This is a genomic window from Nocardia sp. SYP-A9097 (assembly GCF_009649815.1).
Taxonomy (GTDB): Bacteria; Actinomycetota; Actinomycetes; order Mycobacteriales; family Mycobacteriaceae; genus Nocardia.
Genome location: NZ_WJIC01000010.1, coordinates 1 through 56746, shown reverse-complemented (window position 1 = coordinate 56746; position 56746 = coordinate 1). Strand labels below are relative to the sequence as shown.

Annotated in this window: 58 protein-coding genes and 2 pseudogenes (1 of these 60 cut by a window edge); 42 read left to right on the top strand and 18 right to left on the bottom strand. The window is 66.2% G+C overall.

Going from position 1 to position 56746, the window contains the following annotated elements:
• From GFY24_RS20970 to GFY24_RS20905, 15 genes are all read left to right on the top strand, one after another.
• A protein-coding gene (locus GFY24_RS20970) for an acetylornithine transaminase (protein WP_153806778.1) crosses the window boundary here: on the top strand, nt 1-1151 show its 3' portion. It extends 52 nt beyond the left edge of the window; only the last 1151 of its 1203 coding nucleotides appear in the window; its start codon lies off the left edge, out of view; its stop codon occupies nt 1149-1151.
• Nucleotides 1148-2089, top strand: coding sequence for an ornithine carbamoyltransferase (argF, locus tag GFY24_RS20965; RefSeq protein WP_309231124.1), 942 nt, complete (start codon nt 1148-1150; stop codon nt 2087-2089). Before GFY24_RS20970 ends, argF begins: the two co-directional genes overlap by 4 nt.
• On the top strand, nt 2086-2616 hold the full coding sequence (locus GFY24_RS20960) for an arginine repressor (protein WP_309231123.1): 531 nt from the start codon (nt 2086-2088) through the stop codon (nt 2614-2616). The genes argF and GFY24_RS20960 overlap by 4 nt, the downstream gene beginning before the upstream one ends.
• Nucleotides 2617-2803: 187 nt before the next feature.
• On the top strand, nt 2804-3019 hold the full coding sequence (locus tag GFY24_RS42155; RefSeq protein WP_228566516.1) for a hypothetical protein: 216 nt from the start codon (nt 2804-2806) through the stop codon (nt 3017-3019).
• Nucleotides 3020-3168: 149 nt separating this feature from the next.
• A complete protein-coding gene (locus GFY24_RS20950; RefSeq protein ID WP_309231122.1) occupies nt 3169-3495 on the top strand; it encodes a WXG100 family type VII secretion target in 327 nt (108 codons plus the stop codon).
• Entirely contained in the window at nt 3492-3794 is a 303-nt protein-coding gene (locus GFY24_RS20945) for a WXG100 family type VII secretion target (protein ID WP_309231121.1), read from the top strand. Before GFY24_RS20950 ends, GFY24_RS20945 begins: the two co-directional genes overlap by 4 nt.
• A gap of 129 nt (nt 3795-3923) precedes the next feature.
• Complete coding sequence (locus GFY24_RS20940; protein ID WP_194852954.1) at nt 3924-5561, top strand: polymorphic toxin type 24 domain-containing protein; 1638 nt, start codon at nt 3924-3926, stop codon at nt 5559-5561.
• Between the two features lie 226 nt (nt 5562-5787).
• On the top strand, nt 5788-5976 hold the full coding sequence (locus GFY24_RS41160; protein ID WP_194852953.1) for a hypothetical protein: 189 nt from the start codon (nt 5788-5790) through the stop codon (nt 5974-5976).
• The gene (locus GFY24_RS20935; protein WP_153806775.1) at nt 5942-6160 is read left to right on the top strand and encodes a hypothetical protein; all 219 of its coding nucleotides are present in this window, start codon (nt 5942-5944) and stop codon (nt 6158-6160) included. The genes GFY24_RS41160 and GFY24_RS20935 overlap by 35 nt, the downstream gene beginning before the upstream one ends.
• Before the next feature lie 83 nt (nt 6161-6243).
• Complete coding sequence (locus GFY24_RS20930) at nt 6244-7446, top strand: argininosuccinate synthase (protein ID WP_153806774.1); 1203 nt, start codon at nt 6244-6246, stop codon at nt 7444-7446.
• 40 nt (nt 7447-7486) lie between these two features.
• Nucleotides 7487-8404: an SAM-dependent methyltransferase gene (locus GFY24_RS20925; RefSeq protein ID WP_153806773.1), complete on the top strand. Its 918-nt coding sequence runs from the start codon at nt 7487-7489 to the stop codon at nt 8402-8404.
• Nucleotides 8401-9822, top strand: a complete 1422-nt coding sequence (gene argH, locus GFY24_RS20920; protein WP_153806772.1) for an argininosuccinate lyase — start codon at nt 8401-8403, stop codon at nt 9820-9822. The genes GFY24_RS20925 and argH overlap by 4 nt, the downstream gene beginning before the upstream one ends.
• 71 nt (nt 9823-9893) lie before the next feature.
• Nucleotides 9894-10241, top strand: a complete 348-nt coding sequence (locus tag GFY24_RS20915) for a type II toxin-antitoxin system RelE/ParE family toxin (RefSeq protein WP_153806771.1) — start codon at nt 9894-9896, stop codon at nt 10239-10241.
• Nucleotides 10234-10533, top strand: a complete 300-nt coding sequence (locus tag GFY24_RS20910) for a helix-turn-helix domain-containing protein (protein ID WP_153806770.1) — start codon at nt 10234-10236, stop codon at nt 10531-10533. Before GFY24_RS20915 ends, GFY24_RS20910 begins: the two co-directional genes overlap by 8 nt.
• Before the next feature lie 22 nt (nt 10534-10555).
• A complete protein-coding gene (locus GFY24_RS20905) occupies nt 10556-10879 on the top strand; it encodes a multidrug efflux SMR transporter (RefSeq protein WP_153806769.1) in 324 nt (107 codons plus the stop codon).
• Between the two features lie 15 nt (nt 10880-10894).
• On the opposite strand, the gene ilvA is transcribed toward GFY24_RS20905, so the two are convergent.
• The gene (gene ilvA / locus GFY24_RS20900) at nt 10895-12109 is read right to left on the bottom strand and encodes a threonine ammonia-lyase (protein ID WP_153806768.1); all 1215 of its coding nucleotides are present in this window, start codon (nt 12107-12109) and stop codon (nt 10895-10897) included.
• A gap of 152 nt (nt 12110-12261) precedes the next feature.
• On the opposite strand from ilvA, the gene GFY24_RS20895 reads away from it, so the two are divergent.
• From GFY24_RS20895 to GFY24_RS20880, 4 genes are all read left to right on the top strand, one after another.
• A complete protein-coding gene (locus GFY24_RS20895) occupies nt 12262-12987 on the top strand; it encodes a GntR family transcriptional regulator (protein ID WP_153806767.1) in 726 nt (241 codons plus the stop codon).
• 81 nt (nt 12988-13068) lie between these two features.
• Entirely contained in the window at nt 13069-14553 is a 1485-nt protein-coding gene (locus GFY24_RS20890) for an NCS1 family nucleobase:cation symporter-1 (RefSeq protein ID WP_153806766.1), read from the top strand.
• A 76-nt stretch (nt 14554-14629) separates the two neighbouring features.
• Nucleotides 14630-15085, top strand: coding sequence for an Rrf2 family transcriptional regulator (locus GFY24_RS20885; RefSeq protein ID WP_153806765.1), 456 nt, complete (start codon nt 14630-14632; stop codon nt 15083-15085).
• 8 nt (nt 15086-15093) lie between these two features.
• Nucleotides 15094-16320 carry a globin domain-containing protein gene (locus GFY24_RS20880; RefSeq protein WP_153806764.1) on the top strand — a complete coding sequence of 409 codons (1227 nt, stop codon included), beginning with the start codon at nt 15094-15096 and terminating at the stop codon, nt 16318-16320.
• Here GFY24_RS20880 and idi read toward each other — a convergent pair whose 3' ends face one another.
• Genes idi through GFY24_RS20860 form a run of 4 tightly spaced genes read right to left on the bottom strand, consistent with a single transcriptional unit; the run spans nt 16321 to nt 20912 of the window.
• Complete coding sequence (gene idi, locus GFY24_RS20875; protein ID WP_309231120.1) at nt 16321-16890, bottom strand: isopentenyl-diphosphate Delta-isomerase; 570 nt, start codon at nt 16888-16890, stop codon at nt 16321-16323.
• Nucleotides 16887-17756: a geranyl diphosphate 2-C-methyltransferase gene (locus tag GFY24_RS20870; RefSeq protein ID WP_153806763.1), complete on the bottom strand. Its 870-nt coding sequence runs from the start codon at nt 17754-17756 to the stop codon at nt 16887-16889. Before GFY24_RS20870 ends, idi begins: the two co-directional genes overlap by 4 nt.
• A 54-nt stretch (nt 17757-17810) precedes the next feature.
• Complete coding sequence (locus GFY24_RS20865; protein ID WP_228566515.1) at nt 17811-19493, bottom strand: family 2 encapsulin nanocompartment cargo protein terpene cyclase; 1683 nt, start codon at nt 19491-19493, stop codon at nt 17811-17813.
• A gap of 12 nt (nt 19494-19505) precedes the next feature.
• The gene (locus GFY24_RS20860; RefSeq protein WP_153806762.1) at nt 19506-20912 is read right to left on the bottom strand and encodes a family 2B encapsulin nanocompartment shell protein; all 1407 of its coding nucleotides are present in this window, start codon (nt 20910-20912) and stop codon (nt 19506-19508) included.
• 479 nt (nt 20913-21391) lie between these two features.
• On the opposite strand from GFY24_RS20860, the gene GFY24_RS20855 reads away from it, so the two are divergent.
• Nucleotides 21392-24355 (top strand): AMP-binding protein, encoded by a 2964-nt coding sequence (locus GFY24_RS20855; protein ID WP_153806761.1) that lies wholly within the window; start codon nt 21392-21394, stop codon nt 24353-24355.
• Nucleotides 24356-24522: 167 nt separating this feature from the next.
• Entirely contained in the window at nt 24523-25164 is a 642-nt protein-coding gene (locus GFY24_RS20850) for a methyltransferase domain-containing protein (RefSeq protein ID WP_309231118.1), read from the top strand.
• 42 nt (nt 25165-25206) lie between these two features.
• On the opposite strand, the gene GFY24_RS20845 is transcribed toward GFY24_RS20850, so the two are convergent.
• A complete protein-coding gene (locus tag GFY24_RS20845) occupies nt 25207-26136 on the bottom strand; it encodes a LysR substrate-binding domain-containing protein (protein ID WP_153806760.1) in 930 nt (309 codons plus the stop codon).
• A gap of 239 nt (nt 26137-26375) precedes the next feature.
• On the opposite strand from GFY24_RS20845, the gene GFY24_RS20840 reads away from it, so the two are divergent.
• The 5 genes from GFY24_RS20840 (at nt 26376) to GFY24_RS43785 (ending at nt 29180) form a co-directional block, all read left to right on the top strand.
• A complete protein-coding gene (locus GFY24_RS20840) occupies nt 26376-26894 on the top strand; it encodes an anthrone oxygenase family protein (protein WP_309231117.1) in 519 nt (172 codons plus the stop codon).
• A gap of 10 nt (nt 26895-26904) precedes the next feature.
• On the top strand, nt 26905-27276 hold the full coding sequence (locus GFY24_RS20835) for a DUF4267 domain-containing protein (protein ID WP_309231116.1): 372 nt from the start codon (nt 26905-26907) through the stop codon (nt 27274-27276).
• Between the two features lie 19 nt (nt 27277-27295).
• A complete protein-coding gene (locus GFY24_RS42150; RefSeq protein WP_228566514.1) occupies nt 27296-27445 on the top strand; it encodes a hypothetical protein in 150 nt (49 codons plus the stop codon).
• A complete protein-coding gene (locus tag GFY24_RS20830) occupies nt 27418-27792 on the top strand; it encodes a cupin domain-containing protein (protein WP_309231115.1) in 375 nt (124 codons plus the stop codon). The genes GFY24_RS42150 and GFY24_RS20830 overlap by 28 nt, the downstream gene beginning before the upstream one ends.
• A gap of 410 nt (nt 27793-28202) precedes the next feature.
• Nucleotides 28203-29180, top strand: a complete 978-nt coding sequence (locus tag GFY24_RS43785; protein ID WP_375336073.1) for a transposase — start codon at nt 28203-28205, stop codon at nt 29178-29180.
• On the opposite strand, the gene GFY24_RS20820 is transcribed toward GFY24_RS43785, so the two are convergent.
• The 3 genes from GFY24_RS20820 to GFY24_RS20810 all read right to left on the bottom strand — a co-directional run bounded on the left by GFY24_RS20820 (nt 29128) and on the right by GFY24_RS20810 (nt 31625).
• Nucleotides 29128-29358, bottom strand: coding sequence for a hypothetical protein (locus GFY24_RS20820; RefSeq protein ID WP_153806758.1), 231 nt, complete (start codon nt 29356-29358; stop codon nt 29128-29130). The genes GFY24_RS43785 and GFY24_RS20820 overlap by 53 nt on opposite strands.
• A gap of 97 nt (nt 29359-29455) precedes the next feature.
• Nucleotides 29456-30595: a dTDP-4-amino-4,6-dideoxygalactose transaminase gene (rffA, locus tag GFY24_RS20815; protein WP_309231114.1), complete on the bottom strand. Its 1140-nt coding sequence runs from the start codon at nt 30593-30595 to the stop codon at nt 29456-29458.
• Complete coding sequence (locus GFY24_RS20810) at nt 30585-31625, bottom strand: glycosyltransferase (protein WP_309231167.1); 1041 nt, start codon at nt 31623-31625, stop codon at nt 30585-30587. The genes rffA and GFY24_RS20810 overlap by 11 nt, the downstream gene beginning before the upstream one ends.
• 332 nt (nt 31626-31957) lie before the next feature.
• Between GFY24_RS20810 and GFY24_RS20805 the strand changes: the two genes are divergently transcribed.
• From GFY24_RS20805 to GFY24_RS20795, 3 genes are read left to right on the top strand one after another with little or no spacing between them, the layout of a single operon-like run.
• Nucleotides 31958-34183 carry a hypothetical protein gene (locus tag GFY24_RS20805; protein WP_309231166.1) on the top strand — a complete coding sequence of 742 codons (2226 nt, stop codon included), beginning with the start codon at nt 31958-31960 and terminating at the stop codon, nt 34181-34183.
• Nucleotides 34180-34713: a GtrA family protein gene (locus GFY24_RS20800; protein WP_309231113.1), complete on the top strand. Its 534-nt coding sequence runs from the start codon at nt 34180-34182 to the stop codon at nt 34711-34713. Before GFY24_RS20805 ends, GFY24_RS20800 begins: the two co-directional genes overlap by 4 nt.
• A 10-nt stretch (nt 34714-34723) precedes the next feature.
• Complete coding sequence (locus GFY24_RS20795) at nt 34724-34945, top strand: Trm112 family protein (protein ID WP_153806755.1); 222 nt, start codon at nt 34724-34726, stop codon at nt 34943-34945.
• A 64-nt stretch (nt 34946-35009) separates the two neighbouring features.
• On the opposite strand, the gene GFY24_RS20790 is transcribed toward GFY24_RS20795, so the two are convergent.
• From GFY24_RS20790 to GFY24_RS20775, 4 genes are all read right to left on the bottom strand, one after another.
• A complete protein-coding gene (locus tag GFY24_RS20790) occupies nt 35010-35612 on the bottom strand; it encodes a TetR family transcriptional regulator (RefSeq protein ID WP_309231112.1) in 603 nt (200 codons plus the stop codon).
• Nucleotides 35609-36397 (bottom strand): ABC transporter permease, encoded by a 789-nt coding sequence (locus GFY24_RS20785; RefSeq protein WP_309231111.1) that lies wholly within the window; start codon nt 36395-36397, stop codon nt 35609-35611. Before GFY24_RS20785 ends, GFY24_RS20790 begins: the two co-directional genes overlap by 4 nt.
• Complete coding sequence (locus tag GFY24_RS20780; RefSeq protein ID WP_309231110.1) at nt 36394-37125, bottom strand: ABC transporter ATP-binding protein; 732 nt, start codon at nt 37123-37125, stop codon at nt 36394-36396. Before GFY24_RS20780 ends, GFY24_RS20785 begins: the two co-directional genes overlap by 4 nt.
• Nucleotides 37126-37279: 154 nt before the next feature.
• The gene (locus GFY24_RS20775; protein ID WP_153806753.1) at nt 37280-38782 is read right to left on the bottom strand and encodes a multicopper oxidase family protein; all 1503 of its coding nucleotides are present in this window, start codon (nt 38780-38782) and stop codon (nt 37280-37282) included.
• Between the two features lie 242 nt (nt 38783-39024).
• Here GFY24_RS20775 and GFY24_RS20770 point away from each other — a divergent pair, with 242 nt between their 5' ends.
• Together GFY24_RS20770 and GFY24_RS20765 are read left to right on the top strand one after the other, a co-directional pair.
• Entirely contained in the window at nt 39025-40215 is a 1191-nt protein-coding gene (locus GFY24_RS20770) for a low temperature requirement protein A (protein ID WP_309231109.1), read from the top strand.
• 134 nt (nt 40216-40349) lie between these two features.
• Complete coding sequence (locus GFY24_RS20765; protein WP_153806752.1) at nt 40350-41405, top strand: NAD(P)-dependent oxidoreductase; 1056 nt, start codon at nt 40350-40352, stop codon at nt 41403-41405.
• Between the two features lie 7 nt (nt 41406-41412).
• Here GFY24_RS20765 and GFY24_RS20760 read toward each other — a convergent pair whose 3' ends face one another.
• Genes GFY24_RS20760 through GFY24_RS20750 form a run of 3 tightly spaced genes read right to left on the bottom strand, consistent with a single transcriptional unit; the run spans nt 41413 to nt 44880 of the window.
• Nucleotides 41413-42447 (bottom strand): HAMP domain-containing sensor histidine kinase, encoded by a 1035-nt coding sequence (locus GFY24_RS20760; RefSeq protein ID WP_153806751.1) that lies wholly within the window; start codon nt 42445-42447, stop codon nt 41413-41415.
• The gene (locus GFY24_RS20755; protein WP_153806750.1) at nt 42431-43129 is read right to left on the bottom strand and encodes a response regulator transcription factor; all 699 of its coding nucleotides are present in this window, start codon (nt 43127-43129) and stop codon (nt 42431-42433) included. Before GFY24_RS20755 ends, GFY24_RS20760 begins: the two co-directional genes overlap by 17 nt.
• 5 nt (nt 43130-43134) lie before the next feature.
• Complete coding sequence (locus GFY24_RS20750) at nt 43135-44880, bottom strand: hypothetical protein (protein ID WP_309231107.1); 1746 nt, start codon at nt 44878-44880, stop codon at nt 43135-43137.
• A gap of 125 nt (nt 44881-45005) precedes the next feature.
• Between GFY24_RS20750 and GFY24_RS20745 the strand changes: the two genes are divergently transcribed.
• The 4 genes from GFY24_RS20745 to GFY24_RS20730 all read left to right on the top strand — a co-directional run bounded on the left by GFY24_RS20745 (nt 45006) and on the right by GFY24_RS20730 (nt 48279).
• On the top strand, nt 45006-45671 hold the full coding sequence (locus GFY24_RS20745; protein ID WP_309231106.1) for a glycosyltransferase family 2 protein: 666 nt from the start codon (nt 45006-45008) through the stop codon (nt 45669-45671).
• Nucleotides 45668-46357 carry a DUF2064 domain-containing protein gene (locus GFY24_RS20740; RefSeq protein WP_153806749.1) on the top strand — a complete coding sequence of 230 codons (690 nt, stop codon included), beginning with the start codon at nt 45668-45670 and terminating at the stop codon, nt 46355-46357. The genes GFY24_RS20745 and GFY24_RS20740 overlap by 4 nt, the downstream gene beginning before the upstream one ends.
• Nucleotides 46358-46732: 375 nt before the next feature.
• Nucleotides 46733-47866: a molybdopterin-dependent oxidoreductase gene (locus tag GFY24_RS20735; RefSeq protein ID WP_309231105.1), complete on the top strand. Its 1134-nt coding sequence runs from the start codon at nt 46733-46735 to the stop codon at nt 47864-47866.
• Nucleotides 47863-48279, top strand: coding sequence for a hypothetical protein (locus tag GFY24_RS20730; RefSeq protein WP_309231104.1), 417 nt, complete (start codon nt 47863-47865; stop codon nt 48277-48279). Before GFY24_RS20735 ends, GFY24_RS20730 begins: the two co-directional genes overlap by 4 nt.
• A 3-nt stretch (nt 48280-48282) precedes the next feature.
• Here the strand turns inward: GFY24_RS20730 and GFY24_RS20725 are convergent, their stop codons facing one another.
• Nucleotides 48283-49011 carry a DsbA family oxidoreductase gene (locus tag GFY24_RS20725; protein ID WP_153806747.1) on the bottom strand — a complete coding sequence of 243 codons (729 nt, stop codon included), beginning with the start codon at nt 49009-49011 and terminating at the stop codon, nt 48283-48285.
• A gap of 188 nt (nt 49012-49199) precedes the next feature.
• Between GFY24_RS20725 and GFY24_RS20720 the strand changes: the two genes are divergently transcribed.
• From GFY24_RS20720 to GFY24_RS20705, 4 genes and pseudogenes are all read left to right on the top strand, one after another.
• Complete coding sequence (locus GFY24_RS20720) at nt 49200-50114, top strand: RNA polymerase sigma-70 factor (RefSeq protein WP_228566513.1); 915 nt, start codon at nt 49200-49202, stop codon at nt 50112-50114.
• Between the two features lie 187 nt (nt 50115-50301).
• On the top strand, nt 50302-50625 hold the full coding sequence (locus GFY24_RS20715; RefSeq protein ID WP_153806746.1) for a DUF3761 domain-containing protein: 324 nt from the start codon (nt 50302-50304) through the stop codon (nt 50623-50625).
• Nucleotides 50626-50689: 64 nt separating this feature from the next.
• Nucleotides 50690-51313 (top strand): DNA-3-methyladenine glycosylase, encoded by a 624-nt coding sequence (locus tag GFY24_RS20710; RefSeq protein WP_309231103.1) that lies wholly within the window; start codon nt 50690-50692, stop codon nt 51311-51313.
• Between the two features lie 87 nt (nt 51314-51400).
• Nucleotides 51401-51823: pseudogene (locus tag GFY24_RS20705) on the top strand (Clp protease N-terminal domain-containing protein); the annotation flags it as partial.
• A 156-nt stretch (nt 51824-51979) separates the two neighbouring features.
• Here the strand turns inward: GFY24_RS20705 and GFY24_RS20700 are convergent.
• Nucleotides 51980-53308 (bottom strand): annotated as a pseudogene (locus tag GFY24_RS20700) (2-isopropylmalate synthase); the annotation flags it as partial.
• Nucleotides 53309-53523: 215 nt separating this feature from the next.
• Between GFY24_RS20700 and GFY24_RS20695 the strand changes: the two are divergent.
• The 3 genes from GFY24_RS20695 to tyrS all read left to right on the top strand — a co-directional run bounded on the left by GFY24_RS20695 (nt 53524) and on the right by tyrS (nt 56276).
• Nucleotides 53524-54192 carry a FadR/GntR family transcriptional regulator gene (locus GFY24_RS20695; RefSeq protein ID WP_153806744.1) on the top strand — a complete coding sequence of 223 codons (669 nt, stop codon included), beginning with the start codon at nt 53524-53526 and terminating at the stop codon, nt 54190-54192.
• A gap of 137 nt (nt 54193-54329) precedes the next feature.
• Nucleotides 54330-54758 (top strand): DoxX family protein, encoded by a 429-nt coding sequence (locus GFY24_RS20690; RefSeq protein ID WP_153806743.1) that lies wholly within the window; start codon nt 54330-54332, stop codon nt 54756-54758.
• Nucleotides 54759-54995: 237 nt separating this feature from the next.
• Entirely contained in the window at nt 54996-56276 is a 1281-nt protein-coding gene (tyrS, locus tag GFY24_RS20685) for a tyrosine--tRNA ligase (RefSeq protein WP_309231165.1), read from the top strand.
• The last annotated feature ends 470 nt before the right edge of the window (nt 56277-56746 follow it).

The window sequence follows — 56746 nt, the reverse complement described above, 5'->3', positions numbered from 1 at the left end:
ACGGCACCCCCAAGGTGGCGCTGGTGCGCGGCGCGGGCGCGGTCGTCTACGACGCCGACGGCAAGCGCTACCTCGACTTCCTCGGCGGGATCGCGGTCAACAGCCTCGGGCACGCGCATCCGGCGATTCTCGCCGCGGTCACCCAGCAGTTGGGCACGCTCGGGCATGTATCGAATCTGTATGCCAGCGAACCGGTTATCGAACTCGCCGAGCGGCTGCTCGCGCACTTCGGAGACGGGAACGGCAAGGCGTTCTTCTGCAATTCCGGGACCGAGGCCAATGAGGCCGCGTTCAAGATGGCGCGGTTGACCGGCAAGACCAAGATCGTCGCGTGTGAAGAGGCGTTCCACGGAAGGACCATGGGCGCACTGGCTTTGACGGGTCAGGCCGCCAAGCGCGCACCCTTCGAACCGATGCCCGCGGGCGTTGTCCATGTGCCCTACGGTGATTCGCTGGCTTTGGCCGCCGCCGTCGATACCGACACGGCCGCGGTGTTTCTCGAACCCATGATGGGGGAGAGCGGTGTCGTGGTGCCGCCCGCCGACTACCTGGCCAAGGCGCGCGCCATCACCAAACAGCAAGGCGCACTGCTGATCCTGGACGAGGTGCAGACGGGTATCGGGCGCACCGGGGCGTTCTACGCGCATCAGACGGCGGGCATCGTGCCCGATGTGATCACCCTCGCAAAGGGTCTCGGCGGTGGCCTGCCCATCGGCGCGGTTTTGGCGCAGGGCGCGGCCGCGGATCTACTGCAGCCGGGGATGCACGGGACCACCTTCGGTGGCAATCCAGTCTGTGCCGCAGCGGCTTTGGCGGTGCTGCGCACCATCGACGAGGAGGGCTTGCTCGCACATGTCGAGAAGGTCGGCAAGATGATCGCCGACGGTATCGACGCGCTCGACCACCCCCTGGTGGACCATGTGCGCGGTGCGGGCCTGCTCATCGGTATCCAGCTCACCGCCGATGTCTCCGCACAGGTCGACGAGGCCGCCCGCGAGAGCGGTTACCTGGTGAATCCCGCCAAGCCCAATGTGATCCGGCTGGCCCCGCCGCTGGTGCTCACCGAAACCCAGGCCGACAATTTCCTGTCCGACCTCCCCGGCATTCTCGATGCCGCGCAGGCCAAGGCGGAGAAGGAGCACACCAAGTGACCATTCGACACTTCCTGCGCGATGACGATGTGAGCCCCGCCGAACAGGCCGAAATCCTCTCCATCGCAGCGGATCTCAAGAAGGCTCCGCTGTCGCTGCGTCCCCTGGATGGTCCGCGCGGTGTGGCCGTCATGTTCGAGAAGAACTCCACCCGCACCCGCTTCTCCTTCGAAATGGGTATCGCCCAGCTCGGCGGGCACGCGGTGGTCGTCGACGGCCGCGACACCCAACTCGGCCGCGAGGAGACCCTCGCCGACACCGGGCGGGTGCTGTCCCGCTATGTGGACGCGATCGTCTGGCGCACCTTCGGTCAGGAGCGCCTGGACGAAATGGCCGGTGCCGCAACCGTTCCCGTGGTGAACGCGCTCTCCAATGAATTCCATCCCTGCCAGGTTCTGGCCGACCTGCAGACCCTGCGTGAGCGCAAGGGTGACCTCGCCGGTCGCAACCTCACCTACCTGGGTGACGGTGCGAACAATATGTCGCACTCGCTGCTGCTCGGTGGTGTCACGGCGGGCCTGAACGTAACCATCGCCGCCCCAGTGGGTTTCGAGCCGCTCCCGTGGATCGTCGACCTCGCGCAGAAGCGGGCCGCCGAAACCGGCGCGACAATCACCCTCACCAATGACCCGCAGTCCGCGGCCGAAGGTGCGGACGCCCTGGTCACCGATACCTGGATGTCCATGGGCCAGGAGGGCGACGGCCGCGACCGTGTGGCCCCCTTCCGTCCCTTCCAGGTGAACGCCGCCCTGCTCGCCCGCGCGGCCTCGGATGTGACTGTCCTGCACTGCCTTCCGGCGCACCGCGGCGAGGAGATCACCGACGAGGTGATCGACGGCCCGCACAGCGCGGTCTGGGACGAGGCCGAGAACCGCCTGCACGCCCAGAAGGCCCTGCTGGTCTGGCTCCTGCGTCAACACGCCAGAGGTGAGGCGTGACCAGCGGCGACCGCCGCTCTGCCGCAACGGTTTCCGGCAAATCGGGGGCGGCCATCGCCCGCACCCGAGCCGGCCGCCAAGCCAGAATCGTGGCCATCCTCTCCCAGCACGAGGTTCGCAGCCAATCCGAGTTGGCCGCCCTCCTCTCCGGCGAAGGAATCGACACCACCCAAGCCACTCTCTCCAGAGACCTGGATGAACTGGGCGCGGTCAAACTCCGTGCCGCCGACGGCGGAGCCGGGGTCTACGTAGTCCCCGAAGACGGCAGCCCCGTGAGGGGCGTAACCGGCGGCACCGAACGCCTCTCGAAACTGTTGGGCGACTTACTGGTTTCCACCGACGCCAGCGGCAACATAGCGGTCCTGCGCACCCCACCCGGCGCCGCCCACTTTCTCGCCAGCGCCCTGGACCGCGCCGCCCTCCCCGAAATCGTAGGCACCATCGCCGGCGACGACACCATCGCCGTCATAGCCCGCGAACCCGTCACCGGCGCCGAACTGGCCGCCAAAATAGAACACCTCGCCTAGCTCCGGCGATTCGGCGCCTCGAGGGGTGGTTATGGGCACGACCCCGGTGCCACCGCGCTCGCTGTCCGGGCGAGAGGAAGCCATTCTGCTGAAGGTTCTTTCGGGTGATGTCGAGGGGGCCGCTCGATTCCTGGGGCAAATCCCATTTGCGAAGGTGGTTGCAACATGGGGTGTCGGGTCGCCGAGCGTGGATTTGGAAGTGCTCGCGGGGGCTGAGGCGGTGCGGGGGATGGATGGCCTGTTGCCGGTCGGGGCGGAAGTTCGCGATCAGTCGGGGGAGTACATCGGCGAGATTCTGGTCTGGGTGGACGGGGGCTACCTGTCCGCAATCGAGTACGCGTGGGTGAGCGACGACCGCCCGACCGTGCTGCCCGATCCGGCCGCACTGACCGTGAGCCACTGACGAACGTGCGCCCATGGCGGTGACACGCCGTGGCTCACCGCCGTAAGTGCACACTCGCGGGGATATGCGGCGTGTTGGGGTGCGAAGTCTGATTGCCGGGGATCGTTGCTGGTGGGATGCCATAGGATGCTGCGCTGAAGGAGGGTGGCGTGGCTATCGGATCGGGTGGGGCATCGGGGCAGTTGGAAGTGCTTCCGGATGGTGTGCGGGCGTTCGGACGGCTTGCGTTTCGGATGGCTGAGGAGTTGCGGTCGGGGTCAACAACTCTCGATGGTGAGGTGGGGGAGTTGATGGACACCTGGAGGGGGGCGGCTGCCGGTTCCTATCGGAACGGGTGGGATGAGATGCAGCGGGGCGCCGTCGAGGTGTGGAATGCACTCTTCGATCTGGCCGCCAAGCTGGGCGTGACAGCGGATACCTACTGCGAAACGGACACCGACTTCGGTGCGGCAGTCAACTCGCTGGAGCTGCCGTGAGCGTCCCCGGCGAAGGTTATTCGGTCGACCTGTCCCGCCTCGATGAGGTGACAGCCCGCATCCGCGCATTCAAAGGCTTCGTCACCGACCACCTGGCCACACTCGACGACCAGGCCGAAGAACTGTCGGCCTCATGGTCGAGCGAAGCGGCGGCGGCCTACGACCTCGCACACCGCGAATGGTTAACGGGCGCAAAGGAAGTCCGCGACGGCCTGGAAGTACTGGAGTCCGCGGCCCGGACCGCCCACGGCAACTATCAGGCCGCGGTCACCGCCAACCTGCGCATGCTCGGTCTGTGAGATGAGCCTTTCGAGCGCGCGGTGGTTGCCATGGTGAACGTCGACTTCGGGGCCTATTATGCAGTCGGCAGAGTCTGTTTCGGACTTAATGAGGCACTGCAAACCGCGTTTCTCGCCGAAACAAGGGCCATGGCCGATTGCGGCGCGATGGCCGGAGTCGATGAAACCGGTGCCGCCTGGGGCCGGAAATATGATCTCCGCGCCGCCGAGGTTCTCACCATGGTCTCCGACCTCGGCAATGGCCTGCAGAAACTCGGCAATGTGATCGTGCGGGCGGGCTACAACCACTACCTCGCCGACTACGACAGCATTCTCGACTCCACCGTCCCACCCGCGGCAATGCCCGCAAGCCCAACTCCCGCCTGTCTCTACTACGGCAGCACACCCGCTGCGGGCGGCCCCAGCAACGGGCTTCGCGAAGCGGCGGACTCGCTGATTCGCTTGGCCGACAAAGTCGGAATCGACATCCCCGACGGCAACACCGACAAACTGCAGACCGCCGCCGACGCCTGGACCCGCCTGCAAACCGCCCACACCGCCGAACTGGCCTCGGTCCTGAAAAACGCTGCGGCCGTGATGAACCGCAATGACGTCGAAGACGCCCACGAGTTCACCCGCAGACTCCTCGACCTGCAAGCCGCCATCGACGACATCCTCAACGCCTGCGGCGAACTAGCCCAACTCTGCACCTCCCAAAAATCCGACCTAGACCACCTCCGCGGCGAACTCCTGCACGGCATCCTCGTCGAACTCTCCTGGGCCGTAGCGGGCGAACTGACCATCGCCATAGCCTCCGCCTGGTTCACCTTCGGCATCACCGCCGTAGTCATGACCGGCGCAACCGCCGCCACCGTCACCCGCTACGCCCTCCGCATCACCGAAGCAGTCCGAGGCTGGCGCGACGCAATCGCCACCGCCCGAGCCCGCTTCGCTCTCCGCGACCTCAGCAGATCCCGCAGATCGGTCGACGAAGCGAACCGGCTTCAACTCGAGGGCGTCAAGCCGTCAGCGCAGCCCAAACCCCTTGTAGCGCAACTAAGTCTGCGAGAGGAGCTGGATGCGGCGGCTACCTGGCCCCGTGGCAACCTTCCTACCCAGGGTGGTCCACCCAATGGATATCTTGCCAAGCGAGATCCGCAGGGAAATATCACGCACTACTCGTATTACGATGCCGATGGAGTGGCGACAAAGCGTGTGGATCTGACCGGCAAGGCGCATCTCGACAAGGCGACAGGTCAATATATCCCCCCGCCGCATGTCGTCGATGTGCAGCGGAATGTTAATCCGGCCACTGGTGAAATTTTCGGTCACCCTCCACAACAGTGTCAGACCTGCTCTCCCAGAGGAGATTCCATAGTGAGAGACAATTCGAAGGACGCCGGTCTCCAGGTCGCGCTGGATTCCTCGCGGAGCCCTGATGCGATGATCAGGCTTGCGGAGATTCCGAAGCTGGGTGCGTATATCGAATATCCGGAGGCTCGAATGCGGCTCCAGGAGTTGATGGACGATGACATCGTCACCGTCGAGGTGGATGCGGCGGAAGTGCTTATACGAGTTGGCGGACAATCCGGATTGCTGGCGGTGCTCGAGGTGCTGGGACGGCGTGAAGATGATCCGGATGTCGACTACATCGCCTACATGCTGCAGAACCTCGACTCCGGCGGCGAGCTGCCTGTCCTGGCCATAGCGTCGTCCATCGAAAACGAGAAGTTTTCGGACATGGCAAGGGTGGGCCTCGCGAATCTGCGACAACTGATCGGCAGGTGATCGAGGTGTCGTAGGAGTCTTTGCGGGACAGCGCATTCCAGTCGATGTCGAGGTGGTGGGTGGTGGGAATGAGTGTCATGGGAGCCGGGCCTTGGGATTCCGAGTTGGGTGTTGCGCTCGATCTGTCGAGTGGTGAGTCGGTTGTGCACTTATGGCGGAGATATGTCGGGTTTGCCGCCGTGAGTGCACGGTCGTGGGTGGGTGGGGGTGCGTGAGGATTGGGGTTGTGCCTGAATGGACTTATCGGCCGCTGCGGGCGGCGGCGAATTCGGTGTTGGGGGAGCGGCGGGCTCGGGTGGGGGCGCTGCGGTTCCTGGCAGGGGTGATTTCGCTGCCGGGTGGGGGTGCGGCGGTCAAGCGGGTGTTCGAGAGTCGCCGTCATGATGCTCGGCCTCTGGGGCCGGCGGCGTGGTGAGACCTGGGTCTGGTGGACCCTGTTCGGTGCCGCCACCGCGGGCTCGGCGAGTGCCCTGGCTATTCACTTCTTCATCCATTACATGGCCTTCATCCACCTCCTTCCGGTGTATTTCGGCACTGCACTGCTGGCGACCGCACTAACCCTGAGCAGGCCATACCTCTTCGCGCACCCCCGGTTATGAATGGGATTGCATCATCGTGCATAATCATTTGCAGGACGCCGGGGGAACCGACCTACACGTACTAATCGAGGAGCACACGGACTATGACCAAGCGCGTCGTACTCGCCTACTCCGGCGGGCTGGACACCTCAGTCGCGATCAGCTGGATCGCCAAGGAGACCGGGGCCGAGGTGGTCGCGGTCGCGATCGACCTGGGTCAGGGCGGCGAGGACATGAACGATGTGCGCCAGCGCGCGCTCGACTGCGGTGCGGTCGAGTCCATCGTGGTGGACGCGCGCGACGAGTTCGCCAATGAGTACTGCCTGCCCACCATCCAGTCGAACGCGCTGTACATGGGCCGCTACCCGCTGGTGTCCGCGATCTCCCGGCCGCTGATTGTCAAGCACCTGGTCGAGGCCGCCGAATACCATGGCGCGGACACGGTTTCGCACGGTTGCACCGGTAAGGGCAACGACCAGGTCCGCTTCGAGGTCGGCATCGGCGCCCTCGCCCCCGACCTGAAGGTCATCGCCCCGGTCCGCGACTACGCCTGGACCCGTGAGAAGGCCATCGAGTTCGCGGCCGAGAACAAGCTGCCGATCAATGTCTCCAAGAAGTCGCCGTTCTCCATCGACCAGAACCTGTGGGGCCGCGCGGTGGAAACCGGCTTCCTCGAGGATCTCTGGAATGCCCCGACCAAGGACGTCTACGACTACACCGTCGACCCGACCGTCAACTTCGAGGCCCCCGACGAGCTCATTGTCACCTTCGACAAGGGTGTCCCGGTCGCCATCGACGGCCGCCCGGTCAGCATGCTCGAGGCCATCACCGAGCTGAACCAGCGCGCGGGCCGTCAGGGCGTCGGCCGACTGGACATGGTCGAGGACCGTCTCGTCGGCATCAAGAGCCGCGAGATCTACGAGGCCCCGGGCGCCATCGCCCTCATTACCGCGCACCAGGAGATGGAAGCGGTCACCGTCGAGCGCGAGCTGGGCCGCTACAAGCGGCAGGTCGAGCAGCGCTGGGGCGAGCTGGTCTACGACGGCCTGTGGTTCTCCCCGCTCAAGCGCGCCCTGGACGCCTTCGTGCAGGACACCCAGCAGCATGTCTCCGGCGATGTCCGGATGGTGCTGCACGGCGGCAGCGTGGTCGTGAACGGCCGCCGCTCGGACGAGTCGCTGTACGACTTCAACCTGGCCACCTACGACGCGGGCGACACCTTCGACCAGTCCCTGGCCAAGGGCTTCGTGCAGATCCACGGCCTGTCCTCCAAGGTCGCGGCGCGTCGGGATCTCAGCAAGAAGTAGTAGCCTGCGACCGGGACTCGACCGGCCTGAGGAGGCGTCCATGCGAACCGATGACGACAGCTGGGACATCACGGAGAGTGTGGGCGCCACCGCCCTCGGCGTCGCCGCCATGCGGGCCTACGAAACCCGTCGCGACGACGCCGTCTTCCAGGATCCGTACGCGGAGAAACTGGTCGAAGCGGTCGGCTCGGAGAACTGGTCCGCCATGCTGCGCGGGAACCGGGAGAACCTCCGCGAAGCGGGCGGCTCGTACATCAACGGTGTGATGGGCAACTTCCTGGTGGCCCGCACCCTGTACTTCGACAGGTACTTCGCCGACGCCATCGAGGTTGGCATCCGGCAGTTCGTCATCCTGGCCTCCGGGCTGGACGCTCGCGCCTACCGGGTGGAATTCCCTTCCGGCAGTACGGTTTTCGAACTGGATCTGCCGAAGGTGCTGGAGTTCAAGGCCAATGCGCTGGTCGATGAGACGCCGGCGGCGGATCGCCGCGAAGTACCCATCGATCTGCGTCAGGACTGGCCGAAAGCCTTGCTCGACAAGGGATTCGACCGGACCCGGCCCACGGCCTGGCTGGCCGAGGGACTGCTCCGCTACCTCCCGGGCGATGCCCAGGATCGACTGCTGGAGCATGTCGCCGAACTCAGCGCCCCCGGCAGCCGGATGGCACTGAATATCGGTACCGGCGAGCGCGCGCTCTCCGACGAATTCCGTAAGCGTCGCGCGGAAGCGCTGGCGCAGAACGGAATTCGTGTCGACCTGGAACAGCTCTGGTATCCGTGGGAGGGTCGCACCGACCCGCGCACCTGGTTCGCCATGCGCAGCTGGCTGGTGCGGGAGGGTGATCCGGTCGCCCTGCTGGAAGAGCGCGGCCGTACCGTCCCCGAGGCGGCACTACCCGATATGCGCACACACATTCTGATGACCGCGATACGACCGCGAGGAGACGACACGCTATGACCGAGGGCAGCAGCACGAACGAGGGCGCGCTGTGGGGCGGACGATTCGCGTCCGGTCCGGCCGCGGCAATGGCCGCGCTGAGCAAGTCGACCCACTTCGACTGGGTGCTCGCGCCATACGACATCCGCGCGTCGAAAGCCCATGCGCGCGTGCTGCACAAGGCGGGGTTGCTCTCGGCGAGCGACCTGGAAGCCATGCTCGTCGGCCTCGATCAGCTGGCCGCCGATGTGGCCTCGGGCGCCTACGGTCCCGCCGAATCCGATGAGGATGTGCACGGTGCGCTCGAACGCGGTCTGATCGAACGCGTCGGCACCGAGCTCGGTGGTCGCCTGCGCGCCGGTCGTTCGCGTAATGATCAGGTGGCCACCCTGTTCCGCATGTGGCTGCGCGATGGCGTGCGCCGCGTCGCCGCCGGTGTCCTCGAGGTGGTCGACGCCCTCGTCGCACAGGCCGCCGCGCATCCGGATGCCGTCATGCCGGGCAAGACGCATCTGCAGGCCGCGCAGCCGGTGCTGCTCGCGCATCATCTGCTCGCGCACGCGCATCCGCTGCTGCGCGATATCGACCGCCTGCGCGATTGGGACAAGCGCGCCGCCATCTCCCCGTACGGTTCGGGCGCACTCGCCGGTTCCTCCCTGGGCCTGGATCCCGAGGCTATCGCCGCCGATCTGGATTTCGATGCGGCAGCGGCCAATTCGATCGACGCCACCTCCTCACGCGATTTCGCCGCCGAGGCCGCGTTCGTACTGGCCATGACCGCGGTCGACCTCTCCCGCATGGCGGAGGAGGTAATCATCTGGAGCACACCGGAATTCGGCTACATCATCCTGGCCGATGCCTGGTCCACCGGCTCCTCGATCATGCCGCAGAAGAAGAACCCGGATGTCTCGGAGCTGACCCGCGGCAAGGCCGGACGTCTGATCGGCAATCTCACCGGCCTGCTCGCCACGTTGAAGGCCCAGCCCCTCGCCTACAACCGTGACCTGCAGGAAGACAAGGAACCGGTCTTCGATTCGGTCGCACAGCTCGAGCTGCTGCTCCCCGCCATCGCGGGCCTGGTCTCCACCCTCACCTTCCACACCGATCGCATGGCCGAGCTGGCCCCCGCCGGTTTCACCCTCGCCACCGATATCGCCGAATGGCTTGTCCGCCAGGGTGTTCCATTCCGCGTCGCGCACGAAGCAGCCGGCGGCTGCGTCCGCGCCGCCGAAGCCCGCGGCGTCGGCCTGGACGAACTCACCAACGAGGAATTCGCCGCCGTCGATCCCGCCCTGACCCCCCAGGTCCGCGAAGTCCTCACCGTCGCAGGCTCCATCGCCTCCCGCAACGCCCGCGGCGGCACCGCCGGCGTCCAGGTCGCCAAGCAACTCGAAGAGGTCCGCTCCACCGCGGCCGAACAGCGCACCTGGCTGGCCTGACCAGCCGAAACCTGTGAGCTGACTTCTCATTCTCCGGACACGGCGCTTGCAGTAGATATAACGTCCGTGTTATGAATTGGGGAGAGGTGGAACTGGAGCAGGAGATAGACGAGTGGTTCGACTTGCTCGACCAGGAGACTGCGGCCTTCTATGTCGACCTGCTTGCGCAGCTGGGCGTACTCCTAGGTGAGCCCTATACCCGTCAGCTACAGGGCAAACTGCGCGAACTCCGATTCCATCTCTCACGTGACGCGGTGCGAATCAGTTACTGGATCGCACCTGGCAGGCGCATCATCCTGTTGACGACGTTCCGGAAACAACGGATGCGTGAGAAGGCCGAGGTCGAGCGAGCGGTGCGAGCGATGAACCGTTGCATCGCCGAGGCTCATACCGTGGAGGAGGATCAGATCCATGGGTGAACGTAAGAGCTGGGCCGACAAGCGTGCCGAGGTAATGAGTCGTCCCGGGGCCGGGGTGGCGTACGAATCCGCGCGAATTCGATTCGAACTGGGTGCGGCCGTGCGGTTTCGGCGTGAGGAACTCGGGCTCACACAGGCGGAGTTGGCAACTCGGACCGGGTTGAAGCAGCCTGCGGTGGCGCGCTTCGAAGCGGGTGGCACGATGCCCACGATTCCCATGCTCGAACGATTCGCGGAAGCCCTCGAACTGCGGCTCAGCGTTAGATTCGACCCACTGCGGGAAGCTGGCTGAGAGCGCCGGTTACGCTCCGGCAATGACTTTGCTGCTACTCGGATTGGCCATTGCCTGTGAAGTGACCGCGACCGTGTCGCTGAAGATCTCCGACGGGTTCAGCAAGCTGGTGCCGTCGGTCATTGTGGTGATCGGGTATGGGGCGGCGTTCTATTTCCTGTCGCAGGTGTTGAAGCGGGGGATGGCGATCGGGGTCGCGTACGGGATCTGGTCGGCGGTGGGTGTGGTCGCGGTATCGGTGATCGGGGCGTTGTTCCTGGACGAGAAGTTGACCCTCGTCCAGGTGGGTGGGATCGGGTTGGTGATCGCCGGGGTGCTGGCGCTGGAACTCGGTGGGGCGCACTGAGATTCGGCTGCGGGGTCAATCCTCCACGCGCAGTACGTATCCCGCTTCGGAGAGGGCATCGAGGACCTCGTCGCGGTGGGTGGGACCGCGGGTTTCCAGGGTGAGCATGACCTCGACCTCATCGATGGCGAGCCAAGCGCCGGTACGGGAATGGACCACATCCAGCACGTTCACGCCGGTGCGGCCGAGCTCGGCCAGGAGACGGCCCAGGCTACCCGGGCGGTCGGAGATGGTGACCCGGGCCGCCAGGTAGCGGCCCGCCGCGCTCAGGCCGTGACCGATGACGCGAGTCAGCAGCAGTGGGTCGATATTTCCGCCGGAGAGTATGGCGCACACCGGACCTCGCAGATCCAGCTCGTCGAGATCGCAGGCCATGAGCGCGGCGACGGCGGCGGCTCCCGCCGGTTCCACGATCAACTTGGCGCGTTCCATACACAGCAACAGCGCTTTGGAGAGCGCGTCCTCATCGACGGTGACAATGGCCGGTGCGCATTCGATGATATGCCCGAATGGCACCTCACCCGGCAGCCCCACGGCGATACCGTCGGCCATGGTCGTCATCTGTTCCAGGCGTATGGGTTTCCCGGCCTCGATCGATACCGGCCAGGCGGCCGCACCCTGCGCCTGCACGCCGATCACTCGCACCTGCGGTGCCAATTGCCTCAGCGCACCGGCGATTCCGGCGAGCAGTCCGCCGCCACCGGTCGGCACGATCACGGTGCCCACCTCGGGCAGCTGTTCTAGAATCTCGAGCGCGACCGTGCCCTGTCCGGCCACGATATCGGGATGGTCGAACGGGTGTACCAGCGTCGCCCCGGTCTGCTCGGCGAATTCCCTTGCGGCGGCGAGTGATTCCTCGATGGTTTCGCCGACCTGATGCACGGTCGCCCCATATGCCTTGGTGGCCACCAGTTTCGGCAGGGCCGCGCCGACCGGCATGAACACCGTCGATTCGATACCGAGCGAGGTCGCCGACCAGGCCACGCCCTGCGCGTGATTACCCGCGCTGGCCGCCACCACCCCGCGCCGTCGTTCGGCCTCGGGCAGATTCGCGATCCGGTTGTACGCACCGCGGGGCTTGAACGATCCGGTGCGCTGCAAGTTCTCGCATTTGAGCCACACCTCATGCCCGGTGTGTTCGGCCAGTACCCGCGAGGCCACCACCGGGGTCCGGCGAATCACCGGTGCCAGCAGGGTGGTCGCCGCGTCGATCCGTGCGATCAGGTCCATGGCGGCCATGCTGCCAGGCGATAGCCGAACTGTCGCGATTGCCGCCACGTCACGCGCTCGGCTCTCCGCCGGTCCGATGTGAAGGCTGCGACTTTTCCTGACTGTGACACGACCGACCGAGAAAGTGAACACGGGAAACATAGCGTGGCGCTATGCCCCCACGCCGACGCTCCGCCCTGCTGGCCACCCTGGTGGTCGACCAACCGGGTCGCCCGCAGATCATTCTCGGTGAATTGCGCCGGGTCATCCTGGATGGCGCGGCCCCGCCCGGCACCGTGATCCCGCTGCGCGAGATCGCGGAACTCTTCGGCGTCAGCCACATTCCGGTGCGCGAGGCACTCAAAACCCTGATCGGGGAGGGCCTGGTCACCCATGAACAGCACGCCGGATACACGGTGGCCCAGCTGACCGCCGCCGAACTGCGCGAAATGTATGTGGTGCGACAGACTTTGGAGGAGGCGGCGCTGGCCTTGGCCGCGGTGAACGCCTGCGCCGCTGATCGCGCCGCCCTGGTCGCGGCGAATGACCTGTTGGAGAAGGCGATTCACGAGGACGATGCGGTGGCCTACCACCGGCATTCGCGCACCTTCCATCTCGCGCTCACCAGGCCCTCGCGCATGTTCCGGCTGGTACATATGCTGGAGGCGGCCTGGAATGTCACCGAACCCGTGCAGCCCATGGTCCATGCCTCACAGGCGGATCGCGAACGCCTGCACGGTGATCACAACCTCATGCTGGACGCATTCCTGGACCGGGATGTGGACCGGCTGCTCGCGATCGCCCGGCGGCATCACCATCGCCTGGAGCAGGTGATCTCCACCCTGCCGACCGACACCGGCCTGCTGATTCCCCAGGAAGATATATCAATCCCGCAATGAACGGGCAATAGTGGTGCAACGGAGGGGCAATAGCCGCTTCCTACTTTGGTCCGACCATTGCTCTTCCGGATCGGATGCACCATGACCGATATCGTCACCCCTGCCGCGGCGGACTCACCGCCTGCGACCGCACCAGTCTACGACCCCGCCCTCACCAATGAGGACCTGGCCCCACTGCGCGAACAACGTTGGGGCTCTTACCATATCTTCGCCTTCTGGATGTCGGACGTGCACAGTGTCGGCGGTTATGTCACCGCTGGCAGTCTGTTCGCGCTCGGCCTCGCCGGTTGGCAGGTGCTCGCGGCCCTGCTCATCGGCATCACGATCGTATATTTCCTGTGTAATCTCGTCGCCGCGCCCAGCCAGAGCGCCGGTGTGCCGTATCCGGTCATGTGCCGCAGCGCTTTCGGCGTGCGCGGCGCGAATATTCCGGCCATTATTCGCGGTTTGATCGCGGTGGCCTGGTACGGCATTCAGACCTATCTGGCCTCGGCGGCGCTGATAGTCGTTGCGGTGAAACTCTTTCCGAGCCTGGCCCCGTACGCGGTCGCCGACGACTACGGATTCCTGGGCCTGTCCCTGCTTGGCTGGGGCGCGTACCTGGTGCTGTGGGTGGTGCAGGCGGCGGTGTTCTGGCAGGGCATGGAGTCCATTCGCCGGTTCATCGACTTCTGCGGTCCCGCGGTGTATGTCGTGATGTTCGCGCTCTGCGGCTACCTGCTCTACAAAGCGGGCTGGGGTTCGATCGACCTGCAGCTCGGCTCGGTGAAGTACCACGGCTGGGATGCCCTGCCGGTGATCCTGGGCGCGATTGCCCTTGTGGTGTCGTACTTCTGCGGTCCCATGCTGAATTTCGGTGACTTCTCCCGCTACGCCAAGTCGATGCAGGCGGTCAAGCGCGGCAATCTGCTCGGGCTGCCGGTGAACTTCCTGGCCTTCTCGCTGCTGGTGGTGATCACCGCGTCGCTGACGATTCCGGTCTACGGCGAACTCATCACCGATCCGGTGGAGACGGTCTCGCGCATCGATTCGACGTTCGCGATCGTGTTGGGCGCGTTGACATTCACCATTGCGACGGTCGGCATTAATATCGTCGCCAACTTCATCTCCCCGGCCTTCGACTTCTCGCATGTGAGCCCGCAGAAGATCAGCTGGCGGATGGGCGGCATGATCGCCGCGGTCGGCTCGATCATCATTACGCCGTGGAACCTGTACAACAATCCGGAGGTCATCCATTACACCCTCGAGGTGCTCGGTGCCTTCATCGGCCCGCTGTTCGGCGTCCTGATCGCGGACTACTACCTGATCCGCAATCGCACCATCGTCGTCGATGATCTGTTCACCCTGTCGCCCACCGGAAGCTACTGGTACAGAAAGGGTTTCAACCCGGTCGCGGTCATCGCCACCGTGGTCGGCGCGGCCGCCGCGGTCTTCCCGGTACTCGCCAAGGATCTCACCGGCATGTACGCCGCCGCCCAATACAGCTGGTTCATCGGATGCGGGCTCGCGCTGGTGATTTACTACGCGCTCGCCAAACGTGCCGAAACTGTGGTGGCGGTTACATAATCCGCGCGAATTGGCGTATTAAAGCCCACACGCTCTAAATATGCTTTTTCGAAGCGGAATTAGTAGCGTGATCGGTATGCAGCTTTCCCGGTTCACCGATCTCGGACTGCGCGCCCTCATGCGGCTGGCGGTCAGTGATGACGCCGCGGAACGAGTGACCGTCAAACTCGTTGCGCGGCAGGTGAATGCCTCCGAGCACTATGTGGCCAAGGCGGTCGCCCGGCTTGCCGAACTCGGATATGTGGAGTCGCTGCGTGGCCGCACCGGCGGGATTTTCCTCACCTCTGCCGGGCGGTCCACCACCATCGGGCGCATTGTTCGCGAACTCGAAGGCGATGGCGAAGTCATCGAATGCCTGGGTGTGAATCCTTGCCCGCTGGCGAGTGCCTGCCGTTTGCGCGGCATTCTCGCCGAGGCCCAGCGGGCGTTCTATACCGAGCTCGATCGCTACACCCTCGCCGACCTGGTGGACCGGCGGACCGTGGAACTGCTGCATCTGCCGGTCTTTCCGGCGGCGGTACTGATCGACTAGGAGACACCATGACCATCACGCAGGATGCGGCGTACGAGATTCCGGAGCTGGAAGCCGAGTACGCCGAGCTGATCCGGGCGACGCTCCCGCTGGTCGGGGCGCATATCGATGAGATCACCGCGCTGTTCTATCGCAAGCTGTTCAGCGCGCATCCGGAGTTGCTGCGGAACCGCTTCAACCGCGGTAATCAGACCCGGGGTGCGCAGCAGCGGGCCCTGGCGGCATCGATTGCCACTTTCGCCACCCATCTGGTCGATCCGGCGCTACCGCATCCGCGAGAGTTGTTGTCCCGCATCGGACATAAGCACGCCTCGCTCGGCGTCACCGCGGACGAGTACCACATTGTGCACGAGCATCTGTTCGCGGCGATTGTCGAGGTACTGGGTGCGGAGACGGTGACCGCCGAGGTCGCGGCGGCGTGGGATCGGGTCTACTGGCTGATGGCGACCACGCTCATCGATCTGGAGGCCAAGCTCTATGCCGGCGCCGGGGTCGCGCCCGGCGAGGTATTCCGGGATACCCGCGTGGTCCAGCGCATCGACGATCCCTCCGGCGCGGCCACTTTCGTCGTGGAGTCGGCCGACCCGGCCCAGCCGCTACCGGATTTCCTGCCCGGACAATATATTTCGGTCGGCGCGGACCTGCCCGACGGCGCTCGCCAGCTGCGCCAGTACAGCCTGATCAACAGCCCGGGCGCGCACCGATTGGCCTTCACCGTGCGCCGGTTGGTCGCGGCCGACGGCAAGCCGAAGGGTGAGGTCTCGTCCTGGCTGCACGAAACCGTCGGTGTGGGAGACCTTTTGACGATCACGCTGCCCTTCGGTGATCTCACCATCGACCCGGATGCCGGCACGCCGCTGGTGCTGATCTCCGCCGGGATCGGCGCCACCCCGATGGTGGGAATTCTCGAGTATCTCGTCGCGACGGCGAGCGAGCGCCGAACCCTGGTCCTGCACGCGGATCATTCGGAGCTCGCCCACCCACTCCGTGAACGGGTCGCCGATCTGGTTGCGGCCCTGGGCGATTCGGACTTCCGCGCCTGGTATCAGACCTCGGGCCACGGCCGGATGGAGCTCGCCCAGGTGGAGCTGCCGCAGGACGCCGACTTCTACCTGTGCGGTGGAAACAACTTCCTGCAGAGCGTTCGCGGTCAGCTCATGGCCGCCGGAATCCCGAGCGGCAGAGTGCATTTCGAACTCTTCGCACCCAATGATTGGCTGCTGGCACCCGCGTAGTCAGGGGCGGTTGCGGTCGGCGATATCGAGGACCTGGGCGAGCCACGGGGTGTAACCGGTGGGGACGGCGGTCATGGCGGTGCGCAGTTCTTCGATGCTCACCCACATGGTCTCGGCGACCTCGGCCGGATTCGGTTCGGGCGCGGCGGTTCCGATGCGGCCGAGCACGACATGGTCGAATTCGTGCTCGACGCGGCCGGTGGCCGGATCGGCGGCCTGATAGCTGAAGGTGCCGGCCTCGGTCAGGTCGGCGGTGAGGCCCATTTCCTCGCGCAGGCGCTTGGCCGCGGCCTCGATCACCGATTGCCCGGGTGCGGGATGCCCGCAGCAGGTGTTGGTCCACAGCAGCGGGAACCGTGTTTTGATGCCCGCGCGCTGCTGCAGCAGCACCTGTCCGCTGTCGTCGAAGAGCAGTACCGAGAACGCCCGGTGCAGCTGTCCGGGCGCGGTGTGGGCCGCCGCCACCGCCAGCGATCCGGTCGCGCGACCCTGCACGTCCACCAGCTCGACGAGCAGGGTTTCGCGATCGACCGCCGCCGCGGCGTCGGGGGTGTCGAGAGTGTCGGTCACCGTTCTACCTTATCGGCGGCGATCAACAGGTATTGGAAGCTGCCCTCCTTGTACGAGTTCAGGAAGGGTTTTTCCACGCCGGTGGCCAGCTCGGAGTGGGTGCGCAGCTCCCAGTACGGGATGGTGTCGGGCGTCAGATCGGTGACCGAGACCGGCACCAGATTGTTCGCGGCCATGGCCTTGAAGTACTCGCTGCGCGGATGGATATTGCAGCCGTAGTGCGCGTCGATCCAACTCACCGAGGCCGAGCGCGCACCGAACACATCATTGGAGCAGCCGGTGATGCAGACGTACCGCCCGCCCGGCTCCAGCAGTCGGGAGAACTCGGCGAAGAGTTCGAAAAGGTCCACGTACATGGTGGTTTCATTGGTCCAGATGCCACGTTTGGAGCCGGTGTCGAAACCGGTGTCGAGCATATTCTTGAAATGGAACCGCACCTTGTCGGTGACGCCGCGCTCGTGCGCCTGCTCATTGGCGAATCCGGCCTGGTACTCGGAGATGGTGACACCGTCCATCCGGCAACCGAAGCGCTGATTGGCCATGAAGCTGGTGCCGCCGCGTCCGGAGCCGCCGTCCATGAGGCTGTCTCCCGGGCGCACATCGCCGAGATGATCGAGCAGCAGATCGGCCTGCGCGGTTTCGAGGCGGTGCAGCTCCTGCACCAGGCGTTTCTGGCGGGTGTCCTCGGGGCCTTCGAGCACGGAGAGGTCGGGCGCGCCGATGCCGTAGTGATGGTGGTAGAGCCCGTCCACCTCGCCGAGCACGGTATTCACGCGATCATCGTTCGGATTGTTGTTCCAATAGGCGGCGACCGACTTCTGGTAGTCGGTGCGTAAGACCTCGGTCTGGGGGTGCAACGCGGTCATGATAATCGTCCTCTCGCTTGATCGATGCCGATGCAGGGGCGAAAACCGTGTAGCTCAGTTACTTTCGTTGTAGCGGCGGCTGCCGGCGTGCCAGGCGCGGTTTCCGCCCATCCAGGCCCACAGTCCGCCGAGGAAGCGGCGCAGTTCGGGGGAGCCGGTGGCGGCGAGTGCCCCCGCCTCGGCCTCGAAGCGGTGTACCAGTTCGTCGTGCACGTCGGCGGTGCGCTGTACCGCCTCCGAGCGCGAGCACTTCTCCTCGGCCGCGAGCACCGTGGGGAGGTTGAATTCCCTTCCACCGGAGAGGTCTTCACGCGCCATCGAGTAGAGATCGTTCACCATCTGACTGGCCAGCGCCGCGGTGGTGACCACCCGCCGCACCCGTGGATCGGTGTACTCGGCCGCGGGCAGTTCATAGCCGCCGACCGCGTCGATGGGTGCCATGCACGGCAGGAAGCTGTGTGGCTGGCGATTGAGCAGGTACTCCCAGACCGGTGGCATCCGCCCGGCCCCGCGCCAGCCCGCCTCCGCGCCGAGTGCGATGAACCAGCCCGCGATCTCGGTGCGCAGCCGGGCGACCTGGGCGGGGGAGGCGAAGCGCGACAGGTGTTCGAAGGAGGTACGGAAGGCCCGCAGAATCGGGTCACTCTGCATGGCCGCCTCCACCGAAACCTGGTACCGCACCGGCAGATGCGCCGGATCCATTGCCGCGGCGGCCAATTCGAGCCGGGGCCCCAATTCCGCCGCGGCGCTGGAGTGCGAACCGTCCGGTGCGATATCGCTGGCGTCCTCCTCGCAGTAGTAGTCGTCCACCGACCACTCCGAGACGGCGCACTTGGCCACGGCCAGCAGCCGGTCCGCATCATCGCAATCCGGATGCGCGAGCATGATCAACCGCCCGAAATCCGCCTTGCGGAGTTCGTCCAGGCGGCCCTCGTACAGTCCGATCTCCTTGGCCCAGGCCAGGATTCCGACATTCACCGCCGCACCCAGCTCCGGATTGTCACGCACCGGCGGTGGGCAGTACAGCGGTGGAATCGCCTGGCCGGCCTTGCGCTCCCGCCGCACCGTGGTGGTGCCGATTCCGCTGGGGCCGTGGGTAATCGCTCGTGTGGCAACGCCCGCGGTGTCGGAGGCCGCCGGCGGGGCAACCGGGGTGGATGTCTCCGGGGGAGCGGTCGCGGGGGCAGCCGCGACCGCTGAACCGGATGACGCTGTTCGCCGGGCGGCCGACAGAGCTCCGAGTCCGCTGGGGCCCTGCGGTATTCGCCCGCCGCCGGCCGGTTGGGCCGGTCCGGCGGATTTCGGTGCCGCCCGTGGTGTGGTGGGCGGCGTGGGCACCCGCCCGGCGCTGTTCGCGCGGGGCACGGGGCGAAGTGGCTGTCCCACACCGGGGGTCGGTGGTGCGGGCCGCAGGGCGGGCACCGCGCCACCGGCGGGTGTGACCGGATGGGTCGCCTGCTCGGCGACGCCCGCGATCGCCTCGGCGGCGGGCAGATTCACCAGTAGGCTCGCGGACCCCAACCCCATGGGACCGAGTAGCCGCTTGGGCGGCAGATGCGTCTCGGCCGCATCCGATTCACCCAAGCGTGGATCATCCAGTGCGCCTTGGCTTTCCGGTGTCTCCGGAAATGCCAGCCGGGACGGCGCGTTCGGATCGAAGGATTTCAGCAGGGCGGCGACGGCCGCCGCCACCTCGTGGGTGGCGGGCGGCGCGGCGGCGCGGGACAGCACCGACATGGTCCGCCCCGATCAGTCGGACTGACGGGCGACCAGCACATTGTCGAGAATGCCGAGCGCGTCGGGGACCAGGACGGCGGCCGAGTAGTAGCAGCTGACCAGGTACGAGATGATCGACTGGTCGTCGATGCCCTTGAACCGCACATTCAGGCTGGGTTCGTACTCGTCCGGAATTCCGGTCTGGTGCAGGCCGATGACGCCCTGATCCTTCTCACCGGTGCGCATGGCCATGATGGACGTGGTCTGGGTATCGCTCACCGGGATCTTCCCGCACGGGAAGATCGGCACGCCGCGCCATGCGGGCACGCGATGGCCGTCCACCTCCACCGGATCCGGGTAGATGCCGCGCTTACTGCATTCGCGGCCGAACGCGGCGATCGCTTTCGGGTGTGCCAGAAAGAGTTTCGTGCTGCGCCGCATGCTGAGCAGTTCGTCCATATCGTCCGGGGTCGGCGGGCCGGACTCGGTGTAGATGCGCTGCTTGAGATCGCAATTATTGAGCAGCCCGAAGTCGGGATTGTTCACCAGGTCGTATTCGCGGCGCTCGTACATGGCCTCGATGGTCAGGCGCAACTGCTGTTCGATCTGATCCATCGGATCGTTGAACAGATCGGCGACGCGGGTGTGCACCCGCAATACGCTCTGGCCCAGGCTGAGTTCGTATTCGCGGGGCTGATCGTCGTAGTCGACGAAGGTGCCGTCGAGCAGGGGCTCACCGGAGTGACCGGAGGCGACCACGATCTCGGCCTCGCCGTACTTGTTCTGTGGTGCCGCGGGCAGGCTGGCCACCGCGGCCAAATGCTCTCGCAGGGCGGGGATTTGATCATTGAGCTGATCGAGGGACTGGCGGGTGAGCACCAGCATGGTGGTGGGTGTGACGGTCTTGATGGTGACCGGCCAGATGGCGGCCGGATCGACGAGGGTCTCATCGCCGTAGTGGTCGCCGCCGGCGAGCATGCCGAGCTTGGTGGTCTCACCGTATTCGCCGGTGCCCATCTTGCTCAGCTTGCCGTGCACGATCAGCAGCACCTGATCCATCGGATTGCCGAATTCGGCAACTACGGTGCCGGGCGGCAGATCTCGCTGTTCGAAGCGCTGCGAGACGGTGGACAACACCTCTTCGTCGTCGAAGCCGCGCAGCTGCGGCAGCTCCTGCAGTTCGAGTGGAATGACCCGGGCGTGCGGGCCATTGATGATGAACTCGACTTCACCATTTCCGACGGTGTGGGTGAGGCGGCGATTGACGCGGTAGACACCACCCTTGACCGGGGTCCACGGCAGGTTGCGGGTCAGCCAGCGGGAGCTGATGCCCTGCATCTGGGGTTCGGATTTGGTGGTGTGCGCCAGCTGACTGGCGGCGGAGGTGCTGAGGGTTTTGCGCTGGTGGTTGTCGGTCTGGAGGGGCATTTCAATGGTCATGCTGCGGTCCTCACCTCGAAGGGCCACCGCGCGGTGCAGGCGGTGGAATCCACGGCGATAGAGCAGGCCGGGTAAGGGCCTGCGGAAACTAGACATGTGAGTGAAAAGACAAGCGCGACAGTGCGTTCCAGCGATATCGATCGTAGGGCGCCAGGTCACGGATGCGCAGCGAAATGCATAAACATGATGTCTGTTGCATTGCTATCGCCGGAGTGTCGCGGCTTCGCGCCCTCGCAATCGTGCGTTCGCAGGCGTTTCGATGAAGTATTCGACCAGCGTGCTGACCGGCCGGGCGCCCCGGATGATCTCGGTATTCGCAGCTTCACAAAAATAGCTGAACCGACCGGGCTGTTCGTAATATTCGCCGCGCCCGGAGGTGTGCTCGCATGGTGCTGATCACAGCGCCCACGCGATAGGGTGGCTCTATGGCAAGCTCATCAGGACGCGTTGGGGCGGATGACGCAGGTCACGAGCGGATTATGTCTGGGAGCGAAGCCGTGGAATTCAATACGAAGTCCGTTGTGGGGCCGATGCGACGCCTGATGGCGACCGCCCGGAATGGACTCGAGGTGATCCGGTTCGGGGGACTGGTTCACGAGATCGAATCCTCGCCGTATGAGATCGCCGAGCGTAAGCGTATGTATCGGCTGCGGCATTACTTCCCGGATGCCACGGGAACCGACCGGCCGGTTGTGATGTTGGTGCCGCCGATCATGGTCACCGCGGAGATCTGGGATGTGAATGCCGCCGACGGCGCCGTCGGCATTCTGAATGCCGCCGGAATCGATTGCTGGGTGGTCGATTTCGGCTCACCCACCACCGAGGAGGGCGGCTGGGATCGCGATCTCGCCGATCACGTCCTCGCCGTCAGCAGCGCCATCGATACGGTCAACGAATTGACCGGGCGCGGTGTGCATCTCATGGGGTACTCGCAGGGTGGCATGTTCGCCTACCAGACCGCCGCCTACCGGCACGGTAATGGTGTGGAATCCATTGTCACGTTCGGCAGTCCGGTGGATGCGGTCGCGGGCATTCCGTTCGGTATTCCCTACGGTGTCGCCTCCGGCGCGGTGGACTTCCTCGCCGACCATGTGCTGAACCGGCTGCCCATTACCGATTCCATGGTGCGCCTCGGCTTTCAGGCCCTGGATCCGGTCAAGACCGCCAAGGCGCGCATCGACTTCCTGCGCCAGCTGCACGACCGTGAGGCCCTGTTGCCCAAGGAGCGGCAGCGACGCTTCCTCGAGGCGGACGGCTGGCTCGGCTATCCGGGGCCCGCGCTCACCGATCTGCTCCGGCAGTTCATCAAACACAATCGAATGATGCTGGGCGGCTTCGTCATTCGTGACCAGCCCATCTCGCTCGCCGATTTGAAATGCCCGATTCTGGCCTTCGTCGGCGAGGTCGACGATATCGGCCAGCCCGCCGCCGTACGCGGGATCGTGCGCGCCGCACCCAATGCCGAAGTGTACGAAACCAGCGTGGTGGCAGGGCATTTCGGCCTCGTCTCGGGCTCCAGCGCCACCAGGAATACCTGGCCCGTGGTCCGCGACTGGGTGAACTGGCTCAGCGAGCGCGGCGAACTGCCGCCGCAGGTCGTGCCCATGAGTCAGGAGGTGGCGCGCAAGGGGCCGAGCACCGGGCTCACCCGCGCCGTGCACGCCGTCGGCAGCCTGGCCGAGGCGGGGGCGGGGCTCGGTAAGACCATCGAGGGCGTCGCCGGCCAAACCCTGCGCGGCACAGTCGAATTGACCGGTGAGGCGGCACGCGCGCTGCCACGACTCACCCGGCTCGGCATGATCCAGCCGCACACCCGAATCTCGCTGGGCCGCTTGCTCTCCGAACAGGCCGGGAGCGGACCCGACCGGGAGGCTTTCCTTTTCGAGGATCGCGTGCACACGCACTTCGCGGTGAATCAGCGCATCGACAATGTGGTGCGCGGACTCATCTCGGTCGGCGTGCGCCCGGCCACCCGGGTCGGTGTGGTCATGGAGACCCGGCCCAGTGCCATGGTCGCCATTGCCGCGCTGTCGCGGCTCGGCGCGGTCGCGGTATTGCTCGCTCCCGGAAGCGAATTGACCAAGATCGTCGAGCTGACCGGGACGAAACTGCTCATCGCGGATCCGGAGAACCTGCGGGACGCGGCCGCCACCGGCACCCGCGTGCTGGTGCTCGGCGGCGGTCAGACACGCGGCCTGGACATTCCGGCCGGAAGCGATGTCACCGATCTGGAGCGGATCGATCCCGCACAGGTCACCCTGCCCGCCTGGTATCAGCCCAATCCGGGCCTGGCCCGCGAGTTGGCGTTCATTCTGGTGACCGGCACCGGCGACCACTTCGATATCAAATACGTGACCAATCACCGCTGGGCGCTCTCGGCCTTCGGCACCGCCTCCGCCGCCGACCTCGGTCGCCGCGATACCATCTACTGCCTTGCGCCCCTGCATCATTCGTCCGGTCTGCTGGTCAGTCTCGGCGGGGCGGTGGCCGGTGGCAGCCGGATCGCGCTGGCCCGTTCGCTCGAGCCGGCGCAGTTCGCGGCGGAGGTGCACCGCTACGGCGTCACCGTGGTCACCTACACCTGGACCATGCTGCGCGACATCCTCGACGCCGACCCCTTCCCCAACGGCCACCCGCATCCGATTCGCCTGTTCATCGGCTCCGGTATGCCCGCGGGCCTGTGGCGGCGCACCCAGGAACGTTTCGCGCCCGCCCGCGTCCTCGAGTTCTATGCCTCCATCGAGGGAGATGTGGTGCTGGCCAATGTCTCCGGCGCGAAGATCGGCTCCAAGGGCCGCCCGGTCCCCGGCACCGCCAAGGTCGAACTCATCGCCTACGACCCCGCCACCGGTGAAATCCAGGTCGAGGAGTCGGGTTTCGCGCGCCGCTGCGCCGACAACGAGGTGGGCATCCTCGTCGGCACCGCCTCCGATACCGTCGACCTCTCCGCGGGCGGCCTGCGCGGCGTCTTCACCCCCGGCGACGCCTGGATGCCGACCGAAAACCTCTTCCGCCGCGACAGCGACGGCGACTACTGGCTGATCGACCGACGCGACACGGTTATCCGCACCCCCCGAGGCCCCGTCTTCACCCAGCCGATCATCGACGTCCTCAACGACATCACCGCCATCGACATGGAAGTGGCCTACGGCCTCCCGGCAGGCGACCGCACCCTCGCGGTAGCGGCCATCAGCATCCGAGAAGGTCTGCGCCTCACCCCGAAAGACGTCACCGAGGCCCTGCGAGCCCTGGCCCCCGCCCAACGCCCCGACCTCATCCACGTAGTCCCCGACATCCCCCGCAGCTCCACCTTCCGCCCCTCCACCCGAGCCGTCCAAGCCGCAGGCCGCCCCCAACCCGGCGACCTCACCTGGTGGTACAACCGCGAATCCGAGTCCTACGAAATCCTCACCGAAGACCTGGCATCCCGCCTCTTCGCCTGATTCGCCGGGGGCACATCCCTGGAGTATCAGCGGCGATCGGACGGGTCGGGGGTCCGGCCGATCGCCGCTGTAGGGGAGTCTAGGGATGTTGCGGGGGTCGGACCATCCCCGAAATTCGGGGGGTCGTGAACTGATCCGGTCTCCGGTGCGGCGGTAGCATCGAAGAGGTGAATCCCCTTGCCGCACGTGTGATGTCCACTGTTGCCGGTCAGCTCGGTAATCCGCATGGCCTGCTGGGTAAGGGCACCGCGCTCATGCTCAATCGGGCCAATCGGTTTCTCATCGATGAGGCGGTGGCGGGGGCCGCGCCGGTGACGGGGGAGACGGTTGCCGATGTGGGGTTCGGGGGTGGGGTCGGGTTGTCGCTGCTGCTCGATCGGGTCGGGCCTACCGGGACCGTGCAGGGGGTGGAGATTTCGGTGGATATGTTGAAGCGGGCCAAGACCAATTTCGCGACCGCGATCGGGGCGGGGCGGTTGCAGGTTTTGGATGGGTCGCTCACCGAATTGCCGTTCGCGAAGGCGAGTGTCGATGCGGCGATTACGGTGAACACCATTTACTTCGTGCCCGAATTGGACCGGGTCTGTGCGGAATTCGCGCGGGTGCTGAGCCCGCGGGGGCGAGTCGCGATCGGTATCGGTGATCCGGATGGGATGGCGAAGATGCCGTTCACGCAGTTCGGATTCCGGTTGCGGCCGGTCGCCGAGGTCGTCGCCGCGCTGGAGGCCGCCGGGCTGGTGGTGGAGGATCGGGTGGTGCAGCACAAGCCGATCCCCGGCCACATTCTCATTGCCCGGCCCAAGAACTGACCGGGAATCATTCCGGCCGTGCGCATTTCGATGGAGAAGAGGTCAGCGGGCGCCGACCGAATCGCCTGAGCGCGGGCCACGGCAGTCGCTGCCGCTCGCCGCTATCGCCGCCTCGTTGAAGGCCCTGATACGCGCGTTCTCGCGCGACTCCCGCCAGATCAGCCGGCCCTGCAACGGCGGCGCGTCCTCGATCGGCAGATAGGTGATGCGCGGATGGGAGCGATAGCAGGAACCCTCATCGCCGACCACGAACGCGCCCTCGCCGCCGCCGACGAGACTGATGGCCTCCTGAAAAGTGCTCGCGGACTTGCCATGCCGGATCACCCTGCCGTCGGGTGTGCGGTTCGGCACGCGATCCTCGGCAACCGCTTTCGGAGTCGATTCGGGCGCTCCGATCAGCGTGATATCGGCCAAATCGTTCAGCGATAAGGAGTCCCGCGCGGCCAGCGCATGTGCTTTCGGGAGGGCGAGCAGCCGGGGCAGGGTGCGCAGCACCGGCCCGCTGCGCAGGCCCGGCCCATTGACGGGATGAAACGTCAGCACCATCTCGACCAGATCCGCGTGCAGCGCCGCCGAACCCTCGAACAGCGGCAGTTCCCGAATACGGACATCCGCGCCCGGATGTGCGGCGGTGAATCTGTCGGCGGCCTCCAGTACGAAAGTGCCCGCGCCCGTACCGACGAAACCGACCTCGAGCGTCCCGGGCACACAGCGCCCCGCGGCAGTCGCACGTCGGATCGCCTCCTGGATCAGATCGTGTCCGGGCCGCAGATCGTCCAGCAATTGTTTGCCGACGGGCGTCAGCACCACCCGGCGACTTGTGCGCTCGAACAGTGGAGCTCCGAACCGCCGCTCGATTCCGTGAATCAACTGACTGACCCGTCCGGTCGACACCCGCATCCGGTCCGCCGACTTCCCGAAGTGCAGTTCGTCTGCCAGCGTCAGGAACGCCTCGATCTCGATCCGCTCCATTGCCGCTCCGTCTCACTCGAACTTATGCCCACCGACCCGAGGACCCCACGTAATACCGGCAAGAGCATCGATTTGTTCCGGATGGACTGTTCACCATGGCTAAACGCCGGTTGGTCAACGCGGCATTGTTCCCCGCGCTCGCCTTATGAATCCTTTGAGAGGCAGTTGAACGAGTGAGATGAGGAACGAAAAGCCATGTCCGAACACATGAAAGACCTCGCACGATGAGGGCGGCACGCGTGGCCTCCTTGGTCGCGGCGGCGATAACGGCCGGTCTGATGGCGGGATTGTTCGCCGGATTCGCCTATGCCGTCATGCCCGGCCTGCGGCGCGGTGGTGACGCGGCGTTCGTCGAGGTCATGCAGAACATCAATGTGGCCATTGTGAATCCGCTGTTCATGACCCTGTTCATGGGTGGGCTGGCGGTGGGGCTGGCCGCGGTGGTGACGAACTGGCGCTCCGGTGATCCGGCGGTCCGGTACTGGGCCATTGCCGGATTCGCCTGCTACGTGGTGATGTTCCTGATCACCAGCGGCGCGAACGTCCCGCTCAACGACAAGCTGGCCGCCGCGGGCGATCCGGCGCAGATCGCCGATCTGGCCGCGGTCCGCGCGGACTTCGAGGGGCCGTGGGTGGCCTGGAATATCGCCCGCACCCTGGCGAGTGTGGCCGCGCTGGGTTGTTTCTCGGTGGCGCTCTTGCGTTTCCGTCGTACCACCGCGCAATCCGTTGCCGGACAAGCCATCCTGTCGAGCTAGGGGAATCACCGTGACAGTTCTCGCCTGTGGGTTGGCCATTGTGCTCAACCTCATGATCATCCTCGTCGGAGTGCGGTTCCTGCTGGCTCCGGAGACCGCGGCGGCGGCCTACGGCGTACCCGCGAAAGCCGATGGTGATGCCGCCGCCTACCTGAGCATCAAGGGCCTGCGCGATCTCACCTCGGGTGTCATCGGTTTGGCATTGCTCGCCTTCGCGGGCGCGTCCGCCGAGGGCTGGTTCATGCTCGCCGTCGCGCTCACCCCGTTCGGTGACACCGCCATCGTCCTGCGACACGGCGGTACGAAGGCGGTGGCCTTCGGCATCCACTTCGCCACCGCCATAGCCGTATTGATCAGCGCCGTCCTGCTTTTCCTCGTCTGATTCGAAGGAGCACCTCGAAATGTTGCTGATAGGACCGGAATTCGACGATTCGGTCATTGTCCGCTCCGGCGACGCCGAAGTCATCGGCCAGGCCCCGACCACCATCCGGCTGCTGGCCGACAGCAGTTCGACCGGTAGTGTGTGCTCTCCACGCACCGCGTCACCCTGAAAGACGGCGCGAATGGCGCTGGACCACACCATCATTCGCGCTCGGCGGAGCTGTTCTACATGCTCGAAGGCACCGCCCAGGTGCTCTCCGGTGAGCAGGTGGTGATCGCCGAAAAAGGCGATGTGGTCGTCGTACCGCCCGGCCTGGCCCACGCTTTCGCCGCCGCCCCCGGCTGCGACGCCGACATTCTGATCATCATCACCCCCGGTGTCGAACGGTTCGAGTACTTCCGCCACCTCGAGCGCATCGCCTACGGCAAGGTCCCGCCCGAATCGCTGCTGGACGTCCAGGAAATCTACGACACCTATTTCCGCAACAGCCCGCCCTGGAACGACGCCAGAGGCTGACCGATAAAGGGGCCGCACCCGACGGAGCGGCCCCTTTATCGTCCAGTCACCCTCGCGATGACCGGCGGACCGTGCTCAGCTTGTTCTTCAACCTCAGTCCCTCGCGATCGCGGGTTCGGTGCACTTGCGGCCTCGTCGAAAGCGGTTGTCGTTGAACGCTATTGTTGCGGGGTGAGTGAACTCAGCAACGCCGGATCGCAGCAGTGGCAGTACCAGGTCGGCCACCAGGTCCGTCCCAGCGCCAAGCAGATCCTCGAGCACATCGACGCGTAGGCGTCTGAGCTGGTTCGATATTCTCGGCTTTCAAACCGCTTGGCTTGCTTGGTTGTTCGCCGGACAAGCAGGCGGCCTTCGCCGGATCATGTGCTCCGACCAAGGAATGCACGTGAGCCGAGACGAAGGCCGCGGGTATGAGTCTGCCGGTTACGTGCGGGACGGGGGACGCGTTCGCGGAACTGTCGCGCATGTGGGGCGAGTTGTATGCGTGTCTGACCGCGCGGGGTGATGAGTTGTTCGAGCTGACCGAGGCGGTGTTGTGTGCGCAGGGGGCGGTGCGGTCGATACCGGAGTTGACGCTGAGCCCGGAACATCGCCTCGGCCACGGTGCGCTCTACGACGGTCTCAACGAGGGCTGGATCGACATTTGTCGCTTGCGAAATCTGTTGGCGGTGGATGTGTCGGCATGGTTGCGTTCGGACGCGGCATGTTCACCGGATCGGTTGTTCTGCCACGTCTACGGCCGGGTGAAATCGGCGTCGCAGTTCATCCCCGGCTGGCCGAATTCGTTCGTGGCGGTGCTTGGATCAGGGGCCACGTCGTGGACTCAGATCCTGGACGCGGGGCGACTCGGACCCGCGGACGACGCCGCCCTGGTGACCGCCACCCAGCTGCGCGGCGTGGTCGAGCGGCTGATCGCCGGAGTTCCGCTTCGCCGACCCACGATCGTGGCCGTGGCCCACGGTTACCACGATCACCTCCCTGGACTGGACCCGCCCCAAACTCCGCACCCCGGAGGCCGCCGACCGCTGGACCTGGCTGTCATCGCCGCCCACACCCAAGTCCGGCTCGCCCGCCCATTGGCCGCTGACCTGCGGCACCGGTGGGAGAAACCCCGCCGACCCGCACCGGCTCACCCCGGCCAGAGTCCGTCGCGGGTTCCGGAACCTACGTGCAGCCCTCGGATGCCCGGCCGGCGCACCCAAACCCACCCGGCCAGGCCCGGGACGACCACCCGGCCACCGAAACCACTGCCCCGCAACTCGTTACGACGTCGGCAAGACCGTCAAACGACTCACCGCTCTCTACCAACGCGACCGAGCTGGTTGAAGAACAAGCTCAGAAGCAGTACGGGAACTTGCAGGTGGTGGGGTCGTTCGGGCCGAAGATAATGGTGATCAGGCCATTGATGATGGTGTTCGCCACGCCGGAACCGGTACTGATATCGATGTGCTGTGCCGTCGTGGGGGCGGCGGCGACCTCGGTCGCCGTCGTCTCGGCCGAGGCGACGGCGGGGGACAGGATCAGGATTCCCGCCGCCGCCGCCGTGAGTACTGCTTTTCGAATCATGTTGCTGCCCTTCACTCCTCGAATGGATATCCGGGCAGCCTAGGCAGCGGCGAGCGCGCGGGTCCAGCCCCCTGAATCTGGGGGTGGAGCTTACGCGTCAGACGGTGAAGCCGGTGATACCCTCGACGACCCGGTCGAGCTGCTGCTCGGTGAGACCGGGCCAAAGGGGAAGGCGTACAATGGTTCCCGAGAATTCCGCGCTGCGTGTGCACGGCGTCGGGGTACGGCCCAGCTTCAGCCCCGCAGGGCTGGAATCCAGCGGGATGTAGTGGAACGGGGCCGAAATTCCCTGCGCCGCAAGATGCCTGATGAGGTCGTCGCGGCGGTCCTCGGTGGGGACGCGCAGGAAGTACAGGTGTGCGGTGTGCTCGCGGTCGTCCGGAACCGTCATGAGCTGAACATCGTTGCGAGCGGCCCACTCCGGCAGTGCCGCCGCGTAGTGATCCCATACCCGATGCCGATTGGCCTGGATGGTGTCGAACTCCGCGAGCTGGGCATCCAGCACCGCCGCGTTCAACTCACTCGGCAGATAGCTGGAGCCGATGTCCTGCCACGAGTACTTGTCCACCGCCCCGCGCAGGAAGCGCGCCCGGTCGGTGCCCTTCTCGCGCACGATCTCCGCTCGCGCCATGAGGATTTCGTCGGTGAGCAGCAGTGCCCCACCCTCACCGCAGTGCACGTTCTTGGTGTCGTGGAAGCTCAGCGCGCCCACGGTGCCGATGGTGCCGAGCGGTCGTCCGCGCCAGGTACCGCCGAGTCCGTGCGCGGTGTCCTCGATCAGCGCGAGGCCGTGTGCGTCCGCGATCTGTTGCAGCCGTTCCATATCCGCGCCGACGCCGCCGTAGTGAATGATAACCACGGCCTTGGTGCGCGGGGTCACCGCCGCCGCCACCGACTCCGGATCGATATTGCCGCTCGCGAGATCGATATCGGCGAAAACCACTGTCGCGCCGCGCAATGCCATGGCGGTCGCGGTGGAGGTGAAGGCGAAGCTGGGCACGATCACCTCGTCATCGGGCCCGAGTTCCAATAGCAGCCCGGCCATTTCGAGCGCGTGCGTGCACGAGGTGGTCAGCAGCGCGTACGGCGCGGCGGTGATACCGCGCAGCTTCGCGGTGGCCGCCGCGGTGAACGGCCCGTCGCCATGGCTGTGATCGGAGGACAGCACGGCCTCCACATTCGCCAGCTCACCCGTGGCGCGGAACGGACGGCTGAAGATGATGCGATCAGTGCTCACCCGGGTCGATCCCCCTCGCTCCTGCGTTGCTGTACTGGAATTCCTGGCCCGCGTCAGCCGAATGCTGTTGCACCGGTCGCGGTGTCGGCGAATCTACCGTTAAATACAGCGGTTTGCCCACGAGCACATGCAATGCCACACCCAGATACTCGGCGATCAGCCCGAGCGAGAACAGCAGCGCGCCCGAGCACAGCAGCAGCACCGTCATCAGCGACGCCCAGCCCTCGGGATCGGTGCCGCTATTGGTGAGCGCGTGATACACCACCCACGCCGCCATGCCTGTACCCGCCAGCGCGAGGGTCACACCCAGCATGCTCACGAGTCGTAAACCGCGAGTTCCGCTGCACAGCACCATCTTCCAGAACAGCGAGAAGAGCCGCCGGTAGTTGTACCCGGACTCCTCGCGCCCCTCCGCGCGCAACTCCACCGGCACCTGCGCCACATCGCTCACCACCCAGGTGAGCGCCACATCCAGATACACGCCATTGGAGGCGACCTGCGCCAGCTGCCGCGCGATATCGCCGCGAATCAGCCGATAGCTCTCGAACCGGGTCGAATCCGGGAACGCGAAAATGGTTGCCAGCACGATCTTCGCGCCCCGCGAGGTGATATTGCGCAGGAACCCGTGCGGCCGGGTATTGACCGGCTTGGAGTACACCAGATCCGCGCGCTGGGTCATGGCCGTGTCCAGGAAGTCGGCGATGAACGCCGGATCGTGCTGCCCGTCCTCGTCCATGGTGACGGTCCAGTCGCCATTGGCGGCGGCCATCCCCGCGATGGTGGCGGCGTCCTGTCCGTAATTGCGGCTCATCCACACCACCCGCACCTGCGGATAGGTCTGCTCCAACTCCTGCAGCACCACATCCGAACGGTCCGGCCCGTGATCATGCACCAGCACGATCTCGTTCACCGTGAACTGCGCGCCGGCGGGCGTGCGCGCCGGACCGCTGAGCTTGTCCAGCTCGGCGACGAGCGCGGCAATGGTGTCCTGCCCGCGATACACGGGTACGACGACGGAGACAGCGTGCACCCGCGTCGGTCCGTGCGGACCGGAGGTGACGCTCGGAGCGGTCTGCGACCGGAGCGGGCGAGACGGAATCGGCATCAGCTGGATCGACTTTCGATGACGGTGCGTGCCGGAACTCCACGCCAAATGAGAGAGCCCGAACCGCGGTGAACTCTAACACGGTGCAGGTGGCGGCTTCCGGGGTGAGAGATCATCACCCCATCATCATTGCCGCACAGCTTGATGCCAGCGAACGCGACGCCCTGTAGGGTCTGGAACTCGTGGTGGAAAGTGCATTTTCGACGGTGGCGGAGACCGCCGGAACCGAGCCATCGGATCGCTCGGACAAGCGCGAGGTGTACCGCTGGGGAGCCGTCACCGCCTTAGGCGTGACCCTCGGGTATATCGCGGTGCTGCTGGCCAATGCCCGCCACTTCTATACCGACGACAGCGAATCCCAATACACCGGACTATGGGTGTTCTTCGGCCGCGCCTTCCGCGACGGCCAGTTCCCGTTCCTGATTCCGCAGCAGTGGATGTCGGGCAATTACACCAATGAGGAAGCGGGACTGTTCAACCCGCCGCAGCTGCTGATCGATCTGATCGCGCCCTCGGTGCCGAACCTCGCGGTGTACGCGACCATCGTCAAACTGATCTTCGCCATCATCGCCGGACTCGGCGTGTACCGGGTGTGTCTGGCCTACGGCAGTCGTGCGCAGTGGGCGGCGGTCGCCGGTGTGGCGTTCCCGTTCACGGGGTTCTTCCTGTTCTTCGATGAGGCCAGCTGGTTCACCGCCATGAGCGGCACCGCGTGGATGATCCACGCCTGGGCGTCCTCGGTGCGGTACGCACGCGGTAAGGGCGGGCCGATCTCGGTCTTCGTCTATCTGTACCTGGCCATCTCGGTGCAGTACGTGTTCCCGGCCGTCGAGGCCGCCATCATGTTGGTCGCGGTCGCGGTCGGCGAACTGGTGTGGCGCGGGCGCGCCGCCTGGGCTCCGCTGACCCGGCTGACCGCTGCTGCCGCCTGCGCGGGCGCGGCCGGCCTGATCACCTTCCTGCCGAGCATGCTCTCCGCCAAGGTGAGCTGGCGCGGCACCTCGCAGATCAATAACGACCAGTTCCTCACGGTGCCATGGTCGGAATCGCTGAACGCCAGCCTGCCGAGTTCGCTGCCCGCGTTCAATTCCTGGTGGGGTTACATCCAGCCGCTGCCCATGGTCTATATCGCCTGGTTCCTGATTCCCGCGCTGGCGTTCATCGACTGGCGTGCGGCCAAGGCGTATTGGAAGGAGCTCACCTCGCTCGCCATTTTCGCGATGGTGATGCTCATGTGGACCGCCGGGCCGGGCACCATCGGACCGCTGCGCTGGCCCGCGCGCGTACTGCCCATGCTGGCGCTGGGACTGCTGGTGCTGGTGTGCGTGCTGCTCGGCCGGTTCGGCACCGTGCGGGATTGGCGCAATCGCGGAATCGCCTCGGGCGTGCTGATTCTGCTGCTGTGGGTGCGCACGTTCTCCGCCGATCCGCACCGGGTGCTCTGGCATGTGCTCTCCGCGGTCGTGGTGGCGGGGCTCGTCGCGGGTGTGGTGTGGCTGGGTCGCACGCGCGGTACCGCGGCGGCAGCCGCACTGACCATCATCGCCATGTTCCCGATCGCGTACTTCCAGGTGCGCAGTGTGCAGCCCACGCCCATGTCGTGGAATCTGCCCGCCGATCGCGAAGAGGCCAAGGCGGCGTTCCCGAAGTTCAAGAGCGGCACCACACTTCAACTCGGCGATCGCGGATTGCTGCAGCCCGCCGACAAGAGCCTCGATGGTGCGTACGGTTCGCTGGTGTGGGGTAACTACGCCAAGGACCTCGAACTCGACTACGTGAACGGGTATACGCCCAACGGGCACTTCTACTTCGGCGAAATGCTCTGCATGCGCTGGGACAGCAGCACCTGCCCGGATTCGTACCGGCGGATGTTCACCCCCGAGCCGACCACCGGGCGCACCCTGGTCGATCTCATGCTGATCGACCGAATCGTGTTGCAGAAGGCCATGTTCCCCGATGTCTTCGCCGAACCCGCGCCGCCCGGCTGGCACTTCGTCGACGTACCCGGACATGAGAAGTACATCTGGGTGCTCGAGCGCGACAACGGGCTGATCTCGACGGTCAACGGCCGCATCGGCGATGCCCATAATGTGGACGCCACCTCTGTTTCCGAGTCCGGAATGAGCAGTGTGGTGCGGGTATCGTCCGAGACCGGCGGCCGTATCACCTTCGCCCGCCTCGGCTGGCCGGGATACCGCGTGACGCTGAACGGTAAGACCATCCCGTTCACGACGGTCGCGAAATCCTTTGTCGCCGTGGATATCCCCGCAGGCACCACGAACGCCGAACTCGAACTCACCTGGCGTCCGCCGGGCTGGAAGATCGGCATCGGTTCCGCCGCGGCCGGTCTCATCGGTGCCGGCGTACTGCAGTGGATGTACCTGCGCTCACGTCGTCGCGGTGATGACGGTGGCGAGGGCGGCGACGATGTCACCCCCGTGACCCCCGGTCCGGAACGCGAACTGGTGGAATCGGTTTCGTGACCGCGGAACGCGCCGTGACCACGCCCGGCACCGCTCCCGCGGATACGGTGCCGGCCGGGGTGGACCCGGTCGCGTCTCACTCCGAAACGCCCGGACCGCTGCTGCGCTTGGTGCGTCGCCAGGAGATCGCGTTCGCACTGGTGGGCGGCTTCAACACGGTGCTCGGCATGGCGCTCACCATCATGTGGCTGACCATTCTGAACGGCATGGTCGCCAAGGACGTGGCCGCCGCACTCTCGGTGGCCCTGGCCTATACGGTGAGCGTCTTCATCGCCTTCGCCCTGCACCGCACCCTGGTCTTCCGAGTCTGCGGCCACCTATTGCGCGACTTCGTGGCCTTCGTCGGCGTGAACTCGGTGGGCATGGTCCTCAATATGGCCCTCCTGCAATTCGCGGTGTCGGTCCTGCACGCCCCCGACAAGCCCGCCGCCGTAATCGTGATGGGCTTGGTCGCGGTAGCCAGCTTCTTCGGCCACCGCCACATCTCCTTCCGCCGAACCGATTCCCACCCCGCCGGGACGGACCGGTAGGTTGTCGAACATGTCGGAGGAAATCCTGGACCCCACCCTGCTGACCCTGCTCGCCTGCCCGCAGGACAAGGGTCCGCTGCAACTGGTCCGCACGGAGAACGGCGACCCGGTCCTCTACAACCCCCGCCTGCGCATCGCCTACCCGATCGACAACGGCATTCCGGTCCTGCTGGCCGACGAATCCCGCCCGGTCACCGACGAAGAGCACACCGCCTTCCTCGCCCAGGCCTGAAAGTACGGCGGCTTCGCACCCTTGCCGGGGGATAACCGCCGCAGCCCGTCCTGCCGTATCCCCGCTAACCGAGATCGCCGGTGAAGTAGCGCTGCAGGGTGGGGCCGACCGCCTTCGCGAGCTCTTCCACGGGCATGGAGGCGATCGGGTCGAGGTGCAGGAGTTTGCGGGTGACCAGGAGTCCGGCCAGTTGCGAGGCGGCCAGGACCGAGCGTTTGAGGCCGGTGCCCGGGGGTGAATCCACCCGGGCGCGAACGTCTTTCAAGACGATTTCGAGCAGGAAGCTGCGGGCCAGGGCGGGGTCGGCACTGGCGAGCAGGGTGCGGAAAGCCGCGACCGCGGGTACGCCGACGGGGGAGTCCCATACCGTCACGACCGCGCGAATCAGGGTCTCGCCCAACTCATCCAGGGGTGCGGCGGCGACCTGCGCCAGCACCACATTCGGGTCGATGGGGAGTTCCAGTGCGGCGGTGAACAATTCCTGTTTGGTGCCGAAATAGTGGTGCACCAGTGCGGGATCCACACTCGCGGCCGTGGCGATCGAGCGGATCGAGGCCCGGTCGAAACCCACTTCGGCGAAGCGCACCCGAGCGGCGTCGAGAATCGCCTCCCGGGTGCCGGAGCGGCCGGGACGCCGACCACTCCGGGCATTTCCGCCGACACTCACGCGGTACGCCGCCGTAGCGTCGCCGCACCCAAACCCAATGCGACACAGGCAAATCCGGCCACCACCGCCAGATCCCGCCACATGATGCCGGTGACCCCGGTATGCGTGGACACCTGCTGCAGCGCCTCCACCGCATAGCTGAGCGGCAGCACATTGCTGATGGCCTCCAGCCAGCCGGGCAGCTGGCCACGCGGAACCAGCAGTCCGCAGAGGAAGAACTGGGGTAGGACGATCACGGGCATGAACTGTACGGCCTGGAATTCGGTGCGCGCGAAGGCGCTCGCCAGCAGCCCCAGGGCCACCCCGAGTACCGCATCGACCACGGCGATCAGCACCACGAGCAGCGGACTGCCCGCCGCGTTCAGGCCGAGCAGCCAGAACGCCACGACACACGCGATGACGGCCTGACCCGCCGCGGCGATGGAGAACGCCGTGCCATACCCGCCGAGCAGGTCCAGCTTCGACAGCGGTGTGGTCATGAGCCGCTCGAGCGTCCCCGAAACTCGTTCGCGCTGCATGGCGATCGCGGTAATGAGGAACATGACCACGAACGGCAGCACCCCGAGCATGGTGATCCCGACCCGGTCGAACAGCCGGGGCTGTCCGGGCATCACCGGATAGTTCTTGTACACGAAGTACAGCAGCGTCATGAGCAGCGCCGGCACCAGCAGAATCATGGCCACGGTGCGGCGGTCCGCGCGCAGTTGGCGCAGAATGCGCACGGTGGTGGCGGCATAGCAGCGCAGCGGCTTCGGCCCGGCCGGGCGCGAAAGGGTGGCGGTCACAGCTGTTCTCCCATTCGGATGAGCGCCAGGAAGGCATTCTCGAGACTGGATTCGCCGGTGTCGGCGCGTAATTCGGCGGGACTGAGCTGAGCGAGCAGATGCCCGTCGCGCATGAGCAGCAATTGATCGCAGTGCTCGGCCTCATCCATGACATGGCTGGAGACGATCAGGGTGCGGCCCTGCTTCGCGAGTGCTTGGAACTGTTCCCAAAGATCCGCGCGCAGTACCGGATCGAGGCCGACGGTCGGCTCGTCCAGCACCAGCAGTTCCGGATCGGCGACCAGCGCGCAGGCCAGCGACACCCGCGTGCGCTGCCCGCCGGAGAGTTGATTGCCGCGATTCCCGGCATGCTCGCCCAAACCGACCGCGGCAATGGCGGATTCGACATCCCCGGCCGAACATCCGTACAGCGCACCGAAGTACGAGACATTGTCGGTGACGGTCAGATCGTCGTAGATGCTCGGCGCCTGGGTGACGTACCCGACCCGGCGGCGTAGTGCGGGCGACCCGGCCTCATCGCCGAGCACCCGCACGCTGCCCGCGGCAATGATCTGCGTACCCACCATGGCACGCATGAGCGTGGTCTTCCCGCAGCCGGACGGCCCGAGCAGTCCGGTAATGCTGCCTTTCGGCACGGTCAGCGAAATATCCTGCAGGACTCGACGTCCGCCGCGATCCACCCGCAGGTGCTCGATCGCTATGGCGGGCGCTGGGCTCGGTGCCGTCACTGGGGTCACCCTCAATTCATCGAGTGTTGAATTCACTACGTGATGAATTGTGCGCCCGGCCGAGGTATCCGCGCAAGACCTCGGCGCGTGTCGAATTGAAAAAGCGTGTCACCGCAGCTAGCGGCGACACGCTACAGGCTGTGCGGGTATGGCGTCAGTGCCCGGCGTGCTCATGCGCGGGCGGCTGCCCCGCCTGCTGACCGGGCTCGACCACCACGAATTGGCCCATCATGCCCATGTCCTCATGCCACAGCAGATGGCAGTGGAACATGTACGGCGCATTCGGATCGGCGGGCCCGTCGAACCGCAGCGCCAGCTTCACCACCCCGCCCGGCGGTACGAAGACGGTGTCCTTCGGCCCGCGCAGCGCGGGCGGCGGTGCGTGCCCATCCACCTCGACCACCGCGAACCGCACATCGTGCACGTGGAAGTTGTGCGGCGTCCCGTCGGCATTGCGCACCACCCAGGTCTCGGTGCTACCCCGCGTGACGGTGGCATCGATGCGATCCATCGCCATCGCGCGGTCGTTGATCTTGCCGAAAGTCAGCGAGAAGTCCCGCTCCCGCACCGAATCCGCCACATTGGGCAGTTGGTCGGCAACCAGCGTCGCCGGCAGTGCGGGGGAGGGCCGAAGTGTCTGTGCCGCACGAAATTCCAGCAGATCGAAGCGGTCATCGCCGCCACCGAACCGCTGCCCGAGGAAGTCCAGCCCCAGATCGACGTGATCACTGCGCAGCGTCACCCGCTCACCCGGCTGGAACCGCACCACGATCTCCGCGCGCTCGCCGGGCGAAAGCTGAACGTTGCCAAGACTTTCCGGCTGCGCCAGCAGGCCACCATCGGTCCCGATGAGCGTGAATCGCCGATCATCGGAGAACCCGAAGTTGTAAATCCTTGCGGTGGAAGCGTTCAGCAGCCGCAACCGCACCAATTCATCGCCGACCGTCTTGTACGGCGCGAGCACACCGTTCACCATGGTCCGATCCCCGAGCACGCCGATATCGGTGAATGTTCCACGCCCGGTATCGAATTGCCCGCCCTTGAACTTCACGTCCTGCACCATGACCGGCACATCATCGACGCCATAGTTATGCGGTAGCGCCTGCGCATCGCTCGCATCGTCATTGATGATGAACATCCCGGCGAGTCCACGCCGTACATGAGATTCGGTGGCACCGTGCGGATGTGGGTGATACCAGAGCGTCGCCGCCGCCTGATCGACCCTCCATTCGGGCGTCCACGTAGCCCCGGGTTGAACCATCTGATGTGGCCCACCATCCATCGCGGCGGGCAGATGCATCCCATGCCAATGCGCCGTCGAGGCTTCCTTCAGCCCATTGCGCACTTGCACGCGCACCTGTTCCCCGCGCCGCGCCCGCAGCGTGGGCCCGAGGTAATCCCCATTGAATCCCCAGGTCTCGGTGGCCTGACCGGCCCGGAATTCCCGTGTCCCCGAACGCATATCGAGCTGGAACACGCGCGTGCCATCCGCCTCGACCACCGACGAGGCCAATGGTGGAACGCTCATCTCCCGCGTGAATTCGACTCTCCCCACCGTCGACACGTCGGCGCGCGAGTAGATCCACCCCGCACCGCCGCCCACCACCAGCGTCACCGCGAGCACAATCCCGCTGAGAATCAAGAGAATTCGCCGCATTCGCGACCTGCCAACCGCCATACACCGAAGTTAGAGATCCCGGCCCACCTCCCACATCAGGTACCACCCCCATCTCCCACCCGACTCCACCCCCACCCATCCCCGACTCGCGAGTGTGTACTCCGGGCGGGTAATCCCGACATTTCGCCGCCGTGACTGCACACTCGCCGGGCGTCAGCGGAATCCGGGATACCGGCTGGTCGGAATGGTGAATGGGCCGGTGACCCTTTACGCTCTCCGGCGTGACCAGCGATTACCCCAGCGCGGCCGAGTATGCGGCCGAGGGCGGCCAGGTGCGCGCCTCCACTCTGGAACTCTTCTTCGACCTCGTCTTCGTCTTCACCATCACGCAGTTGACACATGTCTTCACCCATCACCCCGGATGGCAGGCACTCGCACAGGTGGCGCTCATGTTCGGCGTCATCTGGTGGATGTATGCCGGATATGTCTGGCTCACCAATGAGGTCGCACCGAACAGCTCCAACCGCCGCACCTGGCTGCTGGTCGGCATGTTCGGCTTCTTCGTGCTCGCGCTGGCGATACCGGGGGCCTTCACCGGCTCGGGCCTGGCCTTCGGCCTCGCATATATTCTGATCGTCGCGGTGCACGCCGCCATGTTCGCCACCTCCGGGGCCGAAGGCTCGGCCGCGATTCTGCGCATCGGCCCGTTCAACGCACTCTCGGCGGGCCTGGTACTGGCCGGCGGCATTATTCACGGCTGGCCGCGATATCTGCTGTGGGCCTTGGCCTTCGGAGTGCAGATCATCTCGCCGTACCTGGTCCACGGCGGCGGATTCGTGGTGCGGGTCAGCCACTTCGTCGAACGGCACGGCCTGGTGATCATTGTCGCGCTCGGCGAATCCGTGGTGGCGCTGGGCACCGGGCTCACGGGGCAGGACATCACGGTCCCGCTCGTCGCCACCGTCGCGCTCGGCCTCACCCTGGTCTATGTGCTGTGGTGGGCGTTCTTCGGCATCGATGACGAACGCGGCGAGCACGTGCTGGAGTCGCTGCCCACCGTCGAACGAACCCGCGCCGCGGTTTACGCGTACGACTACGCCTTCTACGCGCTACTGGTCGGCATCATTCTCGCCGCCGCGGGCATCAGCATGACCATCGCGCACGGCAATGAACCCGCGAGTACCGCTGCGGCACTGGCTCTTTCCGGTGGTGTCGCGCTGTACTTCCTCGGCCAGTGCATTTTCCGCTGGGTGCTGGGTCTGCCGCGGCCCTGGTTCCGGCTCGTCGCCGGGCTCGCGGTGCTGGCGACGGCACCGATCGGCGTGCTCTGGGTGGCGTGGGGTCAGCTCGCCGTCCTGATCGTGGTCGGCTACGGGTGCGTCATCGTCGACGATATCCTCAGCATTCGCGATGGCGAAGCGGGCAAATACGTCAGTCGCTCCGGGTTCGGGGCTCGCCGCCCGCGCGGATAGTCGCGCCGTCCCGGTGACCAAACGCTGACGAATCCGCGCCACGCCGGGTACGGGCGGGGCTGTTCGGAGAAGTGCGGCCACAATCGACGGCATGACGTGGAACCTCAGCGGCCGGTCGATCGGGAGGGCCTGATATGCGGGTATTGCTCACGGGCGCGGCCGGATTCATCGGCTCGCACATCCATCGCGCGCTCGCCGATGCCGGGCACGAGGTGATCGCCGTCGATCTCATGCTGCCCGCCGCACACGGCTTCGACGCCACCCCGCCGCCCGGTGTACATCGGCTCGACGTCCGTGACCCCGAGGCTCTCGATACCCGGTTGCGAGGTATCGACGCCGTCTGCCATCAGGCCGCCGTGGTCGGCGCGGGCGTCAGCGCACAGGACGCGCCCGCCTACGCCGCCCACAATGACCTCGGCACCGCCGTGCTACTGGCCGCCATGGACCGCGCACGCTGCCGTCACCTGGTGCTCGCCTCCTCCATGGTCGTCTACGGCGAGGGCCGATACCGCGACACCCCAGCCGATTTCATCCCCGGCCCGCGGTCGCGGACCGACCTGGACGGCGGCGTGTTCGACCATCGCGCACCCTCCGGTGAACCCCTGGACTGGACCCCCATCGACGAATCCGCCGCCCTGCACCCGCGCAGCCTCTACGCGGCGAGCAAAGTGGCACAGGAGCATTACGCTCTCGCCTGGGCCACCGCGACCGCCTCCACCGTGACGGCCCTGCGTTACCACAATGTCTACGGCGACGATATGCCCAGGGACACACCGTATTCCGGTGTGGCAGCCATCTTCCGCTCCTCCCTGGAGGCGGGTGAATCTCCCCGCGTCTTCGAAGACGGCCGCCAGGCACGGGATTTCGTCCACGTCCGCGATATAGCCGCCGCCAACGTCGCCGCCCTCACCCACCCCCTGGCCCCCTTCACCCCCTTGAACATCGCCTCCGGCCATCCCATCACCATCGGCGAGGTAGCCGCCATCCTCGCCACCGCCGCCAACGGCAAACCCCCGGTGGTGACCGGCGAATACCGCTCCGGCGACGTCCGACACATAGTCGCCAGCCCCGAGAAAGCCCACCGCACACTGGGTTTCACCGCCGCCATCACCCCGCAGGAGGGCCTCACCGATTTCGCTCACGCCCCGCTCCGCGCCGCAGCAGGTGCGGGTGCCCCCACCTGGCGGTGACCGATGCTCAGTTGGCGTCGGTGAGCAGTGGTAGCCGGACCTGGAATCGTGCGCCGTGCTCGCGGTTCTCCGCGCTGATGTCCCCATGGTGGGCTTCGACCAGCCCCGCCGCGATGGCCAGACCCATGCCGCTGCTACTGCCGAGGTCATCGGCAGAGGGGGAGCGGGCCGAGGTGCCACGATAGGCGACCTCGAAGATTCGTGGCAGATCGGCCGGGGCGATTCCGGGTCCGGTGTCCTCGACAGCGGCCCAGGCGTGCCCTTCCTCGGTCCCGGTGGAAATATCGATGCGCCCACCGGGCGGGGTGTGCGCGATGGCATTGGCGACCAGGTTGGTGAGCACCCGGCTCAATGCGTGATCGCTGCCCGCCACCACGATTCGATCCCCGGGCTGCCGGGCCGCGAGGGTCACCATGGCGCGCTGCGCGGTCGGCTGATTGGCCGCGAGCACCTCGTCGATGAGCTCGCGCAGATCCACCGGTTCGAGGGTCAAGCGCAGCGCTCCCGAGTTGATCTTCGACATCTCGAACAGGTCATCCACCATGGTCGAGAGCCGATTGGTTTCCCGCACAATCTGATTCGCGTACCGCTCCACATCCGCCGTCTGCGCCACCACCCCATCTGCCAGGGCCTCGCCCATGGCGCGAATACCGGCGAGTGGCGTGCGCAGGTCATGACTCACCCACGCCACCAGCTCCCGCCGCGAGCGTTCGGCCGCCCGCTCCTGTTCCAGCATCTCGCGCTCCCACACCGTGGTTCGCGCCTGCGCTCGCCCGAGCAGAATGGCCGCGGGCACCGTCACCGCCGTGACCACACCCAGCACGACGGCGAACTTCTCGAACTCGTCGGTGAACATGAGCCCACTCACCGCCACCACCCCGCACAGTGTCGCGAGTGTCGGAATCAGTACCAGCACAGCCATACTCGTGGTCATGGCGCGATTGCGCAGATAGCGCATGAGCAGCGCGCCCAGCACCACCACCGGCAGCGAGGCCGCCAGTGCGTACCCGATCAGCCCGGGCATATCAGTCGGCACGGCCATCCTCCTCGGAATCGATACGGCCCCAGGCATATCCGCGACCCCATACGGTGTCGATGCGATGCGCCGCACCGAGTTTGGCGCGCAGCCGCTTGATATGCACGGTCACGGTGGATTGATCACCGAACGTCCACCCCCACACCTGTGCGAGCAGCTCGTCCCGGCTGAACACCCGCCGCTGATTCGACAGCAGGAACACCAGCAGATCGAACTCCCGCGCCGTCAGATCCACCGGCACACCCGCCACGGTCACCACCCGCGCGGACCGCCGCACCTCCACACTTCCGCTGCGCAGCACCTGATCTCCGGCGACGGCGGCCGGATTCGCCCGCCGCAGCACCGAGGCGACCCGCAATGCCAGCTCGCGTGGACTGAACGGCTTGGTGACGTAATCGTCTGCCCCCGCCTGCAATCCGATCACCCGGTCATCCTCGTCGCCGAGCGCGGTGAGCAGAATGATCGGCGTCCTCGGCCGCGGCCCGGATCGCACCGCGCGGGTCAGATCGATCCCATCCGGCGGCGGCATCATCACATCCAGTACGGCCAGATCGATATCATTGCGCGCCAGCACTTCCGCGGTCGCGGGCCCGTCGGCGGTCTCGATCACCTCGAGCCCGTCCCGTTCCAGATACCGCCGAACCACTTCGCGGACAACGGGATCGTCATCGGCCACCAATATGCGCATATGTATCACCAATTCGTCAGAATGGAATGAACCAGCACCAGGCCGCCCACCGCCTGCACCGTCAACCAAACCCGCACATGTCGTGCGGGTAGTAGCGCGGCCCCCGCCAGCACCCACACATCGAACGGCAACCAAATCCGTTCCGTCTCAGCCTTACTCAACCCACTGAGATCGGCCAGCAGCAGCGCCGCCACCCCGGCCGCCGCGACCAGCGCGACCGGATCTACGTCGGTGCGCCAGCGCCGCAGTCGATCCATACCGGCGGCAGCGACCCGCGAGAATGCGAACACCTCGGCGTGGGCGGCGCTCTGCTCCGACCGCGCGGCCCGGACCGCAGTTGGTCTGGTAGTAGCCGAAATCGGTGCGGGCACTGCCGAGCCCGCACTCGATGGTGCCGGCGCCGATTCGGTGCCCGCCGTCGTAGCGGTCGCGGGAACCAGCACGAGTGGATCGGGCATCGGCGATGCGGGCGTGGATGATTCGGTCGTGGCCAGCCGATCTCGCCTGCCCCACAGCGCTTCGAACCGGAGCCCGCGCGCGACGCGGTGCACGGCCGCTACCGGCGCGAGCCCCACCGCGCACACGGTCGCGGCGAGATTGGCCCACACCCAGTAGGAGTACGGCCGGTCGCTCGCGATGCCCTGGTAATACCGTTGCACCACAAGGTGATAGCCGTCCAACCACCAGAACCCGGTCGCTTTGAACGCGGCCACTACCAGCAGCACGCCCGCGAGTGCGGGCACGGCCGGTCGCAGTGTTCGCGCCATGAGTACGGCCGCGGCCGGAACCGCCATGAGTACCAGCCCGTAGCTCAGGAATATGCCGAAACCGAACAGCAGGCCCGCACCCGAAGCGGCGACCACTTGGTTCCGCTGCTGCCGGGTGGCAATGGCCAACAGGGCCACCGCCCAAGCGGTTACGCCCGCGAACAGCGCATCCGCCGCGACCGCGATCCAGATCGCCGCCGGAGCCAGCGCGAGAAACGGCAGCGCCGCCCGCGCCCGTCCTTCTGCGGCACTGGCGTATTCCCTTGGGGCACTTGAGCTTACGGCTACGGCCATCGTGCGGCCGGAGCCGCCGCCGATTCGTCCTGGGCGACCGGGCGTTTCGCCATTGGCGGTGGGGGCTCCGAGCGCGCGGATAGCCACAGGAACCGCCACCGCCGCACTGCCTCCGACGAGTACGCACAGCAGGGCCGCCCATGCGCCACCGCCCAGGCCGATACGGTCCATCAGGACAAAGGTCAGCAGCGCCCCCGGTGGGTGACCGGAGACGTGGGTGGTCCACGAGTCCGGCTGGAAATCGAGTATGCGGCCGGAGAATCCGCGCAACATGGCGGCGATATCGTGCACGCCGCCGACCTCGTGCAGATATTCGTCGCGAGTGGTGAGCCGACCGGCGAACCCACGCTGCCAGCCGTCGACCATGGCCAGGGCGAAGGCCCAGGCCACGGCCGTCACCCAGGTGAGTAGCAGGGCGCGCCGCCAGGGGAGTCGGTGCGCGAGCTCCGGGCCGTACACGATGACCGATGCCGCGATACCCACGGCGGGTGCGGTGCCCCAGCCGATATGCGGTAGCCAGTTCCCGAAGATCGGCGCGGCGCCGGCGAACAACCGCCCGCGCGCCTGATCGCTGAGCATTCGCGGAACCAGGAAAGCGGTCGCGACGAGCACCGCTCCGGCCGCCGCGCAGTACACATCGGCTCGACTCGCCAGGCGGCATGGGGGAGTCGGGACAGGGGCTTTCCGCACGGGATCCACCCTAGGCCGCAACACCCCCCGATCCCCGGCGAAATGAGCGTCGGTCCAGGTCTCGTCATACTTTTGTCACCGGTCACTTCCGGTGAAAACGCGCTGTTCGGCTCTACGGTCATGGGGTGACCGAATCCAAGGTGGAACGGGGAGTCACCGTCGTGATCCCGTGCAAGGATGAAGCGGGCGCACTGCCCGGCGTACTCTCGGCAATCCCTCGCGACTACCGGGTGATTGTGGTGGACAACGGCTCCACCGATGCCACCGCCGCCGTCGCCAGACTCGCCGGAGCGACGGTCGTCGCCGAACCCGAACCCGGCTACGGCAGCGCCGTCCAAGCGGGCGTGCACGCCGCCCGCACCGAGGTGGTGGCGGTACTCGACGGTGACGGCTCCATGGATCCGCGTGAATTGCCCGGCCTGGTAGCCGAACTCGGCCCCGACGTCGATATGGTCGTCGGCCGCCGTCGTGCGCACCGCGCGGGCGCGTGGCCCTGGCACGCCCGCCTGGGCAATCAACTCGTCGCCGCCCGGTTGCGGCACCGCTACGGCCTGGCCGTTCACGATGTGGCCGCCATGCGCGTGGTGCACCGTGCCCGTCTGCTCGATCTGGGTCCGCTGCACAGGCGCTCCGGCTATCCACTCGAATTGCTGGTCGCCGCAGCGCATTCCGGCTGGCGACTGGTCGAACGTGACATCACCTACCGGCCGCGTACCCACGGCCGATCCAAGGTTTCCGGTTCGTGGCGCGGCACCGTGCGCGCCGCCAAAGACTTCTGGAGCGTCCGATGAGGCCAGGCTGTATTCCCGCCACCCTGCTCGTCATCGCGAAGGCCCCCATCGCGGGCTTCGCCAAAACCCGCCTGACACCGCCGTTTTCGCCGCGCGATGCGGCCAGGCTCGCCGCCGCCGCACTGCTGGACACCCTGATCGACGTGCGCGCCAGTGGTATCCAACATCGCATGGTCGCCTGGACCGGCAACCTCGCCGAAGCCCAGGAGGCCGATACCTTGGCCGATACCCTGCGTGACTTCACCGTGGTTCCCCAGCGCGGCAACACCTTCGGCGAACGCCTCGCCAATGCCCATGCCGACGCCGCGCACTTCGGCCTCCCCGTCCTGCAGATCGGTATGGACACGCCGCAGGCCGGACCCGAACTCCTGGCCCGCTCGGCCGGCCACCTCGTCTCCAGCGGCGACGCCGTGCTCGGCCCGGCCGCCGACGGTGGTTGGTGGGCACTGGGTTTGACCGACCCCCGCCCCGCCCGCCTCCTGACCGAGGTACCCATGTCCACCTCCCGAACCGGCGACCTCACCCGAGCAGTCGTGCGCCGCTGCGGATACCGAGTCCACCGCCTCCCCATCCTCACCGACGTGGACACCTACGACGACGCCGTCACCGTCGCCGCCCACTCGCACGGCAGCTTCGCCGCCACCTTCGGCCTCCTCACCGCGGCCGCCACTCCCGCCCTGCTGTAATCCCATGCCCACCGACCCGCCTCCAGCCGAAAACGACTCCGTCCCAATGGAGAAGAGCGTGCAACCTCGCGACAGTGGCGAACCCTCGGCAGCGCAGGAGAGGGCGAGTACCCCTCCTGTATCCGCTGCCGAGATTGCGGCGGGCCCGGTGACACCCGACTCCGACCGATCCGCCATCCCGGCAGTATCGGACGGCGAAGCGGTGGGATCCGAAGCCGCGCGGTCCTTCTCGAATCCACCCGGGTCCGCGCGACCGGGTGATCGAAAATATCTCGGTGGGCGGACGCACCTGCCCGCGTTGTCGGCGACCCTGCTGCTGCGGAGTCCATCGCCACTCAGATATCGCGGACGCGTGGCCCGGCGGTGGCGGCGCGGGTGGGGATCGCGCTCGGGATAAGCATTACCGTCTGCTTCCTGACCGGGCTGATCAGTCATTGGATTCAACATCCGCCGACCTGGTTCTACTGGCCCGCCAATCCGGTGTGGCTGTATCGGGTAACCCAAGGCGCACATGTGATTTCCGGTGTGATCGCCATTCCACTGCTGCTGGTCAAATTGTGGTCGGTGTACCCGAAGCTGTTCGGCCGCCCACTGATCGGCAATCCGGTGCGCATGCTCGAGCGCGGATCCATTGCGCTGCTGGTGGGTTCGGTCATCTTCCAGCTGGTTACCGGGCTGTTCAATACGGCTCAGTTCTATCCGTGGAAGTTCTTCTTCACCACAACGCATTACGCCATGGCCTATGTCGCGGCGGGCGCACTGGCGATCCACCTCGCGGTGAAGCTGCCGATTGTTCGCACGGCCTCGAGCCGACCACTCGCCGAGCGGCCGGAACCTGTCGCATCACAACCGGATGAGGCGTACGCGGAGACTGTGAAGACGACCGCGGCGGGGAAGGGCGCAGAGAGTTCCGGCGGTCTCTCGCGCCGGGCGGTACTGGGCACGGCCGGGCTCGCCGCCGTCGTCGCGGGTCTCGCGGTGGCGGGCCAGACCATCCCCTTCCTGCGCTGGGTGTCGGTGCTCTCGCCGCGCAGTGGTGAAGGCCCCCAAGGCGTTCCGATCAACCGCACCGCCGCCGACGCCGGAGTGGGCGACCGCGCGCGCGACCCCGGCTACCGGCTCATGGTCACCGCGGGCGGTAGGAAACGCGAATTCACCCGCGCGGATCTCGCGGCACTCCCGCAGACCGAGGCGGTGCTTCCCATCGCCTGCGTCGAAGGCTGGAGTGCCTCCGCCCGCTGGTCCGGTGTGCGCCTCCGCGATCTCCTCACCGCCGTCGGCGAATTCCACAGCGGTGATGTGCGTTTCGAATCGCTGGAACCCGGCGGCCTCTACCGCACCTCGGCCCTGCCCAGCCGGCACGCCGTGGACGCGTCCACCCTCGTCGCCTTGCGCCTCAATGGTGAGGACCTCACCGTGGACCACGGTTACCCGTGCCGCCTCATTGCCCCGAATCGCCCGGGAGTCCTGCAAACCAAATGGCTTTCGACCATCGAGGTGCTCTCGTGACCGTCATTCGCGTGCTGCTCATCGCGCTCGGGCTGTGGCTCGGCTGGTACGGCATCAGCCTGCTGCTGGATATGAATCCGGTGGATCTGCGCTCGGTCGCCCTCTGGTTCGCGGGCGGAATCCTGTTGCACGACGGCGTATTCGCGCCGATCGCGGCAACTCTCGGCGTGGCCGCCCGCCGCATGCTCCCGGCATCCTGGTGGGCTCCGGTCGCCTGCGGCGCGGTCTGCACCGTCACGCTGCTGCTCATCGCGGTCCCGGTAATCGGTCGCGCCGGTGCACTGCGCACCAACCCGACCATCCTGGACCGCGATTACGTACTGGGACTGCTCATTTCGATCGCGATGGTGTGGGCGCTGGTCATCGCCATCACGATTCGCCGCACCCGCACCACCCCGGCCGAAATCAGCTGATCGTCAATTCCGTTCCGGCACAGCGCAACCGTCCGGCCCGCACGCCTCGGCCTCCGCGGATCCGGCCAGCGTCACCAATTTCGGCGCATGATCACTCCACGCCTGTTCGAGGGCCTGCGCGAACACCTCGGGCGGTTGCGCACCGGAAACCCCGTACTTGCGGTCGATTACGAAGAACGGCACACCCCGCGCCCCGAGCGCAGCCGCCTCGGCCTCATCGGCCCGCACCGCCTCGGCGTAGGCATCGGGGTCGTCGAGCACGCCCCGCACCGCCGTCTCCTCGAATCCGGCCCCCACCGCGACCTGAACCAACCGCTCGGCATCCCCGAACAGTGGCGCGTCTTCGGCGAAGTTCGCGGCGTACAGCGCATCCAACAGCGCCTCCTGCCGCCCCTGCGCCAGCGCGAAGTGCAGCAGCCGATGCATATCGAAGCTATTGCCGAAGTCGCGCCCGGAGGTCTGGTACGTCAGCCCGGCCGCCTCGGCCTGCGCGCCAATACCGCGCTCATTGGCCGCGGCCTGCGCCTCGCTGATCCCGTACTTCTCGGCGATATGCGGCACCACCGCGGCACTGTGCGCACGCGGCAGCGTCGGATCCAGTTCGAAGGATTTATGCACCACGCGCACATCGTCGCGGTGCGCGAACGCTTCGAGGGCCTCCTCGAACCGCCGCTTGCCCAGATAGCAGAACGGGCAGTTGATATCGGTCCAGATCTCGACCTGTACGGCCATCACACCTCACTCGACAGCGGAAACTCGCAGGCCGGAGACCCGGCCACCGGAAGGTACCAACCGGTATCACCCGCCGAAGATTCCGCCGTGACCCAGTTCACCGCGGGCGGCTGTCACGTTCGCGCACCCTGTTCTGTCTCATAGCCGCACTCCGCAAACATGACTTCCGAACGCGAGGCCCGGTAGATATGAATGCCATGCAGGATCGCGATACCGACACGGACCCCTTCGTCGAGCACCGCCGACTGCTCTTCGGCACCGCGTACCAGATGCTCGGTACCGTGACCGACGCCGAGGACATCCTGCAGGACGCCTGGATCAAATGGCATGCCACAGACCATGATTCGATCGAGCACCCCAAGTCGTACCTGGTCCGCGCCATAACCAATCTGTGCCTGAACCGGCTCACCTCCGCCCGCGCCACCCGCGAAACCTATGTGGGCCCGTGGCTGCCCGAACCGCTCCTCACCACCACCGATGCCGCGCAGGAGTCCGAAATGGCCGACACCGTGTCGACCGCCATGCTGGTGGTCCTGGAAACCCTCACCCCGGTCGAGCGCGCCGTCTTCGTGCTGCGCGAGGTCTTCGGCTACTCGCACGCCGAGATCGGTGGCTTCCTGGACCGGCCCGAAACCACGGTCCGGCAGATCTCGCATCGTGCGCGCAACCATGTGCACTCCCGCCGACCGAGATTCGACGCCGATGACACCGCGCGCCAGGACATCACCCGCAAGTTCATGGCCGCCTGCCACGGTGGTGATCTCAATGCCCTCATGGAGCTGCTCGCACCGGAGGTGACGCTCTGGAATGACGGCGGCGGCAAGGTCACCGCCGCGCGCCGCCCGCTGCACGGCCCGGACCACGTGGCGCGCTGGATGCTCGGCGTGCTGGCCAAGCCGATCTGCGCGGGCATCTACTTCGAAACCGCGGTCATCAATGGCGAACTCGGCATGGTCGGCAAGATCGGCGACTATGTCATGGGCGTGCTCACCTTCGACCAGGTCGATGGCCGCATCGAGAATCTGCGCTTCCAGGTAAATCCGGACAAGCTCGCCGGTCTGCAGCCGGCCGGTGTCGAAATCCCGCAGCCCACAACGGATTAGCGAGACGGTAACCGGGCAGGTCTATGGCCGACGGCATACGCCAGTCCGTGCGCACCCGCTGCCATCGCGTGCCAATCTCGCTGCGATGGCGCGTCACCGGTAGCAGGCGCGCGCTACGCTGGCGCGGCTCAATCCGGGGGGATGTTTGTTTCCTCGGTCGAAAACCGTACTGCTAGAAGGATTCCGAATGCGTTTTGGGGGAACCCGACCTGCCCTGATCGGCCGGTCCGTCGCGCTGGCAAAGCGTTCCGCACTGCCCGCCCTGTTCGCCGCGATGATGGGCGCGGCCGCCTTCACCTCGGCCCCGGCCACCGCCGCGCCGGTCCTCATGGAGGCATCCTGCCCCGCCGCCGACTATGAGAACGTCGACGGCAATTGCGTACAACGCCCGATCCAGTCCGACACCGCGCCCAACGGAGCCACCGCCCGCTGCGGCGACGGTACCTACAGTTTCAGTCAGCACCATCGCGGCACCTGCTCGCACCACGGCGGCGTCTCGCAGTGGCTGTAACCGGCTGACCGGTCCGCCGTCCCGAGTCCACGCCCGGGACGGCGCTCCGGAACAATGGCCTGTCGTGGATGCCGAACAACTGGCCGTCGAACCCTTGCGCGCCGCCCGGCGACTACTCGGCGCGACCCTGTGGTCCGGACCCGTCGGCCTGCGCATTGTCGAGGTCGAGGCCTACGGCGGCGATCCCGCCGGCCCCTGGCACGACCCCGCCGCGCACTCCGGCCGCGGCCGCACCCCACGCAATGCGGTCATGTTCGGCCCGCCCGGCGTGCTGTACGTCTACTTCAGTTACGGCACGCACACCTGCGTGAATGTCGTCACCGGGCCCGATGGGACCGCGAGTGCCGTTCTCATTCGTGCGGGCGAGATCACTGCCGGACACGACGAAGCGCGCGCCCGGCGCCCGGCAGCGCGCACCGATACCGCACTCGCCAGAGGCCCCGGCAATGTCGGCAGCGCCCTCGGAATCACATTACGCGACTACGGAATCGACCTCTTCGACCCGAAATCGCCGATACATCTCCAGCTCGCACCCGAAATTACCGACCCCGCAATGATTTCCGCCGGACCCCGCGTCGGCGTGAGCCTGGCCGCCGACCGCCCCTGGCGACTCTGGCTTACCGACTCACCCGCCGTCTCCGCCTACCGGCGCAGCCCGCGCGCCCCACGCCTGGACCGCCCCGCCTGATAACCGCCGCACAACAGCGGATCCGGCAAACCCGCCCCCAACCCGGTCTACCGTGGAAGGGGACAGTGCCGTACTAGGGGGTCGTCCATGTTCGAGCGTTTCACCGATCACGCCCGCCGAGCTGTCGTGCTCGCTCAGGACGAGGGCAAGCTGCTCAATCACGACTACATCGGCACCGAACACCTCCTGCTGGGAATACTTCGCGAAGGCGAGGGAGTGGCCGCACGGGTGCTCGCCGATCTTGCGGTCGACCTGAAGGAAGTGCGCGATCGCGTCGAGACGATCATCGGGCGCGGCGCGCACGAACCATCCGGCCATGTTCCCTTCACACCGCGCGCGAAACAGGTGCTCCAACTGTCCCTGGAGCAATCAATCCAGTTGGGACACCGCGAGATCGGGACCGAACACCTGCTACTCGCCTTGATCGTCGAGGGCCAGGGCGTCGCCGCCCAGGTCCTCAACGCAATGGATGTACACACCGCGGCGGTGCGCGCCAGGGTACTCGAATTGCACACCCCCGCAGTGGATTCCGCGGCGGCCAGACCTGTGCGAGGCCCCAGTCTCATCGAACAGCGCATTGCCGCGCTCGAACGCCGCGTCACCGAATTGGAGCAGCGGCTCGCCGGAGGTCGCGACGAAGGCTGATCACGCCATCGAATCGGCCTCGTACACCTCGGCATACAGCTCCCGCAGCCTCTGCGCCGATACCTCGGTACCCGTGCGATCCAGGTATCGCTGCACATGCCGGGCGAATTCGATCTGCGTGCGCCGCGACATCTCGATCCCGTACTCCTGCTGCAGCAGGTACGCGATACCACCCTTGCCGGACTGCGAATTCACCCGGATCACCGCATCATAGGATCGCCCCACATCGGCCGGATCTATCGGCAGATACGGTATCTGCCAAGGGATTTCACGCTCGGGCAAACCCAACCGCTGCGCTCGCGCCCGATGCTCGGCGAACCCCTTCTTGATGGCGTCCTGATGCGTCCCCGAGAACGCGGTGTACACCAGATCACCGGCATAGGGATGCCGGTCGTGAATCGGCAGCCGCGTGCAGTACTCCACGGTCTCGCGCACCCGGTCGATATCGGAGAAGTCGATCATCGGATCCACGCCCTGCGCATGCAGATTCAGCGCCAGCACGGCCAGATCCACATTGCCGGTGCGCTCACCATTACCGAATACGCAGCCCTCCACCCGCTGCGCCCCGGCCAGCACCGCCAGCTCCGCACAGGCGATACCGGTGCCGCGATCATTGTGCGGATGCACCGACAGGATGACGCTGTCCCGGCGCGCCAGATTCCGGTGCATGTACTCGATCTGATCGGCGTACACATTCGGCGTCGCCACCTCGACGGTCGCCGGCAGATTCAGCACCACGGGGCGCTCCGGACGCGCATCCCACAACGTGGTGATCCGATCGCAGATGTCCAGCACGAAATCCGGTTCGGTCAGCATGAACACCTCCGGCGAGAACTGGAACCGCACATTCGGCAGATCCCCTGCCAGCTCCAGAATGTCGCGCGCACCCGCCATGATCAGCTCGGCCACGTCCGCGCGGGACGCACCCAGCACCACATCCCGCCAGGTCGGCGCGGTGGCGCAATACATGTGCAGGACAACATCATTGGTGATTCCGCGCACCGATTCCACGGTCCGCTCGATCAAATCCCTTCGCGCCGGGGTGAATACGACGATCGACACATCCTCGGGGGCCAGCCCCTCGCTGCCGATCAACCGCACGAAGTCGAAGTCGGCCTGCGAGGCGCTCGGATACCCGACCTCGATCTCCTTGTAGCCCATGGCCACCAGCATTTCGAAGAACCGCCGCTTGCGATCCGGGTCCATCGGCTCGGTCAGGGCCTGATTACCGTCCCGCAGATCCACCGGCACCCACAGCGGCGCTTCGGTGATGCGATTGTCCGGCCACTGTCGTTCGGTCAGTGGTACCGAAACACGTTGGTACACATCGCGATACCGATGTGACGGCATGGCGGAGGGCTGCTGACGATTCCAGTTCTGGGAAGAAAACACGGTTTGCTGTCTTTCGCGTCGGAAGGCAGACCGGCGCAGCATCTCAACCCGCGGGCAGGGTGCCGGTCGTTCAAACCCCGCCGCGGCGAAGAAGGAGAAGCAGCACACCCTGAGTCATGTCGCCTAGACTAGATGGCAATCACTCCTCAGACAAGTAGAGAGGCAAACCGGATATGCCCCAGGTCCAGCGTTACCCACTCGCCGCCCAAGCCGCAGAGGTCCTACTCGATCGGCTGCGCGCGGGGGAGTGGGAGCTCGGCCACCGGCTACCCGGCGAGACCACCCTGGCCGCGCAACTCGGCGTCGGCCGCTCCACCCTGCGTGAGGCCATCCGCGAACTCGCGGGCAAAGGCGTCCTCGAAAGCCGCCAGGGTGCCGGCGTTTTCGTCACCGCCCTGGATGTGACCGAAGACTGGGACGCGGTGCTACGGCGCGCCGACATCACCGCCGTCATAGAGGCCCGCATAGCCATCGAGGCCGAAGCCGCCGCCCTCGCCGCCGAACGCCGCACCCCCGCGGACCTGCGAAACATATTGCGCGCCCTCACCGCTCGCGCCGAGGCAGCCGATTCGGCGGGGGCCCTGGTCGATGCCGATACCGCCTTCCATCGCACGATCATCGTCGCCGCGCACAATGACATCCTGCTGGAGATGTTCAACGCCTTCGTTCCGCGCCTGCGCCGCGCCATGATCGACATGCTCCGCATCAAACCCATCGCGAACCCGGCCGCCGACCATGACGCGCACGAAGACCTCTATGTAGCGATCCGCGCGCGCAAGCCGGAGGCCGCGACCACCGCCAGCCGCATCCACCTCACCTCCCTGAAGACCGCGCTCACCTGAAGAATCAGCCACTGAGCAGGCAAAACGCGGTCGTTGAAAATTTCTCCGCCGTCGCCGATGAGTTTCCGCAACGGGCCCCGTCTGTACCAATGACCGAGTTCAACCCCGAACTCGCAAGCCCCAGAAGGAAACTCGACATGACCGCCACCACCGCCTCCGCCCTGACCCTCTCCGCCACCACCCCCGGCAAGACCCGCAATCGCGTTCTGTGGACCCTGCAGATCGTGTTCGGCCTCTTCTTCATCATCGCCTCGGGCCTGCCGAAGCTGGTCGGCCAGCACGACGCCGTCGAGGCGTTCCGGACCATCGGCTGGGGTGACTGGTTCCGCTACTTCACCGGCGTGGTCGAGGTCTCCGGCGGCATCGGCCTGCTGGTTCCCCGCCTGACCGGCCCGGCCGCCGCCGGCCTGTCCATCACCACCGTGCTGGCCGCCCTCACCCAGATCTTCCTCCTGGATGCCCCGGCCCTGGCCCCCTTCCCGCTGATCCTGGCGGTCATGTTCGCCTGGATCGCCTACGAGCGCCGTGCCTCCTTCGCCACCTTCACCAACCTGCTCGAGCACTGACCTCTTGAATATTGCTTCGACGCAAGATCCGCCTCCGAGGACGCTCGGAGGCGGATCGGTCGCGTGCGGATGAGAGCGGCGACGCCCTCATCCGTTTCTCGCGTTCGCAGGCGGGGCTTGCTCGCGAGCTGAGAACGAAGTGATCCGGCCGGCCCCGGTCCTCTCGACACGCTGTCGAGAGGGCCGGGGCCGACCTGCTGGTCAGCGGGCATCCCAGGTGCGGAAAGATAGGTGAGCGTGAACGGCGACATCATTGATGAACTGACTTGGCGCGGATTGATCGCGCAGTCCACCGATCTGGACGCTTTGCGTGCGGAACTGGCCAAGGGGCCGATCACCCTCTATGCCGGATTCGATCCCACCGCGGCGAGCCTGCATGCCGGGCACCTGGTTCCCCTGTTGGCGCTCAAGCGTTTTCAGCGCGCCGGCAATCGCCCCGTGGTGCTCGCGGGTGGAGCCACCGGCCTGATCGGCGATCCGCGTGACGTGGGCGAGCGCACCATGAACTCCACCGACACCGTGGCCGAATGGGCCGGGCGCATCCGCTCCCAGCTCGAGCGGTTCGTCGATATCGACGATTCGCCCACTGGCGCCATCATCGCGAACAATATGGATTGGACCGGCCCGCTCAGCGCGGTCACCTTCCTGCGCGATATCGGCAAGCACTTCTCGGTGAACGTCATGCTGGCCCGGGATACGGTCAAGCGCCGCCTGGAGGGCGACGGCATGTCCTACACCGAGTTCTCCTACATGCTGTTGCAGGCCAACGACTTCCTGCAGTTGCGCCGCAACCACGGCTGCACGCTGCAGGTCGGCGGCTCCGATCAGTGGGGCAACATCATCGCTGGCGTGGAGCTGAACCGCCGTGTCGACGGCGAGCACGTACACGCCCTCACCGTCCCCCTGGTGACCTCGGCCGATGGCAAGAAGTTCGGCAAGTCCACCGGTGGCGGCAGCCTCTGGCTCGATCCGGAGATGACCAGCCCCTACGCCTGGTACCAGTACTTCGTGAATACCGCCGACGCGGATGTGGTCCGCTACCTGCGCTGGTTCACCTTCCTGTCCCGTGAGGAACTGGACGAGCTGGAGGCCGCCACCGCCGAGCGCCCGCACGCCCGGGAGGCGCAGCGCCGGCTGGCCGCGGAGATGACCACGCTCGTGCACGGCGAGGAGCACACCCGCTCGGCGCAGCTGGCCAGTACGGCCCTGTTCGGTCGCGGTGAACTCCGCGATCTGAACGAGTCGACCCTCGCCGCCGCACTGACCGAGGCCGCGGTGGACGGCAAGGTCGCCGAGGCCGGCGCCGAATCGACGATTGTCGACCTGCTGGTGTCCAGCGGCCTTTCCGAAAGTCGCGCCGCGGCCCGTCGCGCTGTCAATGAGGGTGGCGCATCGGTGAACAACGAACGCGTCTCCGACCTGGAGTGGACCCCCTCGGACTCCGACTACCTGCATGGACGCTGGCTGGTCCTGCGTCGCGGCAAGAAGAACTTCGCGGGCGTCCGCAAAGCCGATTGATCTTGTTTTCCATGACCTGGGTCACAAATCAGTGGCCCAGGTCGGGAAACGGCCGGTCGCGCGCCCTTCCGACCTGCGACGACACGACCGTGACCAGGCGATTTGACGTTCCGTTTCCCGCCACGTAACTTATTCCAGGTCAGAGCGACACGGACACCGACCGGATGCCAAACGCCCAGCTCAGAAGCTGGAAACGAGGATCCGGAAACGAGGTAGTACGAGGAGCGCCTGGCGGCCTGCGAAACGATCCGAACCCGGGGCTTGACTCTGTGGGACTCGGCCGTTAGGCTGGAAAAGTTGCCCCTTCTGAGAGCCGATAAAACGGCCGGATGATTTGTGCGCCTGTTCTTTGAGAACTCAATAGTGTGTCGATGAATGTCAGTGCCAATAATTTATTGGTTCCGGCCTTCCACACCCCCGTGTGTGAAGGTTGGACATTTAGTCAGCAAATACTTTTTGCTGGCGTTTGA

What these genes read in the sequence shown, in the direction of transcription:
- GFY24_RS20940 (WP_194852954.1), top strand. Translation starts at nt 3,924, where the DNA reads ATGGCCGATTGCGGCGCGATGGCCGGAGTCGATGAAACCGGTGCCGCC.
- GFY24_RS20935 (WP_153806775.1), top strand. Translation starts at nt 5,942, where the DNA reads ATGATGCTCGGCCTCTGGGGCCGGCGGCGTGGTGAGACCTGGGTCTGG.
- GFY24_RS20930 (WP_153806774.1), top strand. Translation starts at nt 6,244, where the DNA reads ATGACCAAGCGCGTCGTACTCGCCTACTCCGGCGGGCTGGACACCTCA.
- GFY24_RS20925 (WP_153806773.1), top strand. Translation starts at nt 7,487, where the DNA reads ATGCGAACCGATGACGACAGCTGGGACATCACGGAGAGTGTGGGCGCC.
- argH (WP_153806772.1), top strand. Translation starts at nt 8,401, where the DNA reads ATGACCGAGGGCAGCAGCACGAACGAGGGCGCGCTGTGGGGCGGACGA.
- GFY24_RS20915 (WP_153806771.1), top strand. Translation starts at nt 9,894, where the DNA reads ATGAATTGGGGAGAGGTGGAACTGGAGCAGGAGATAGACGAGTGGTTC.
- GFY24_RS20910 (WP_153806770.1), top strand. Translation starts at nt 10,234, where the DNA reads ATGGGTGAACGTAAGAGCTGGGCCGACAAGCGTGCCGAGGTAATGAGT.
- GFY24_RS20905 (WP_153806769.1), top strand. Translation starts at nt 10,556, where the DNA reads ATGACTTTGCTGCTACTCGGATTGGCCATTGCCTGTGAAGTGACCGCG.
- ilvA (WP_153806768.1), bottom strand. Translation starts at nt 12,109, where the DNA reads ATGGACCTGATCGCACGGATCGACGCGGCGACCACCCTGCTGGCACCG.
- GFY24_RS20895 (WP_153806767.1), top strand. Translation starts at nt 12,262, where the DNA reads ATGCCCCCACGCCGACGCTCCGCCCTGCTGGCCACCCTGGTGGTCGAC.
- GFY24_RS20890 (WP_153806766.1), top strand. Translation starts at nt 13,069, where the DNA reads ATGACCGATATCGTCACCCCTGCCGCGGCGGACTCACCGCCTGCGACC.
- GFY24_RS20885 (WP_153806765.1), top strand. Translation starts at nt 14,630, where the DNA reads ATGCAGCTTTCCCGGTTCACCGATCTCGGACTGCGCGCCCTCATGCGG.
- GFY24_RS20880 (WP_153806764.1), top strand. Translation starts at nt 15,094, where the DNA reads ATGACCATCACGCAGGATGCGGCGTACGAGATTCCGGAGCTGGAAGCC.
- GFY24_RS20870 (WP_153806763.1), bottom strand. Translation starts at nt 17,756, where the DNA reads ATGACCGCGTTGCACCCCCAGACCGAGGTCTTACGCACCGACTACCAG.
- GFY24_RS20865 (WP_228566515.1), bottom strand. Translation starts at nt 19,493, where the DNA reads ATGTCGGTGCTGTCCCGCGCCGCCGCGCCGCCCGCCACCCACGAGGTG.
- GFY24_RS20860 (WP_153806762.1), bottom strand. Translation starts at nt 20,912, where the DNA reads ATGACCATTGAAATGCCCCTCCAGACCGACAACCACCAGCGCAAAACC.
- GFY24_RS20855 (WP_153806761.1), top strand. Translation starts at nt 21,392, where the DNA reads ATGTCTGGGAGCGAAGCCGTGGAATTCAATACGAAGTCCGTTGTGGGG.
- GFY24_RS20845 (WP_153806760.1), bottom strand. Translation starts at nt 26,136, where the DNA reads ATGGAGCGGATCGAGATCGAGGCGTTCCTGACGCTGGCAGACGAACTG.
- GFY24_RS42150 (WP_228566514.1), top strand. Translation starts at nt 27,296, where the DNA reads ATGTTGCTGATAGGACCGGAATTCGACGATTCGGTCATTGTCCGCTCC.
- GFY24_RS43785 (WP_375336073.1), top strand. Translation starts at nt 28,203, where the DNA reads ATGAGTCTGCCGGTTACGTGCGGGACGGGGGACGCGTTCGCGGAACTG.
- GFY24_RS20820 (WP_153806758.1), bottom strand. Translation starts at nt 29,358, where the DNA reads ATGATTCGAAAAGCAGTACTCACGGCGGCGGCGGCGGGAATCCTGATC.
- GFY24_RS20795 (WP_153806755.1), top strand. Translation starts at nt 34,724, where the DNA reads ATGTCGGAGGAAATCCTGGACCCCACCCTGCTGACCCTGCTCGCCTGC.
- GFY24_RS20775 (WP_153806753.1), bottom strand. Translation starts at nt 38,782, where the DNA reads ATGCGGCGAATTCTCTTGATTCTCAGCGGGATTGTGCTCGCGGTGACG.
- GFY24_RS20765 (WP_153806752.1), top strand. Translation starts at nt 40,350, where the DNA reads ATGCGGGTATTGCTCACGGGCGCGGCCGGATTCATCGGCTCGCACATC.
- GFY24_RS20760 (WP_153806751.1), bottom strand. Translation starts at nt 42,447, where the DNA reads ATGGCCGTGCCGACTGATATGCCCGGGCTGATCGGGTACGCACTGGCG.
- GFY24_RS20755 (WP_153806750.1), bottom strand. Translation starts at nt 43,129, where the DNA reads ATGCGCATATTGGTGGCCGATGACGATCCCGTTGTCCGCGAAGTGGTT.
- GFY24_RS20740 (WP_153806749.1), top strand. Translation starts at nt 45,668, where the DNA reads ATGAGGCCAGGCTGTATTCCCGCCACCCTGCTCGTCATCGCGAAGGCC.
- GFY24_RS20725 (WP_153806747.1), bottom strand. Translation starts at nt 49,011, where the DNA reads ATGGCCGTACAGGTCGAGATCTGGACCGATATCAACTGCCCGTTCTGC.
- GFY24_RS20720 (WP_228566513.1), top strand. Translation starts at nt 49,200, where the DNA reads ATGAATGCCATGCAGGATCGCGATACCGACACGGACCCCTTCGTCGAG.
- GFY24_RS20715 (WP_153806746.1), top strand. Translation starts at nt 50,302, where the DNA reads ATGCGTTTTGGGGGAACCCGACCTGCCCTGATCGGCCGGTCCGTCGCG.
- GFY24_RS20695 (WP_153806744.1), top strand. Translation starts at nt 53,524, where the DNA reads ATGCCCCAGGTCCAGCGTTACCCACTCGCCGCCCAAGCCGCAGAGGTC.
- GFY24_RS20690 (WP_153806743.1), top strand. Translation starts at nt 54,330, where the DNA reads ATGACCGCCACCACCGCCTCCGCCCTGACCCTCTCCGCCACCACCCCC.